55 protein-coding genes and 2 tRNA genes (1 of these 57 cut by a window edge) are annotated in these 54913 nt (G+C 71.2%); 25 read left to right on the top strand and 32 right to left on the bottom strand.

Annotated elements, in window-relative coordinates; genetic code table 11:
- Positions 1 to 109, top strand: the 3' portion of a protein-coding gene (locus ACLQ29_RS06900; protein WP_425770827.1) for an NAD-dependent epimerase/dehydratase family protein. The gene continues 1007 nt to the left of window position 1, outside the view; the window shows 109 of its 1116 coding nt (coding positions 1008-1116); its start codon lies beyond the left edge, outside the window; its stop codon occupies positions 107 to 109.
- Complete coding sequence (locus tag ACLQ29_RS06895; protein ID WP_425770826.1) at positions 106 to 912, top strand: WecB/TagA/CpsF family glycosyltransferase; 807 nt, start codon at positions 106 to 108, stop codon at positions 910 to 912. Before ACLQ29_RS06900 ends, ACLQ29_RS06895 begins: the two co-directional genes overlap by 4 nt.
- A 65-nt stretch (positions 913 to 977) precedes the next feature.
- On the opposite strand, the gene ACLQ29_RS06890 is transcribed toward ACLQ29_RS06895, so the two are convergent.
- Entirely contained in the window at positions 978 to 2534 is a 1557-nt protein-coding gene (locus ACLQ29_RS06890) for a S8 family peptidase (RefSeq protein WP_425770825.1), read from the bottom strand.
- Positions 2535 to 2749: 215 nt separating this feature from the next.
- Between ACLQ29_RS06890 and ACLQ29_RS06885 the strand changes: the two genes are divergently transcribed.
- The gene (locus tag ACLQ29_RS06885; protein WP_425770824.1) at positions 2750 to 3349 is read left to right on the top strand and encodes a hypothetical protein; all 600 of its coding nucleotides are present in this window, start codon (positions 2750 to 2752) and stop codon (positions 3347 to 3349) included.
- Here the strand turns inward: ACLQ29_RS06885 and ACLQ29_RS06880 are convergent.
- The 3 genes from ACLQ29_RS06880 to ACLQ29_RS06870 all read right to left on the bottom strand — a co-directional run bounded on the left by ACLQ29_RS06880 (position 3317) and on the right by ACLQ29_RS06870 (position 4988).
- Entirely contained in the window at positions 3317 to 3706 is a 390-nt protein-coding gene (locus ACLQ29_RS06880) for a hypothetical protein (RefSeq protein WP_425770823.1), read from the bottom strand. The genes ACLQ29_RS06885 and ACLQ29_RS06880 overlap by 33 nt on opposite strands.
- Positions 3707 to 3915: 209 nt before the next feature.
- Positions 3916 to 4137: a DUF397 domain-containing protein gene (locus ACLQ29_RS06875; protein ID WP_425770822.1), complete on the bottom strand. Its 222-nt coding sequence runs from the start codon at positions 4135 to 4137 to the stop codon at positions 3916 to 3918.
- The gene (locus tag ACLQ29_RS06870; RefSeq protein WP_425770821.1) at positions 4107 to 4988 is read right to left on the bottom strand and encodes a helix-turn-helix domain-containing protein; all 882 of its coding nucleotides are present in this window, start codon (positions 4986 to 4988) and stop codon (positions 4107 to 4109) included. Before ACLQ29_RS06870 ends, ACLQ29_RS06875 begins: the two co-directional genes overlap by 31 nt.
- Positions 4989 to 5614: 626 nt before the next feature.
- Between ACLQ29_RS06870 and ACLQ29_RS06865 the strand changes: the two genes are divergently transcribed.
- Positions 5615 to 5899, top strand: a complete 285-nt coding sequence (locus ACLQ29_RS06865) for a hypothetical protein (protein WP_393365161.1) — start codon at positions 5615 to 5617, stop codon at positions 5897 to 5899.
- A gap of 104 nt (positions 5900 to 6003) precedes the next feature.
- On the top strand, positions 6004 to 6447 hold the full coding sequence (locus ACLQ29_RS06860) for a hypothetical protein (RefSeq protein WP_425770820.1): 444 nt from the start codon (positions 6004 to 6006) through the stop codon (positions 6445 to 6447).
- 7 nt (positions 6448 to 6454) lie between these two features.
- On the opposite strand, the gene ACLQ29_RS06855 is transcribed toward ACLQ29_RS06860, so the two are convergent.
- Together ACLQ29_RS06855 and ACLQ29_RS06850 are read right to left on the bottom strand one after the other, a co-directional pair.
- Entirely contained in the window at positions 6455 to 7411 is a 957-nt protein-coding gene (locus ACLQ29_RS06855; protein WP_425770819.1) for a PASTA domain-containing protein, read from the bottom strand.
- 157 nt (positions 7412 to 7568) lie between these two features.
- Positions 7569 to 8255, bottom strand: a complete 687-nt coding sequence (locus ACLQ29_RS06850; protein WP_425770818.1) for a PASTA domain-containing protein — start codon at positions 8253 to 8255, stop codon at positions 7569 to 7571.
- Positions 8256 to 8381: 126 nt separating this feature from the next.
- On the opposite strand from ACLQ29_RS06850, the gene ACLQ29_RS06845 reads away from it, so the two are divergent.
- Entirely contained in the window at positions 8382 to 9800 is a 1419-nt protein-coding gene (locus ACLQ29_RS06845; protein ID WP_425770817.1) for a hypothetical protein, read from the top strand.
- A 109-nt stretch (positions 9801 to 9909) separates the two neighbouring features.
- On the opposite strand, the gene ACLQ29_RS06840 is transcribed toward ACLQ29_RS06845, so the two are convergent.
- Complete coding sequence (locus ACLQ29_RS06840; RefSeq protein ID WP_425770816.1) at positions 9910 to 11388, bottom strand: glutamate--cysteine ligase; 1479 nt, start codon at positions 11386 to 11388, stop codon at positions 9910 to 9912.
- A 294-nt stretch (positions 11389 to 11682) separates the two neighbouring features.
- The gene (locus ACLQ29_RS06835; RefSeq protein WP_393365150.1) at positions 11683 to 12264 is read right to left on the bottom strand and encodes a YceI family protein; all 582 of its coding nucleotides are present in this window, start codon (positions 12262 to 12264) and stop codon (positions 11683 to 11685) included.
- Positions 12265 to 12363: 99 nt separating this feature from the next.
- Here ACLQ29_RS06835 and ACLQ29_RS06830 point away from each other — a divergent pair, with 99 nt between their 5' ends.
- The gene (locus tag ACLQ29_RS06830) at positions 12364 to 12870 is read left to right on the top strand and encodes a MarR family winged helix-turn-helix transcriptional regulator (protein ID WP_425770815.1); all 507 of its coding nucleotides are present in this window, start codon (positions 12364 to 12366) and stop codon (positions 12868 to 12870) included.
- Between the two features lie 264 nt (positions 12871 to 13134).
- On the opposite strand, the gene ACLQ29_RS06825 is transcribed toward ACLQ29_RS06830, so the two are convergent.
- The 3 genes from ACLQ29_RS06825 to ACLQ29_RS06815 all read right to left on the bottom strand — a co-directional run bounded on the left by ACLQ29_RS06825 (position 13135) and on the right by ACLQ29_RS06815 (position 18703).
- On the bottom strand, positions 13135 to 15813 hold the full coding sequence (locus tag ACLQ29_RS06825; RefSeq protein WP_425770814.1) for an ATP-binding protein: 2679 nt from the start codon (positions 15811 to 15813) through the stop codon (positions 13135 to 13137).
- Between the two features lie 133 nt (positions 15814 to 15946).
- The gene (locus ACLQ29_RS06820; protein ID WP_425770813.1) at positions 15947 to 17095 is read right to left on the bottom strand and encodes an acyl-CoA dehydrogenase family protein; all 1149 of its coding nucleotides are present in this window, start codon (positions 17093 to 17095) and stop codon (positions 15947 to 15949) included.
- 75 nt (positions 17096 to 17170) lie between these two features.
- A complete protein-coding gene (locus ACLQ29_RS06815; protein ID WP_425770812.1) occupies positions 17171 to 18703 on the bottom strand; it encodes an acyl-CoA carboxylase subunit beta in 1533 nt (510 codons plus the stop codon).
- A 169-nt stretch (positions 18704 to 18872) separates the two neighbouring features.
- On the opposite strand from ACLQ29_RS06815, the gene ACLQ29_RS06810 reads away from it, so the two are divergent.
- Positions 18873 to 19433: a snapalysin family zinc-dependent metalloprotease gene (locus ACLQ29_RS06810; protein WP_393365141.1), complete on the top strand. Its 561-nt coding sequence runs from the start codon at positions 18873 to 18875 to the stop codon at positions 19431 to 19433.
- Positions 19434 to 19487: 54 nt separating this feature from the next.
- Here ACLQ29_RS06810 and ACLQ29_RS06805 read toward each other — a convergent pair whose 3' ends face one another.
- The 3 genes from ACLQ29_RS06805 to ACLQ29_RS06795 all read right to left on the bottom strand — a co-directional run bounded on the left by ACLQ29_RS06805 (position 19488) and on the right by ACLQ29_RS06795 (position 22452).
- Positions 19488 to 20399 carry a hydroxymethylglutaryl-CoA lyase gene (locus ACLQ29_RS06805; protein WP_425771233.1) on the bottom strand — a complete coding sequence of 304 codons (912 nt, stop codon included), beginning with the start codon at positions 20397 to 20399 and terminating at the stop codon, positions 19488 to 19490.
- A 44-nt stretch (positions 20400 to 20443) separates the two neighbouring features.
- A complete protein-coding gene (locus ACLQ29_RS06800; protein WP_425770811.1) occupies positions 20444 to 21781 on the bottom strand; it encodes an acetyl-CoA carboxylase biotin carboxylase subunit in 1338 nt (445 codons plus the stop codon).
- A gap of 71 nt (positions 21782 to 21852) precedes the next feature.
- Positions 21853 to 22452 carry a TetR/AcrR family transcriptional regulator gene (locus ACLQ29_RS06795; RefSeq protein WP_393365138.1) on the bottom strand — a complete coding sequence of 200 codons (600 nt, stop codon included), beginning with the start codon at positions 22450 to 22452 and terminating at the stop codon, positions 21853 to 21855.
- Between the two features lie 82 nt (positions 22453 to 22534).
- Here ACLQ29_RS06795 and ACLQ29_RS06790 point away from each other — a divergent pair, with 82 nt between their 5' ends.
- Complete coding sequence (locus tag ACLQ29_RS06790; protein WP_425770810.1) at positions 22535 to 23764, top strand: MFS transporter; 1230 nt, start codon at positions 22535 to 22537, stop codon at positions 23762 to 23764.
- Here the strand turns inward: ACLQ29_RS06790 and ACLQ29_RS06785 are convergent.
- Complete coding sequence (locus ACLQ29_RS06785) at positions 23761 to 24918, bottom strand: FAD-dependent oxidoreductase (protein WP_425770809.1); 1158 nt, start codon at positions 24916 to 24918, stop codon at positions 23761 to 23763. The two genes, ACLQ29_RS06790 and ACLQ29_RS06785, sit on opposite strands and share 4 nt — an antisense overlap.
- A 107-nt stretch (positions 24919 to 25025) precedes the next feature.
- Between ACLQ29_RS06785 and ACLQ29_RS06780 the strand changes: the two genes are divergently transcribed.
- The 3 genes from ACLQ29_RS06780 to ACLQ29_RS06770 all read left to right on the top strand — a co-directional run bounded on the left by ACLQ29_RS06780 (position 25026) and on the right by ACLQ29_RS06770 (position 27404).
- Positions 25026 to 25607: a TetR family transcriptional regulator gene (locus tag ACLQ29_RS06780; protein ID WP_425770808.1), complete on the top strand. Its 582-nt coding sequence runs from the start codon at positions 25026 to 25028 to the stop codon at positions 25605 to 25607.
- 67 nt (positions 25608 to 25674) lie between these two features.
- Entirely contained in the window at positions 25675 to 26223 is a 549-nt protein-coding gene (locus tag ACLQ29_RS06775; protein ID WP_425770807.1) for a SigE family RNA polymerase sigma factor, read from the top strand.
- Positions 26220 to 27404: a hypothetical protein gene (locus ACLQ29_RS06770; RefSeq protein WP_425770806.1), complete on the top strand. Its 1185-nt coding sequence runs from the start codon at positions 26220 to 26222 to the stop codon at positions 27402 to 27404. The genes ACLQ29_RS06775 and ACLQ29_RS06770 overlap by 4 nt, the downstream gene beginning before the upstream one ends.
- 83 nt (positions 27405 to 27487) lie before the next feature.
- Here ACLQ29_RS06770 and ACLQ29_RS06765 read toward each other — a convergent pair whose 3' ends face one another.
- Positions 27488 to 28390, bottom strand: a complete 903-nt coding sequence (locus ACLQ29_RS06765; protein WP_425770805.1) for a sulfurtransferase — start codon at positions 28388 to 28390, stop codon at positions 27488 to 27490.
- A 115-nt stretch (positions 28391 to 28505) separates the two neighbouring features.
- On the opposite strand from ACLQ29_RS06765, the gene ACLQ29_RS06760 reads away from it, so the two are divergent.
- Both ACLQ29_RS06760 and ACLQ29_RS06755 read left to right on the top strand, forming a co-directional pair.
- A complete protein-coding gene (locus tag ACLQ29_RS06760; protein WP_425770804.1) occupies positions 28506 to 29033 on the top strand; it encodes an RNA polymerase sigma factor in 528 nt (175 codons plus the stop codon).
- Between the two features lie 271 nt (positions 29034 to 29304).
- Positions 29305 to 30270, top strand: a complete 966-nt coding sequence (locus tag ACLQ29_RS06755) for a hypothetical protein (protein ID WP_425770803.1) — start codon at positions 29305 to 29307, stop codon at positions 30268 to 30270.
- Between the two features lie 86 nt (positions 30271 to 30356).
- On the opposite strand, the gene ACLQ29_RS06750 is transcribed toward ACLQ29_RS06755, so the two are convergent.
- Both ACLQ29_RS06750 and ACLQ29_RS06745 read right to left on the bottom strand, forming a co-directional pair.
- A complete protein-coding gene (locus tag ACLQ29_RS06750) occupies positions 30357 to 30803 on the bottom strand; it encodes a hypothetical protein (protein WP_425770802.1) in 447 nt (148 codons plus the stop codon).
- Positions 30804 to 30805: 2 nt separating this feature from the next.
- Positions 30806 to 31573, bottom strand: a complete 768-nt coding sequence (locus ACLQ29_RS06745; protein ID WP_425770801.1) for an SGNH/GDSL hydrolase family protein — start codon at positions 31571 to 31573, stop codon at positions 30806 to 30808.
- Positions 31574 to 31918: 345 nt separating this feature from the next.
- On the opposite strand from ACLQ29_RS06745, the gene ACLQ29_RS06740 reads away from it, so the two are divergent.
- The gene (locus tag ACLQ29_RS06740; RefSeq protein WP_425770800.1) at positions 31919 to 33055 is read left to right on the top strand and encodes a transporter substrate-binding domain-containing protein; all 1137 of its coding nucleotides are present in this window, start codon (positions 31919 to 31921) and stop codon (positions 33053 to 33055) included.
- Positions 32941 to 34101, top strand: coding sequence for a hypothetical protein (locus ACLQ29_RS06735; RefSeq protein ID WP_425771232.1), 1161 nt, complete (start codon positions 32941 to 32943; stop codon positions 34099 to 34101). The genes ACLQ29_RS06740 and ACLQ29_RS06735 overlap by 115 nt, the downstream gene beginning before the upstream one ends.
- Before the next feature lie 58 nt (positions 34102 to 34159).
- On the opposite strand, the gene ACLQ29_RS06730 is transcribed toward ACLQ29_RS06735, so the two are convergent.
- Together ACLQ29_RS06730 and ACLQ29_RS06725 are read right to left on the bottom strand one after the other, a co-directional pair.
- On the bottom strand, positions 34160 to 35338 hold the full coding sequence (locus ACLQ29_RS06730; protein WP_425770799.1) for a TolB family protein: 1179 nt from the start codon (positions 35336 to 35338) through the stop codon (positions 34160 to 34162).
- Complete coding sequence (locus ACLQ29_RS06725; protein ID WP_425770798.1) at positions 35335 to 35865, bottom strand: SigE family RNA polymerase sigma factor; 531 nt, start codon at positions 35863 to 35865, stop codon at positions 35335 to 35337. Before ACLQ29_RS06725 ends, ACLQ29_RS06730 begins: the two co-directional genes overlap by 4 nt.
- Positions 35866 to 36021: 156 nt before the next feature.
- On the opposite strand from ACLQ29_RS06725, the gene ACLQ29_RS06720 reads away from it, so the two are divergent.
- The 4 genes from ACLQ29_RS06720 (at position 36022) to ACLQ29_RS06705 (ending at position 39430) form a co-directional block, all read left to right on the top strand.
- Positions 36022 to 37791 carry a proline--tRNA ligase gene (locus ACLQ29_RS06720; protein ID WP_425770797.1) on the top strand — a complete coding sequence of 590 codons (1770 nt, stop codon included), beginning with the start codon at positions 36022 to 36024 and terminating at the stop codon, positions 37789 to 37791.
- Positions 37792 to 37848: 57 nt separating this feature from the next.
- Positions 37849 to 38274, top strand: a complete 426-nt coding sequence (locus tag ACLQ29_RS06715; RefSeq protein WP_252416973.1) for a CBS domain-containing protein — start codon at positions 37849 to 37851, stop codon at positions 38272 to 38274.
- A 71-nt stretch (positions 38275 to 38345) separates the two neighbouring features.
- Positions 38346 to 38774: a SufE family protein gene (locus ACLQ29_RS06710; RefSeq protein ID WP_425770796.1), complete on the top strand. Its 429-nt coding sequence runs from the start codon at positions 38346 to 38348 to the stop codon at positions 38772 to 38774.
- A gap of 20 nt (positions 38775 to 38794) precedes the next feature.
- Entirely contained in the window at positions 38795 to 39430 is a 636-nt protein-coding gene (locus ACLQ29_RS06705; protein WP_425770795.1) for a DsbA family oxidoreductase, read from the top strand.
- A 68-nt stretch (positions 39431 to 39498) separates the two neighbouring features.
- Here ACLQ29_RS06705 and ACLQ29_RS06700 read toward each other — a convergent pair whose 3' ends face one another.
- The 5 genes from ACLQ29_RS06700 to ACLQ29_RS06680 all read right to left on the bottom strand — a co-directional run bounded on the left by ACLQ29_RS06700 (position 39499) and on the right by ACLQ29_RS06680 (position 42826).
- Entirely contained in the window at positions 39499 to 40047 is a 549-nt protein-coding gene (locus ACLQ29_RS06700; RefSeq protein WP_425756992.1) for a YbaK/EbsC family protein, read from the bottom strand.
- Between the two features lie 95 nt (positions 40048 to 40142).
- Positions 40143 to 40337, bottom strand: coding sequence for a hypothetical protein (locus ACLQ29_RS06695; protein ID WP_425770794.1), 195 nt, complete (start codon positions 40335 to 40337; stop codon positions 40143 to 40145).
- A gap of 76 nt (positions 40338 to 40413) precedes the next feature.
- Positions 40414 to 41067: a GAP family protein gene (locus tag ACLQ29_RS06690; protein WP_425770793.1), complete on the bottom strand. Its 654-nt coding sequence runs from the start codon at positions 41065 to 41067 to the stop codon at positions 40414 to 40416.
- 51 nt (positions 41068 to 41118) lie between these two features.
- The gene (locus tag ACLQ29_RS06685; RefSeq protein WP_425770792.1) at positions 41119 to 42507 is read right to left on the bottom strand and encodes an MFS transporter; all 1389 of its coding nucleotides are present in this window, start codon (positions 42505 to 42507) and stop codon (positions 41119 to 41121) included.
- A gap of 58 nt (positions 42508 to 42565) precedes the next feature.
- Positions 42566 to 42826, bottom strand: coding sequence for a hypothetical protein (locus ACLQ29_RS06680; protein ID WP_425770791.1), 261 nt, complete (start codon positions 42824 to 42826; stop codon positions 42566 to 42568).
- A 266-nt stretch (positions 42827 to 43092) separates the two neighbouring features.
- Between ACLQ29_RS06680 and ACLQ29_RS06675 the strand changes: the two genes are divergently transcribed.
- On the top strand, positions 43093 to 47517 hold the full coding sequence (locus ACLQ29_RS06675; protein ID WP_425770790.1) for an HAD-IC family P-type ATPase: 4425 nt from the start codon (positions 43093 to 43095) through the stop codon (positions 47515 to 47517).
- 144 nt (positions 47518 to 47661) lie between these two features.
- On the opposite strand, the gene ACLQ29_RS06670 is transcribed toward ACLQ29_RS06675, so the two are convergent.
- Positions 47662 to 48162, bottom strand: a complete 501-nt coding sequence (locus ACLQ29_RS06670) for a YciI family protein (RefSeq protein ID WP_425770789.1) — start codon at positions 48160 to 48162, stop codon at positions 47662 to 47664.
- 71 nt (positions 48163 to 48233) lie between these two features.
- On the opposite strand from ACLQ29_RS06670, the gene ACLQ29_RS06665 reads away from it, so the two are divergent.
- The 3 genes from ACLQ29_RS06665 (at position 48234) to ACLQ29_RS06655 (ending at position 49439) form a co-directional block, all read left to right on the top strand.
- The gene (locus ACLQ29_RS06665; RefSeq protein ID WP_425770788.1) at positions 48234 to 48392 is read left to right on the top strand and encodes a hypothetical protein; all 159 of its coding nucleotides are present in this window, start codon (positions 48234 to 48236) and stop codon (positions 48390 to 48392) included.
- Positions 48393 to 48456: 64 nt separating this feature from the next.
- The gene (locus ACLQ29_RS06660) at positions 48457 to 48897 is read left to right on the top strand and encodes a DUF4259 domain-containing protein (protein WP_425770787.1); all 441 of its coding nucleotides are present in this window, start codon (positions 48457 to 48459) and stop codon (positions 48895 to 48897) included.
- A 38-nt stretch (positions 48898 to 48935) separates the two neighbouring features.
- Positions 48936 to 49439 carry an O-acetyl-ADP-ribose deacetylase gene (locus ACLQ29_RS06655; protein WP_425770786.1) on the top strand — a complete coding sequence of 168 codons (504 nt, stop codon included), beginning with the start codon at positions 48936 to 48938 and terminating at the stop codon, positions 49437 to 49439.
- 75 nt (positions 49440 to 49514) lie between these two features.
- Here ACLQ29_RS06655 and ACLQ29_RS06650 read toward each other — a convergent pair whose 3' ends face one another.
- Positions 49515 to 50147: a LysE family translocator gene (locus tag ACLQ29_RS06650; protein WP_425770785.1), complete on the bottom strand. Its 633-nt coding sequence runs from the start codon at positions 50145 to 50147 to the stop codon at positions 49515 to 49517.
- A gap of 185 nt (positions 50148 to 50332) precedes the next feature.
- Here ACLQ29_RS06650 and ACLQ29_RS06645 point away from each other — a divergent pair, with 185 nt between their 5' ends.
- A complete protein-coding gene (locus ACLQ29_RS06645) occupies positions 50333 to 50710 on the top strand; it encodes a carboxymuconolactone decarboxylase family protein (RefSeq protein ID WP_088986731.1) in 378 nt (125 codons plus the stop codon).
- A gap of 85 nt (positions 50711 to 50795) precedes the next feature.
- Here the strand turns inward: ACLQ29_RS06645 and ACLQ29_RS06640 are convergent.
- The 5 genes from ACLQ29_RS06640 to gyrA form a co-directional block, all read right to left on the bottom strand.
- Positions 50796 to 50871: transfer RNA gene (locus tag ACLQ29_RS06640), tRNA-Ala, on the bottom strand.
- Between the two features lie 42 nt (positions 50872 to 50913).
- Positions 50914 to 51042, bottom strand: coding sequence for a DLW-39 family protein (locus ACLQ29_RS06635; protein ID WP_209444550.1), 129 nt, complete (start codon positions 51040 to 51042; stop codon positions 50914 to 50916).
- A gap of 43 nt (positions 51043 to 51085) precedes the next feature.
- Positions 51086 to 51159 (bottom strand) — tRNA-Ile (locus ACLQ29_RS06630).
- A gap of 151 nt (positions 51160 to 51310) precedes the next feature.
- Entirely contained in the window at positions 51311 to 52219 is a 909-nt protein-coding gene (locus tag ACLQ29_RS06625) for a DUF3566 domain-containing protein (protein WP_393365088.1), read from the bottom strand.
- Positions 52220 to 52223: 4 nt separating this feature from the next.
- Positions 52224 to 54746 carry a DNA gyrase subunit A gene (gene gyrA / locus ACLQ29_RS06620; protein ID WP_393365086.1) on the bottom strand — a complete coding sequence of 841 codons (2523 nt, stop codon included), beginning with the start codon at positions 54744 to 54746 and terminating at the stop codon, positions 52224 to 52226.
- Positions 54747 to 54913 lie beyond the last annotated feature (167 nt).

Raw genomic sequence — 54913 nt, 5'->3', positions numbered from 1 at the left:
GGCCCGGTTCGAGGAGCAGTACCCGGACTGGAAGATCACTTACGACGTGCCGATGATCCTGCGGGAGATCTACGAGGCCAACGTGGGTAAGTGGGTATTCAAGGCATGACCGCGCGGACCAAGCGCAACGTACTCGGCGTCCTGGTCGACGCCACCGACTACGCGACGGCGACCGATGCGGTGGTGACCGCAGCGCACGAGCGGCGTCCGCTCGCGCTCACCGCGTTGGCCGTGCACGGCGTGATGACCGGGGTGCTCGATCCGGCGCACAACGCGCGGCTCAACTCCTTCGACGTGGTCACGCCGGACGGGCAGCCGGTGCGGTGGGCGCTCAACCTGCTGCACCACGCCGGGCTCTCCGACCGGGTCTACGGGCCGACGTTGACCCTGCACGTGCTGTCGCGGTTCGCCGACGAGGGGCTGCCGGTCTACCTCTACGGCTCGACCGAGGAAACCCTCGGCCGGTTGATCCCGGCGCTGGAGCGGATGTTCCCGGCCCTGAAGATCGCCGGGGTGGAGCCGTCCAAGTTTCGGGCCGCCCAGCCGGGTGAGGACGTCGAGATCGCCGACCGCATCCGATCCAGCGGCGCCCGGCTGGTCCTGGTCGGGCTGGGCTGCCCGCGCCAGGAGGTCTTCGCGTACGCCATGCGACCGCTGCTGGACATGCCGTTGATGGCTGTCGGCGCGGCCTTCGACTACCACGCCGGGCTGCTCCGCCAGCCCCCGCCCTGGATGCAGCGCGCCGGTCTGGAGTGGTTCTGGCGTCTCGGTCTGGAGCCGAAGCGGCTCTGGCGCCGCTACGTCATCCTCAACCCGGCCTACCTGAGCCGGCTCGCCGCCCAGAAGATCGGTCTGTGGAAGGCCCGGCCGCCGGCGCCGGCCAGCGAGCGGCTGACGACCTTCTCGGTCTGATCCGATCCGTACGGCACGAGGCCCCATCCGGTCCACCGGATGGGGCCTCGGTCGGGTGGGAACGATCAGACGGTCAGGGTCCAGGTGTTGATGTAGCCGGTGTCGGCCGCGTAGGTGTCCCGCACCTGGAGCCGCCAGATGCCGTCGGCGGCCTCACCGGAGACGTTCACCGTGTAGGTGGCGTTCACGTTGTCGGCGCTGTCCGAGGTGCTGCTGTTCTTCAGCCGGTACGCGCTGCCGTCCGGGGCGAGCAGGTCGATGACCAGGTCACCCCGGTAGGTGTGGACGATGTTCACCGCGACGGTGGAGGCCGACGAGGCGTTGCGTCCACAGCCGGAGATGGTGATGGAGCTGGTCACCGCCGAGCCGGCGTCCGGGATCGACACGTCGGAGCCGTTGGTGCCGGTGCAGCCGGTGGGCGGCGGCGGGGTGCTGCCGGTGCCCACGTAGAGCAGCAGGTTCGGTGAGCCCGAGCCGGGGTTGCCGACCACGTTGGCCGTCGCGTTGGCCACCAGTTGGTTGCGGACCTGCGCTGGCGTCCAGCTCGGGTTGGCGCTGGCCACCAGGGCCGCCGCTCCGACCACGTGCGGAGTGGCCATCGAGGTGCCGCTGATCGTGTTGGTCGCGGTGTTGCTGTTGTACCAGGCCGAGGTGATCGACGAGCCCGGCGCGAAGAGGTCCAGGCAGGTGCCGACGTTGGAGAACGACGACCGGGCGTCCGAGCTGGTCGTCGAGCCCACCGTGATGGCCTCCGTGGTACGTGCCGGCGAGGTGTTGCACGCGTTCGCGCCGTTGTCGTTGCCGGCCGCCAGGCCGTACGTCACCCCCGAGGCGATCGAGTTACGCACCGCGTTGTCGAGTGAGCTGTTCGCGCCGCCACCGAGGCTCATGTTCGCCACCGCCGGCTTGATCGCGTTCGCGGTGACCCAGTCGACGCCGGCGATCACGCCGGCGTTGGTGCCGCTGCCGGAGCAGTTCAGCACCCGTACGCCGACGATCTGGACGGCCTTGGCCACCCCGTAGCTGGACCCGCCGACGGTGCCGGCGACGTGCGTGCCGTGCCCGTTGCAGTCGTCGGCCGACCCGCCGTCGACCGCGTCGTAGCCGGAGGTGGCCCGGCCGCCGAAGTCGTTGTGGGAGAACCGGATGCCGGTGTCGATGATGTAGGCGTGCACGTTGCTTGCCGTGTTGGGGTAGGTGTAGGAGCTGTCCAGCGGCAGGTTGCGCTGGTCGATCCGGTCCAGGCCCCAGGAGGGCGGGTTGGCCTGCGTGCCGGAGATGGACACGGTGTGGTTCTGCTCGACGTACGCCACCGCCGGGTCGGCCGCGATCCGCGCCGCCGCGCTCGCGCTCACCGTGACCTCGAAACCGCGCAGCGCCGCGCCGTAGGTGCGGGCCACCGTGCCGCCGTGGCGGCCGGAGAGCCGCTTCGCGGTGTCGCCGACCCGGTCGCGGGCCACGGCGCTGTCCTTGAGAACGACGATGTAGCTGTCCGGTACGGCGGTGGCTCCGCCGGCGGCCCTGACCACACCGACAGGTTCGGCGGCCAGGGCTGGCGTGCCGACGGCAAGCACCGTCGCCGCAGCCACCCCGACCAGTACGGACCTTCGTGGAAGACCCATCTCCAACCTCCCTCTGACCGGTGGCGGAACATGACCACCGGTCCCAACATCAATCGACTATCGCCGATCTAGCTGAGGGTAGGTCAGCGACCGTGCGGTTGGACATGCCGGATCATCCATATCTCCGTGCGATGACCCCTACGGGCCGGGCGTCCGGGGTGAACGGGGGACCGGCCCGGATTCGCCCCGCCGTGATTCGGGAAAGACTCTCGAACATGGAGAGTCACCTCACCATCCTGCTTCCGATCGCCGCCGTCTGGCTGGCCGCCGGTGTCGTCGCCGACGGGCTTCCCCGGCTGCGCAACACCCGCATGCTGCGCCGGCGTACCGGATGGTTGCTGGTGCTGGCCCTCACCGGCGTGGCGCTCACCGCGGCCGTGCTCGGCGGCGGTCTGCTCAGTGCCGGCACCGCGCCTGTCGACCGGGCCGCCGCCGGGCTCACCCTGGCCGCCGGTCCGGCGCTGGTGACGACGGTCTGCTCCCTACGGCGGATCCGCCGGCTGCGGGCCGGGGCGGGCGCGTTCGCCAGCGCTCCCGGCACGCCCGCTCCACACGGGCTGCGCGCCGCCGCGGCCCACCCACTCGTCGGCCTGCCGCTTCAGGTGACCGCCCTGGCCACGGTGCCGGCGGTGATCGCGGCGGTCGGCACCGACCTCGGAGCCGACCCGGGAGTCACCGGGCCGGCGATCACTGTGGGCGCGCTCGCGGTGATCGCCATCGGGGTCCGGCACGCGCTACGGCACAGCCGGTTCGCCGAGCGGGCGCAGCCCGCCGCTCCGCGATCAGCGCGGACGGCCGGCCCCCTGCACGTATAGCAACTCCAGGATCGCCCTGGTCGCCTCGAACCAGCGGTCCAGCCACTCCGACGACGGCAGGCTGCCCTTCGGCGGCAACTCCATCAGCAGACCGCGGAGCAGCGGATGGTCGGCCAGCGACCCGCTGGGCTCCATCGGCCAGCCGGTGGGCGGAAACGACGGCTCCACGAGTGGGTTCGGATCCAGCGAGGGCAGCGAGAGCGCCTCGGGGGCCGACGTGTCCCGCCCGCCGATCTCCTGGTCGGTCGACACCACCTCGGTCAACACGCTGTCCCGACGCGCTCCGCGGTACTTACCACCGAACCGCTCCGGTTTGGCCGCACCGCTGGTGAGATTGTCTGACCCCATCGTCGTCATCCGTCTCGCCTACCTCGCTCGGTTGCCGGTCGGTGCGACGGGTCGTCGACCTGCGCCGTACCGACCAGTTCAACGAGACGGGCGGCCTGTGGCGACGGGAATCCCGGCGGAACCTCGCCGGCCGTTCCCGGCGCGCCCGGACCTGCCCGGACACGGCAAGGCCTCCGTCCGGATCCGGATCCGGACGGAGGCCTCAGTTGACCACTCGGTCAGATCGCGCCGAACGCACCGCCTCGGGTGCCGCCGACGAAGGCGTGCCAGTCACTCGGTGCGAAAACCAGGGCCGGACCTGTCTTGTCCTTCGAGTCCCGCACTCCGACCGCCCCCGTCACGTACGCCACCTCCACGCAGTTGTCACAGTTCGGCCCGCTCTTCGAGCTCTTGAACCATGCTGCCTGCGTCAGGTCCACGGGGAACCTTTTGGTCGCCATTTCCACAACGGCTCCTCTGCCAGTTTTGCGATGTGTGCGATGGACTCCTCTGGACGTATGGCCGCGGCGCGGATGTGATCGAAGATGAAGCTGTACTTCTGCAGTTCGTCGCTCTTCTCGAGGAAAAGCCCACCCGTGGCGTTCTCCGCGTACACAACATCCGGATCACCGGCCTCAGGGAAGCTGAGGATCGTGAAGGTGCCGTCCATGCCGGCGTGCGCGCCCACCTCGAAGGGCAGGATCTGCAGCGTCACGTTCGGCAACTCGGCAACCTCGACCAACCGCTTGAGTTGGCCACGCATCACCTCGTCCCCGCCTACCGGCCGACGTACCACCGCCTCATCGAGTACCACCCACAGATCGACCGGATCGTCCTGGGTCAATAACGACTGACGGCCCAGACGGACACGCACCCTCTGGTGGACCTGATCGGCGGTGAAGTCCGGCCGAGCCGCGCGGATCATCGCTCCGGCGTACTCCTCGGTCTCCAGAAGGCCCGGCACGACCTGCTGTTCGTACGCCCGGATCGAACTCGCCGCCGCCTCCAGCCCGACGTACGCGCCGACGAGCACCGTGCTGTACGGATGCCACCAACCCTTCTGGCGGGCCTCCCGCGCGATCTGCACGAGCTCGTCGCTCTCGGCACCGACCACCCCGTAGATCCGCAGCATGTCGCGGACGTCGCGCGGGGTGGCGGTGGTGTGCCCGGTCTCGATCCGGGAGACCTTCGACGCCGAGCACTCCAACTGCTCGGCGACCATCTCGATGGTGATCCCGGCGGACTCACGCTGGCGGCGCAGCTCGGCACCGAGCCGCCGCCTTCTGATTGTGGGGCTGCGCCGCTCACTCATCGCGCAACCCGTGAGTCACTGGTCCCCGCCGCTGGTTGCTCGACCCCACCCGGGCTACCTCCGGTCGACGCGCCACTGGCTGACACCCGCCGGGGGCGCGACCGTCGTCCGGCGAACGTTCGCGACGAAGGGGGTGGTGCCGGTCCTCGGCCGGCCGCGACGGGCGAAACCGGCTCCCAGTGTGCCGTCCGTACGCGGAAGGCTTCAATAGGCCTTTCGCGGGATTCGCTCACGTATTGGCAAAAGTCGACGTGCAACTTGCATGAAGCACGTGCCTCATGCACTCTGTCCGTATGGCATGGGTTACTCAGCGTCTCGACCCGCTTCCTCGCAGTGGTGACCCCACCGAGGCGAGGAAGCCCGGCACGACGGGGGCCCAGCCGGCACAACCGAGACCTGCTCCGGGGTAATGACCCCGCCGCTGCAAGCCGGCAAGCTGCGGCGGCGGGCGCGGTTCCCGACAGCATCCGGGTGGTGGTCGGGTGGCGGCACGCCACCAGCGAGGTACGGCCCGACCATCACCATCCGCACCACCGGTCCACGAGGCACGACCCCGTCACCGGCCGAGACGTCCCCCGTTCAGGCACCGCCGGCACAGACGCCGGCCATCCTCCCCAGGAGCCCATGTGCTTCCCCGCACCGGTGACGTACTGCTCGTGACTCGCGCGGCGAGTGTCCAATTCCTCAGGCCCATCAAGTTCCGGGTGATCCGGGTGCTGGACTGGCCCACCTACGACGGTTGGCTCTGGCTCGACGGCTACGAGTTGAACGCCGCGGGAGACGCGGTCAACCGACGATCGATCTTCGTCCAGCGCGACGGGCTGGAGCGGCTACAGGCGGCCCCCGAGCCCCGCCCGCACACCGTACGGGCCCGGCGACCGGTCACCCGTACCCCGCTCCGGGTCGGCTGACCGACGCGATCCGCCGCCGGTGGGCGTGCCGTCGCCATAGAATTGGTACGCCCACCCCGGCACCGTTCCACCCGCGCGTCCAGGACCCTGACCCTGGGATGGTCATGGTCAATCAGCCCGCCTTGCGGCGGCACCACCGCTCCCGTATCGCCTATGTCTGTGGACTGCTCGCTCTCCTCGGGGCGATGGTCACCGTCCTGGTCCTCGTCCGCGACCCGGCGATGTCGTCCACCCGCCTGACCACACCGGTGCCCGCACCGGAGATCACCGTGGTCGACGACTACCCGCCGACGGACGACGGTCCACCGGCAGCCGAGGAATCCGACTGGCTCAGCGGCGACGCCCGGGGCGACCGTGCCGGCGTCACCGAGCCGACCGGGTCGGTGGCCGGCGGTGGCGCCGGCGGCCAGCAGCAGCTCAGCGAAGCGGCTCCGGCCGGGAACACCGCGACGGACACCCGCCGCTCCCTGTTCTGGTCCGGGATCTTCGGCCTCGCCATCTCACTGGCCGGCCTCGGCCTGGTCGGCACCCGCCGACGAATGTGGTGACCACAGGTCAGGGCGTGCCGGTCACCGTCGGGCTCGGCGCGGTCGGGCTCACCCCGGTCGAGGGCCGGGCCTGGGAGATGATCAACAGCACCTCGTCCTCGCTCGACACCGGTGTGCCAGATCCCGGCTCGGTGCCCACCACGGTCCCGGGCGGCAGCTCCGACGGCCGGTACACCACCTCGTAGGCAAGGCCGAGCCGGCTCAGCAAGCCCTCGGCGGTGGCCTGCGGCAGGCCGGCGAGCGGCGGCACCGGCACCTCGACCGGCGCGCTGCTCGGCGGCGGGCTGCTCGGTGCCTCGCTTGTCGGCGCGGCCGAGGTGGGGGACGCGCTTGTCGGCGCGGCACTTGTGGCACTGGCCGGCGGGACGGACGGGGTGGAGTCTGGATCGTCCCGATCGTCATCCTGCTTGGCGAGCACCAGCCAGAGCGCCCCGCCGAGCAGGCCGGCGAGCAGCAGCGCGAGCACACCCCACAGGATCGGCAACCACCATCGCCGAGCGCCCTGCTCCTCGACGTACCACTCCCCGGCTTCATCCGGCCGGGGCGGCCGGACCTCGGCCCGCCCGGACCACGACGGCGCGACCGACCGCTCGGCGGGCAGCCGCGTCGTCTGATCGGCGGGTGCGGTCGGAGCGGGCGGCGTGGCCGCTCGCGTCGGAGCGGGCGGGGTCGGGGCGGGCGGTGTGGCCGCTGGCGTCGGAGCGGGCGGCGTGGCCGGTGCGGTCGGAGCGGGCGGCGTGGCCGGACTACCCGGCGGGGTCGCGGCGGAACTGTCGATCGGCATGGTCTGGTCCGGCGACCCGGCGGGACGACCCGGGCCAGCCCGGTCGATCGGCGCCGTCTCGTCCGGCTCGCTCGTGGGTCGGGTCGGTCGCGGCGGCTCCGCCCGGTCGGCGGCCGGTGGCAGTGGGCGGGTCCGGTCGTCCTGCTCGCCGGCGGGAGGCTCCTGGCGGTCGTCGCTCATCGCACGTCCTTTCCCGAACCGGACGGGCGTCATGGCCCTCGACCGTCAACCTAGTCGCCCAACCAGCCAGCGGTGGGGACCAGCGGGCCGAGCCGCGCCGGTCACGGGCACGACGCGACTCCTCGGCGGCGACGACGATCGACTCACCGACCCCGGCTCAGGGGCTGGGCTTCACCGTCGGTTGTTCGGGTGCGCCCGCACCACACCAGATGCTGACCTCGTCGTTCCAGCGGGCCGAGCCGTCCTCGACCGGCTCCTGCCGAGCGACCTTTCCATTGCGGCCGCTTATGTAACGCGGGTAGAGGCCCTCGTCGACCAACTCGTCGACGGCTTTGGCGCAGTCCTTTCCGACCACGTCCGGCACCTCGGCCGCTGGAGCTGGCCCAGCCACCTGAAGCTCCACAGTCGTACCCCGGGTCACCGCGGTGCCCACGGCCGGTGCGGCGCTCTCGACATTGCGACCGGCTCCGCCGCCAAACACCAGCCGCCAGCCCAGCCGCTGCTCGCGCAGCATGTCCCGGGCCTGCACGAAGTCGGCGCCGACCACCGGTGGCACGGTCAGGCCGGTTCCTCTGGTCGCCGGGGCGGAGGTCCGGACGGCCGACGGCGTGGCCCGACCGGTGCTCGGCCGAGCCGCGGTGGCCCGGCTGGTCGGCGGGCCGGTCGTGGTCGCCGCGGCCAGCGGATCCCCCTGGGACTTGTCCCCGTCGCCGGCCAGCAGCCAGCCGCCGGTCGCGCCGATCGCGGCGAGCAGCACAACGGCCAACCCACCACCCAGCCACATGCTGGCTCGGCTCGCGCCGCCACCCGCGGCATCCTGCGGGCCCGTGCTCGTGTCCGTCATACCGCCCACCGCCTCATCACCGGCGACCGTACCGCCCGCCGCCCAATCCGCCGCACCGGCTGTCAGTCCATACCGGCGGGTCGTTGCGACTCGCCGCGCCGACGACGGGACGTTACGCTGCCCGGCATGGCCAGACAGGGCTGGGGAGTGTCGATCGCGACCGCGATCGGAATCGCTGCCGGCGCGGGCGCCGCGCAACTGGGCTTCGGCTACGGGCTCGGCGTCATCACCTGGACGCCCAGCGATGCGGGCGCCAGCGACACGGCCTGGGCCGACGGCCTCGCCTGGGCCACCTGGCTCGCCGCCAGCTCGACTGTCCTCGGCGCGGTCTGCGCGCAGCGGCTCCAGCAACGCGGCGCGCCGACGACGGCCGAGCCGCCGCTGACCGGCCCGACAGCGGCCGAGGTTTCCGACTCGGCGACCGCCACGGATCCACCTGCCGCCGACCGGCCCGGCCCGGACCCGACGGCCGGCCGATCGCCGCAGGTGACCGAGGCGGCGTCCGCCGACCGAGACGGCCTGCTGCGGCGGGTGGTCCTGGCGCTCGGCGCCGGGATCGGTGGGCTGGTCACCGTGCTGCTGATCGCCGTGCCAGCGCGGGTCGCGACCGGTGCCGACACCGGGGCGCCGCAACGGACCGCCGCCATGCAGGCGACGCTGGGCATCCTGATCGGCGTGCTCGTCGCCAGCTGGGCGCTTCGGTCCCGGGCAGCCGCGATGAACGTGACCGCGACCGCCGCCTGGCTCTGGCTGCTCGCGGTGGTCTCGGTGATCGACGGGGTACGCGTCGGACGCGGGCTGACGGGTGCCCAGCTCGGCACCTGGCACTTTGATCCGGACCACCCGCGGTACTGGATCTCCGACCAGCTCTACTGGCCCGGCGCGCTGTTGACGCTCGTGCCCGCGCTGCTGATCGGCGTGCTGGCTGCCCGGCGGACGGCCCGGTCGGCCGGGCACCGCGTAGGGGCCGCCGCCTCCGGTGCTGCGGGTCCGGTGCTGGTCGCGCTCGCCTACCTGACCACCCTGCCGCACTGGTCGACGCTGGGCCCCGCGCAGCTCTCCACCCAACTGATCGCCCCGTACGCGGTGATCGCGGGGATCGGCGGCTCGATGCTGGCCGCTGTCCTCGCCGATCGTGCCGAGCGGAGTCGGGCGGCCCACCGGAGCGCCTCCGCCGCAGCACCGAACCCCGAGCCGCACCCGGCAGTTCCGGCCGACTCGACGCAGGTCACCGTCGACGGGCCGACCCCTCGGACCGATCCGGCTCCAAACGCCGAACCCGACTCCGAGCCGTCGACCTCCCGCTCGTCCACGGCCACCGCGCATCGACGCGGCAGGACCGACTCCGCACCCCGGACAACCACGACAGGCGCCGCACCGGGTGCGGATGCCATGCCAGGTGCGGATGCCACGCCGTGGGTGCCCACACCGAGGGTGCCCGCACCGCGCACCGAACTATCCACCTCCGCCCCCGCAGAGGATCCGACACCAAGCGCCCGCCGCACCCGCGCATCCCGCCGATCCACCCGCCCCAGCTCCGACTAACCCCACCCCCGGCCCCGCCCCGCCTCGTTGATCATGAGGTTGTAGCCATCCGGCACGGCGTGTCGCGCCAATAACCTCATGATCGACGCGCTCTGGGGTGGGGTTGGAGTTAGGGGACAGGCCAGGTGTGGACTGGTTCGTTGGCGCGCTGGAGTTCCGCGTAGCGCTGGACCATGTGGTGCAGCGCGGCCGAGCGGTCCATGCCGTGCCGCCGCTCCGCCGACCACACCGCCTCGGTCTGCCAGACGGCTCCGTTGCGGCCGGTACGGCAGCGTTGCTCGATGATGCCGAGCAGCCGGTCCCGTTGCGCCGGGGCGACGCCGAAGCCGTCCAGGCCGGCGGCGGCGGTGGGCAGCAGCCGCTCCAGCACCAGCTTGGTCACCGGCACGTCACCGAGCCCGGGCCAGTGCAGCACGGCGTCGAGGCCGCGTCGGGCGGCGGCTTGGAAGTTCTCCTCGGCGGAGGAGAAGGTGAGTTGGCTCCAGATCGGGCGGTCCTCCTCGGCCAGACCCCGCGCCAGCCCGAAGTAGAAGGCCGCGTTGGCGAGCATGTCCACCACCGTCGGGCCGGCCGGCAGCACCCGGTTCTCCACTCGCAGGTGCGGACGGCCGTCCATGATGTCGTAGACCGGGCGGTTCCACCGGTAGACCGTGCCGTTGTGCAGTCTCAACTCCCCGAGCTGCGGCACACCGCCGGCATGCAGCACCTCCACCGGGTCCTCGTCCTCGCAGATCGGCAGCAGCGGCGGAAAATACCTGACGTTCTCCTCGAAGAGATCGAAGATCGACGTGATCCACCGTTCGCCGAACCACACCCGGGGCCGTACGCCCTGGGCCTTGAGCTCGTCGGGGCGAGTGTCGGTGGCCTGCTGGAACAGGGCGATCCGGGTCTCGGCCCACAGTTGACGCCCGTACAGGAAGGGGCTGTTCGCCCCGACCGCCACCTGCACCCCGGCGATGGCCTGGGAGGCGTTCCAGTAGTCGGCGAAGCTGTCCGGCGCGACCTGGAGGTGGAACTGGAGGCTTGTGCAGGCAGCCTCGGGGGCGATCGAGTCGGTGTGTGTCCGTAACTGCTCGACGCCACGGATGTCCAGCTCGATGTCCTCGCCGCGGGCGCCGACGATCTGGTCGTTGAGCACCCGGTAGCGCTCGTTCGTGGAGAGGTTGTCCTCGACCAGGTGCCCCTCGGTGAGGGTGGGCAGGATCCCGACCAGGACGATCTTCGCGTCGGACTTGGCCGCGCGTTCGTCGGCCCGGGAGAGGCTGCCGCGCAGGTCGTGTTCGTAGTCGGCGAAGCCGGTGCCCTCGATCAGTCGGGGTTCGGCGTTGAGTTCCAGGTTGAACTGTCCCAGCTCGGTCTGGAACAGCGGGTCGGCGATGTCGGCGAGGATCTCCTCGTTGCGCATCGCCGGTTCGGCCGCCGAGTCGACCAGGTTGAGCTCGATCTCCAGGCCGGTCATCGGCCGGTCGGCGTCGAACCCGAAGTCGTCCAACATGAGGGCGAAGACGTCCAGGCACCGTCGCACCTTCTGCCGGTAGCGGACGCGCTCATCCCGGGTGAAGGCGCCCTGCGCGACGTCCTTGCCCATGTGTCCTCCCGACAGCCGGCGCGGTCGGGATTCTTCCTCCCGGAAAGCGCATTGTGAACCCTTCACGGTAAGAGCGCCCACCTGACCGGGCCAGAGGCCGACGTCGGTGATCCGACATCGATCGGGGCGGGCGCACTCGTGGCGCCATCTGTACCCCGTTCGACCGAGCGACCGACGCGATGGCGGGCGAGCCGCCCGTGACAAATACCACGAGGTCGGCGTCGGAGGCGGAGACGACACCGGGCCCGCGCCGACGTGCGGCGTGGGCCCGGGGTACGGGTGATGCGGGGCAGATCAGGCCTGGCGGACGGCCTCGCCCTCGATCTCGATCTTGATCTTGCGGCTGACCAGCACGCCCCCGGTCTCCAGGGCGACGTTCCAGGTCAGGCCGAACTCCTCGCGGTCGATCTCGGTGCTCGCGGAGAAACCGAAGATGTCCTGACCGAACGGGCTGCGGCCGACACCCTCGAACTCCACCTCCAGCTCGACCGGCCGGGTGACGTCCTTGATGCTCAGCTCACCGGTGAGCACGAACTCGCTGCCACGACGGGACTTGACCCCGGTGCTGCGGAACTCGAGCGTCGGGAACTTCTCGGAGTCCAGGAACTCGGGGCTGCGCAGGTGCGCGTCCCGGTCGGTCTGGGTGGTGTCGATGCTGGCCGCCTGGATGGTCGCGACGACCGACGACTGCAGCGGGTCCTCGCCGATGGTGATGGTGGCGGTCGCCTCCTTGAACTCACCGCGCACCTTGCTCACCATCATGTGCCGCGCGACGAAGCCCACCCGCTTGTGCGCCACGTCGAGGGCGTAGGTGCCAGCCGCCGGGATGGTGAGGCCGTCCCAATCGCGGGTAACCGCATCGATGCTGCTGGTCATGCTGCTGTCCTCCAGAAGATTGTTTAGTAGCCCAACGACTGCTGCAGCAAATATAGTCGCAACAACATTCCCTCTGTCAAGTACTGGTAGGATTAACGAGTGACCAACGTCTTCGACGATCCCCGGATCACCGCCGTCGGCCTGCTCTTCGAGGCACACGCCGGGCTGTCAGCCCGGTTCAACGCCCAATTCGAGGAGCACGGCCTCTCCGCGGTCGAGTTCGAGGTCATCACCCGACTGGCCCGCTCGCCGGGCAACCAACTACGAATGACCGACCTGGCCGCGCAGACCTCGTTGTCGACAAGCGGCGTGACCCGCGTGGTGGACCGGATGGAACGTGACAGGTTGCTCATCCGCCGGGCCTGCCCGAACGACAGGCGCAGCTCGTACGCCGTGGTCACCGCCGCCGGGATGCAGCGTCTGAACGAGACGCTACCCGGGCATCTTCAGATGATCGAGCAGTGGTTCACCGGCCAACTCGACCCGGAGGCGCTGGCGGCCCTCCTCGACGGACTGCGTCGGGTGCGCGACGCCGCGCATCCGTGCGCCACCGCCGGCAGCGACGACGTCAGCCCGGAGCAGGAGGCTGCCGCCACCCGGCCCTGAGCCTCCGGGATCGACGGTTGCCAGCACCGGCAGAAAGACCGGCAGAACTGAGCCAGCCAAGCCGGAGAATTCCACCAAAACCGACATTCCGCTCTCGTAGGGGTGGCAGGCTTCCTGCACCGGGGATCACCGGGGGGTGACGGCGCGGGCGAACAGCGAGGGGTAGCACCAAGGGGGCTCTTCGTCCGCGCCACTCTCACCACGCCCACGCCCACGCCCACGCACGCCCACGCCCACGGGCACGGGCACGGGCACGGGGTCCTCCTAGGGCGCTTCGGGTCCGCTCCGGGCGGCCGTCAGCGCGTAGAGCAGTCCCGATTCCTGCGGCAACAGCCGAATGCCGCTCTCCTCGCAGACCCGTTCCAGCCGCTTGAGGACCGCCGGGTCCGCGGTGCTCGCGGCCAGTCCGACAAGCGCCTCCACCACGTCACGGCGCTCCTGACCTTTGGCATCGGCGGCAGCGGCGAACCACTCGGCGGCCAACTCCCGGTCGCCCCGGTGCAGCGCCAGATTCCCTTCGATCAACGCACCGAGCCCCGCCTCCGGCCCGCCGGCCGACAGCGCCGCGTCCTCCGAGCGTTGCCTCGGTATCACGGCCCGCCGAGCCGGCGCTCGCGGTGATTCGGCCGCTGGCTCAGCGGCCCCCGCACGCAGCTCGGTGAGCACCTCGGTCGCCTCCGCGGCACGACCATCCTGGGCGAGCGCCAACCCGATCTTTCCAAGCACCCGGCGGCGTCGCCTCGGATCACCCAGCTCGGACAACGCCGCGAGCGTCCGCCGGCCCTGGTCGACGGCATCCGCGTACCAGCCCTCCAGGCGGGCGACCTCGGCCCGATTGGCCCAGGCCAGCAGCCGTAGGCGCTGCTCCCCACTCTCGGCCGCGAGCCGGTCCACCGCGGCGAGCCGGCGGCGGGCGGCGGCCAGGTCGCCGGTCCGGATCTCGTGCCAGGCAAGACTGTTCTGGGCCACCGCCAGATCCCGGGTACGTCCATTACGGGCGGCCAACCGCAGCGCCGTCTCGGCCTGCTCGCGCGCCTCGTCCTGCCCACCGACGTCGATCAGCAGGGCGCCGAGGATGTTTCGCGCCTCCAGCTCCCCGGTGACATCGCCTACCTGATGGAAGATCTCCAACGCCGTACGCGCCGTCGACAGTTCCTCGGCGCCCGCACCGTGCTCGGCCGCGAGCTGGGCAATCCCGAGCGCGGCCCAGGCACGCAGGATCGGATCGGCGTCGGCGGTCCGCGGGTCGGCCAGCAGCCGCCGCAGCCACTGGCGCCCGGCGACGTCGCGCCCATGGAACCGCCACCAGCGGGTCAGGCACGCCGCCAGCAGCAGCGCGGTGAGCGGGTCGTCGGTGTTCGCGTGGGCCAGCGCCGAGCTGATGTCACTGCTCATCTCGTCCAGTCGGTGCACCGCGTCGGGCAGTCGGGGGCCGACCAGATCGCCCGCCGTCCGTGCCACCAGGCGCGCGATCACCTCGGCGTGCCGACGCCGGATGCAGGTCAACTCACCCGCGCCGGCCGCCTGCTCGACTGCGTAGTCGCGGACCGCGTCGAGCAGCCGGAACCGGAACTGCCCGGTGCCGCGTACGCTCAGCAGCCCCAGCTCGACGAGCCGGTCCAGCAGCGGAACGGGGTCGATCGCCACCGTGCCGTCCCGGTCGGCCTTGTCGCCGAGCATCTCCTCGGCCAACTCCACCGACCAGCGGTCGTCGAACACGGCGAGCTGCCGCAGCGCTGCCCGCTCGTCGGGTGCCAGCAACCGGTAGCTGGTCGCCACCGCGTCCCGCAGGGTGACCGACACCGCCGCCGAGGCGGGGTCCGACTCACGGGAATGACGGGTACGCGCGTCCGGGGCGTCCCAGCCGGGCCGGGTCGCCGGATCGGCGGGGGTGGCGAGGTCGAGCACGCGGTCGCCGTACCTGTCGAGCAACTCGGTGAGGTCGAGCAGTCGGCCCCGGGCGGCCATCAGCTCGATGGCCAGCGGCAGCCCTCCCAGCCTGCGGACCAGCGCGACGAGCGCGGGCAGCTCGTCGGGGGTGGGCGGCTCCCGGCGGACCTGAGCCAGTCGGGAGGTGAACAACGCGACCGCCGGCCACGATTCGAGCGTGGCAGCTCCCGCGCGTTCGGCGCCCGGTGGCGGCACGTCGAGCGGCGCGACCGGCCAGACCCTCTCGCCGAGCAGCCCGACCGGGTGCCGACCGGTGACCAGCACCCGCAACGAGGGCACGGCACCGAGCAGCCGGTGCAGCGTCGTGGCGGCCGGGCCCGGCGCGTGCTCCACCGCGTCCAGCACCAGCAGCGCCGGCCGTCCGGCGAGCCGGGCCACGAGTTCCGGCAGCCGTGCCGCGCTCAGTCCGGCCATCGAGGCGGCGAACACGTCCGGCCCGTCCGCGACAAGCACTCCGGCCACACCGCCCGGGTGGGCGACGGCCACCAGATGTGCGACGGCCGTCGCCAGCGCGGTCTTGCCGACGCCGGCCAACCCGACAAGGCTCACCAGCCGGGGCCCACGCTCCGCGGTCAGCATCGCGGCCAGCTCGGTGAGGTCGCGATCCCGGCCGACGAGCGCGACCGGCGGCGGAAGTGTGACCGGCAGGTTGGTGGCTGCCGCAAGCGCCGTCGTCTGATCACCGATCCCGGGTGCCGTCGGGGTGGGGTCCGGCCGGGTTGACTCGCCGCCGGAGGGGCCGCGGGCGGCGGCCAGGAACGCCGCCCGGCTGGCGCCGGTCAGCGCCAACGCCGTGGCGAGCAACTCGACGGTGGTGCGTTGCGGCCTGATCGAACGGCCCCGCTCCAGGTCACGTACCGTCCGCACACCCACCCCGGCACGGGACGCCAGCTCGGCCTGGGTCAGGCCGGCGGCACGTCGATGCCCGCGGAGCAGCTCCGGCAGGGAGGTACGACCAGCCGGGCTCCGTGACCGATCATGATCCGGAGTCATGGCCACGAAGAGTACGGATGGACTACGACCCTCGGCAGCCGAACGTCGGGCTAACGACGCCCGTTCGCCGATAATCCGACAGCCCTACGGACAGCCCCGCCGGACCGATCGGAAGGCTCTGCGCGGCGGACCTTCAGAGACCCAGATCGCGGGCGATGATCATGCGTTGCACCTCGCTTGTGCCCTCGCCGATCTCCAGGATCTTGGAGTCCCGCCAGAAGCGGGCCACCGGGTACTCGTTCATGAAGCCGTACCCTCCGTGGATCTGGGTGGCCTCCCGGGCGTTGTCCACCGCGATCGTGCTGGCGTGCAGCTTGGCGATGGCGGCCTGGCGCTTGAACGGCTCGCCGGCCAGCATCCGGGCGGCGGCGTCGTAGTAGGCCAGTCGCGCGGTGTGCGCCTTCAGCTCCATGTCGGCGATCTTGAACTGGATGGCCTGGTTGGTGCCGATCGACCGACCGAACGCGTGCCGCTCCTTCGCGTACTTGATCGACTCGTCGACGCAGCCCTGGGCAAGGCCGACCGCCAGGGCGGCGATGGCGATCCGACCCTCGTCGAGGATCCGCAGGAACTGCGCGAATCCCCGGCCCCGCTCGCCGAGCAGGTTGGCCGCCGGCACCCGGCAGTCGTCGAACGTCAGCTCGTGGGTGTCCGAGGCGGTCCACCCCACCTTCGAGTAGCCGGGTGCCACGGTGAACCCGGGCGTGCCGGTCGGCACGATGATCGTCGACAGCTCCTTGGAGCCGTCCGGGTTCGTGCCGGTCACCGCCGTGACGGTCACCATGGCCGTGATGTCGGTCCCCGAGTTGGTGATGAACGCCTTCGACCCGTTGATCACCCACTCGTCACCGTCGAGCACCGCCCGCGTCTGGGTGCCGGCGGCGTCCGAGCCGGTGCCGGGTTCGGTGAGACCGAACCCGGCCAGCGCCTCGCCGCTGAGCAGCCGGGGCAGCCAGGTCGCCTTCTGCTCCGCCGTGCCGAACCGGTGGATCGGCATCGCGCCCAGTGAGACCGCCGCCTCCAGCGTGATGGCCACGCTGGAGTCGACCCGGGCCAACTCCTCCAGGGTCAGGCAGAGCGCGAAGTAGTCGCCGCCCATGCCGCCGTGTTCCTCGTCGAAGGGCAGGCCGAACAGGCCCATCTTGCCCATCTGACGGATCACCTCGTACGGAAAGGTGTGCTGCTCGTAGTGCTCGGCGATGACCGGGGCGACCACCTGGCGCGCGAAGTCCCGCACGCTCTCCCGCAGCGCCGCTTGATCGTCGGTGAGCCGGAAGTCCATCTCATCCTCCTGTAAGGACGGTCCGTCGGGCGCTCGTGACGCCGGGACGGGTCGCGGTGGGGCCTGGGTCGAGGATCAGACCGGGGTGACGCCGTGCCGACGGCGGGAGAAGTGCCGATCCTTCGTCCGCGCGGCCGCGAAGCGACGGACCAACTCGGTACGCAGGTCGTGCGGTTCGACGATGGCGTCCACGACCAGCTCGCTGGCCAGCCGGACGACGTCGATGTCCTGCTCGTACTCGGCCCGTTTGGCGGCCACGAAGGCGGCCCGTTCGGCCTCGTCCTCGATCGCCGCGATCTTGTTGGCGTAGACCGCGTTCACGGCGGCCTCCGCGCCCATGACCGCGATCTTCGCGCTGGGCAGCGCGATCGTGGCATCCGGCTCGAACCCGGGGCCGGCCATCGCGTAGAGGCCGGCGCCGTACGCCTTGCGGACCACCACGCAGATCTTCGGCACCGTCGCCTCGGAGATCGCGGTGATCATCTTGGCGCCGTGCCGGATGATGCCCTGCTTCTCCACCGCACTGCCGACCATGAAGCCGGGTACGTCGCTGAGGAACAGCAGCGGCACGTTGAACGCGTCGCAGAGCTGCACGAACCGGGTCGCCTTGTCGGCCGAGTCGACGAAGAGCACGCCGCCCTTGAACATCGAGTTGTTGCCCAGCACCCCGACGACCTGACCGTCGAGACGGCCGAAGCCGATGGTCAGCTCCTTCGCCCAGAGCGCCTGGATCTCGAAGAACGAACCCTCGTCGAGCAGGCCCTTGACGTACCGCCGCATGTCGAACGCCTGCCGTTCGCTTGCCGGCACCAGCGCGGCCAGGTCGGCCTTCGCGGGCGCGGCGACCGCCGGCGCGGTCGGCGGCGCCTGCGTCCAGTTCGCCGGCAGGTACGACAGGTAGGTCTTGACCACGTCCAGCGCGTCGGCCTCGGTCTTGCAGAGGAAGTGCCCCACGCCGGACTCGGCGGTGTGCACCTTGGCCCCGCCCATCGCCTCGAGGGTGGTCTTCTCGCCGGTGACCATCTCGACCATCCGGTCGGAGCCGAGATACATGCTCGCGTTGCCGTCGACCAGGGCGACCACGTCGCAGAACGCCGGGATGTACGCCCCTCCGGCGGCGCTCGGGCCGAACAGCGCGCACACCTGCGGGATCGAGCCCGAGGCGCGGACCTGGTTCCAGAAGATCTTGCCGGCGCCACGCCGGCCGGGGAAGAGGTCGACCTGGTCGGTGATCCGGGCGCCGGCCGAGTCGACCAGGTAGACCATCGGCACGCCGGCGCCGTACGCCCGCTCGATGATCCTGATGATCTTCTCGACGGTGCGGGCGCCCCAACTGCCGGCCTTGACCGTGGAGTCGTTGGCCATCAGGCAGACCTGCCGACCGTCGATGGTGGCGGTGCCGGTGACCACGCCGTCGGCGGGCAGCCCGTCGGCGAGCGCGTTGGCGTAGAGGCCGTCCTCGACGAACGAGCCCTCGTCGACCAGGAGCGCGACCCGCTCGCGGGCGAAGAGCTTGCCCTTGGCGGCGTTGGCCGCGTGGTACTTGTCCGCGCCGCCGGACCGGGCCCGCTTGCGCAGCTGCTCCAGTGCCTCACCGTCGAGCGTCACGCCGACTCCCTCGCCATACTGACCTGAACGATCGTTAGGCTAGCGCATCGGCGCGACCACCCGCGACCCATGAGCGAATCAGACCGGCGAGGCCCAACACAAGACATTGAATAACATGAATCCTTGTCGCTAGGCTCCTGGCACCCCTCCTCCCGGATTGGAGTCAGCGATGACCTCACGACTCAATCGGCTCGCGGTCGCGTTCCTCGCGACGGCACTCGCAACCGTCGGCGTCACGGTCGCCAACCCCGCGCCAGCGTCCGCCGCCATGACCATCTGCTACAACACCAGCCAGGCGGGAAGCTACGCCAGCGTCGCCAACCAGTCCGCCTCGATCTGGAACAACGCCACGTCGAACCTGACGCTCTCCGCGAACTGCGGCTCCAACCTGCGGATCTACCGGATCACCGGCGGCGGTTCCTACGCCGTCCGGACCAGCCTCGGCAACGGCCGGGTCTACATCGACACCCAGCAGGCGGCGCAGTACAGCGTGCTGCGGATCATGACCCACGAGATCGGGCACATCCTCGGCCTGCCGGACAACTACAACGGCAACTGCGCGATCCTGATGTCCGGTGGCAGCGCCGGCACCGGCTGCACCAACCCGTACCCGAGCACCGCCGAGGCGAACCGGGTGAGCAGCCTCTTCGCCGGCACGTTCAGCGCCACCGACCGTAACGCGAACGTCTTCCGGGACAGCTGGCCGAGCGTGGTCGCTCCGGTGAGCTGACCGACTCGGCAGGTGGAAGGGGCCGGCGCCCGTGCCGGCCCCTTCGTCGCGTCCTCAGCTCGGCAGCGGCGTCAGCCGGGTACGCGGGCCGGCCCGCAGCACACCGGACGGCAGCTTCTTGCCGAGCAACTCCTCGGCCAACTCCGCCGCCTCGATGAGCGCCGGCAGATCGATGCCGGTGTCGATGCCCATGTCGTGCAGCATGTGCACGGCCTCCTCGGTGGCCAGGTTGCCGCTCGCCCCCGGCGCGTACGGGCAACCGCCCAGACCACCGACGCTGGCATCGAACTCGGTGACCCCCAACTCCAGCGCGGTCAACAGGTTGGCCAGCGCCGTACCCCTGGTGTTGTGGAAGTGCAGCAGCACCGGCACGTGCGCGTTGCGGTCGCGTACCGCGGTCAGCAGCTCGCGGACCCGGCGTGGGGTGCCCATTCCGGTGGTGTCGCCGAACGCGACCCGGTCCGCGCCGTCGCGGACCACCCGGTCCACGATGCCGGCCACCCGCTGCGGGTCGATGTCCCCCTCGTACGGGCACCCGAAGCTCGTCGCGACGATCACCTCGACCCGCGCGGAGGCGGCGTGCAGCAGGTCGATCAGCTCGGCGATGTCGTCGAGCGACTCGTCGGTGGACCGGTTGACGTTGCGTCGGTTGTGCGTGTCGCTGGCCGAGACCACCACCTCGATCTCGGTGAAGCCGGCCGCGAGGGCGCGCTGGGCGCCCCGGGTGTTCGGCACCAGCGCCGAGTAGCGCACGCTGTCGGCCTTCGTGGCCCGCTGCCACACCTCGTCGGCGTCGGCCATCTGCGGGATCGCCTTCGGGTGCACGAACGACACCGCCTCGATCCGGCGCACGCCGGTGCCGGAGAGCGCGTCGAGCAGCCGCACCTTGGCGTCGGTCGGGATCGGGTCCTCGTTCTGCAACCCGTCCCGTGGCCCAACCTCACGAATGGAAACGAAACCCGGCAGGTCCGTCACGGGGTCACCTCACTCTTGATCAACGGGGTCGGGGGTCAGCGCATGCGGGAGACGATGGCCGTGTCGTAGGCGCCGGAGCGGAACTCCTCGTTGTCGAGCAGCTCGGTGAAGAAGGGGAGATTGTTCTTCGGGCCGGCGATCTGGAAGGCGGCCACCGCGACCTTCGCGCGTTCCAGCACCTCCGCCCGGGTGGCGCCGGTGATGATCAGCTTGGCCAGCAGGCTGTCGTAGAACGGGGTGACCGTGTTGCCCTCGGTGTAGCCGGAGTCCACCCGGACACCGTCACCCGTCGGCTCCACCCACGTCCTGATCACACCGGGACCGGGCAGGAAGCGCTTCGGGTCCTCGGCGTTGACCCGCATCTCGATGGCGTGGCCCCGCGAGGTCAGCGCGTCCGGGTCGAACGTCGGGGCCAACCCGGACGCCACCCGCAACTGCTCCTCGACCAGGTCGATGCCGTACACGTACTCGGTCACCGGGTGCTCCACCTGAAGGCGCGTGTTCATCTCCAGGAAGAAGAACTCACCGGTGGCCGGGTCGAGCAGGCACTCCACCGTGCCGGCGTTGCGGTAGCCGACCGCCTCACCCGCGCGCACCGCCGCCGCCAGCAGGCGGGACCGCAGCTCCGGCGAGACCGCCGGGGACGGGGACTCCTCGACCAGCTTCTGGTTGCGCCGCTGCACCGAGCACTCCCGCTCGCCGAGCGCCACCACCCGACCGTCGGCCAGGCCGAGGATCTGCACCTCGACGTGCCGCACCCGGGGGAAGAACCGCTCGATCAGCACCGAGCCGTCACCGAACATCCGCTCGGCGAACGCGCGCACCTTGTCGTACTCGGTGCGCAGCGCCGCCTCGTCGACGGCAACGCCCATGCCCATGCCGCCGCCACCGGCCGCGGCCTTGACCATCACCGGGTAACCGATCTCGGCGGCGGCCGTCACCGCCGCGTCCAGGTCGGCGGCCGGGTCGGTGGTGCCGGGCGCGACCGGAACGCCTGCCGCCGCCATCAGGTTCCGAGCGTTGATCTTGTCGCCCATCGCGGTGATCGCGTCCGCGCCGGGCCCGACCCAGATCAGGCCGCGGGCCTCGACGGTACGGGCGAACTCGGCGTTCTCCGATAGGAAGCCGTACCCGGGGTGGATGGCCTGCGCGCCTGTCGACGTGGCGGCGGCGAGGATCGCCTCGGTGTTGCGGTAGCTCTGCGCCGGGGCCGGCGGGCCGATCAGGACCGCCTCGTCGGCCTCGGCGACGAACGGCAGGTCGGCGTCGGCCTCCGAGTACACAGCGATCGCGCGGATGCCGAGCCGCTTGGCGGTACGGATGATCCGGCGGGCGATCTCGCCCCGATTGGCGACCAACAGTGACTCGATCATGTTTCCTCCCGGCGTCCGGATGGTGGGACGATGTCAGGGAATCATGACCGGCCTGCTTCTGACGAGTCGGCTCAGGCGAGCAGTGCGGCCAGGGCCGCCCCACGCAGCAGCTCGGCGCGACGCCGCCGATCCACCTCGCCACCGAGGAACGGGGTCGAGTTCATCAGACCGAACGCGGCGTGCGCGATCACCCGCGCCTCACCGTCGGGCATGCCCGGGTGCAGTGCGGTGAGCACCGTCACCCACTCCTCGACGTAGAGCCGTTGCAGACGGCGGATGCGCCGTCTCGGCTCCTCCGGCAGGCGGTCCAGCTCGTGCAGGTGCAGCGCGATCACCGCCGGGTTGGCCAGCGCGAACTCGACATGGAAGTCGATAAGCGACTCCAGCACCTCGCGGGGATCGTCCGGGTGCCCGACCGCGCGTTCCCGCCCGCCGGCCAGCAGACCCTCACTCACCGGGATGAGCGCGGCAGCCAGCATCGCCTCCTTGCCGGCGAAGTGGTGGTAGAGCGCCGGACCGGTGACCCCAGCGGCCGCGCCGATGTCGTCCATCGACACACCGTGGTAGCCGCGGGCGGCGAACAGACCAACCGCGATCTCCAGAATCTCGTCCTTGCGGGACCTGCGCCGGCCCGTACCCGCCGCACCCCGTGCCTGCTGCTCCACCGTCACCGGGCAAGCCTAGACCGCGAACTGCCTGCGATGGAGGACAGCGGCTTGACCCTCGACCCGGTCGAACCCGCACGGTCACCGGATGACCTCCCCTCCGCTCGGCCGAGATTTCCGGCTGCTCTGGTCCGCCGCCGTCTCGTCGAGGTTCGGGGACGCGCTGCGTACGCCGGCGTTGGCCCTGCTGGCCGCGACGGTGACCCGCGACCCCCGGATCATCGCGGCGGTCGTCGTGGCCGGTCAGCTACCGCCACTGCTCTTCGGCCTGCTCGGCGGCGTGTACGCGGACCGCTGGGACCGACGTCGAACGATGGCCCTGGTCGACGGCGTGCGCGCCACCGTGGTGGCGGCGCTGGCCGTCGCGGTCGCCCTCGACCGGATCGGTGTCGCGGTGCTGCTGCTGGCCGCGTTCCTCCTCGCCGCGTTGGGCACGCTCTTCGACTCGGCGTCGTTCGCCCTGCTTCCGGCGCTGGTGCCCCCGGACGCGCTGCCCCGGGCGAACGGTCGACTGCAGGCGGGGGCCGCGGTGGCCGGCGGCTTCCTCGGCGCGCCCGCCGCCGGTCTCCTCTACACCGTCGCCCCGGCCCTGCCGTTCGCTCTCGACGCGGTCACCTTCGCCGCCGCCGCCCTGCTCGTGCTGGCCCTGGCACCGGTTGCGACTCCGGCCCCGGTCGCGCACGGACGACGCGGGTCGGTGTGGAGCGAGATCGCCGAGGGGGTGCGGTGGCTACGCGACCACCGGACACTGTGGCGGGTCACCCTGCTCGCCGCCGCCAGCAACCTGGCGATCAGCGGAATCATGGCGGTGCAGGTGCTCTACGCGCTCGACGTGCTGCGGGTGCCGCCCGCCGGGTACGGGCTGTTCGCCGCGGCCGCCATCGTCGGCGGCGTGACGGGGGCGCTCGGTGCCGGCCGGCTCGCCGCCCGGGTCGGCACGCTGCCGGCGCTGCGCGCCGTGCTCGCCGTGGAGACCGTGGCGCTTACCGGGTTCGCGCTGGCCCGCGATCCGGTGCCGGGTGGCCTCGCGTTGGCCGTCTTCGCCGCCGGGACTGTGGTGTGGAACAGCCTGTGCGCGTCGTACGGGCAGCGGCACGTGCCGGCCGGGCTGCTCGGCCGGGTCGGTGCGGCCCAGCGGATGGTGGGTCTGCTCACCGCACCGGTCGGGGCGGTGCTCGCCGGCCTGGCCGCCGCTGCGTACGGCACGGCGCCGGTGGCGGGCGCGGCGGCAGGCACGTTCGCGCTTGTCACAGTGGCCGCGTGGCGGACACTACGGCCGGCCGCGACCGGCGTGCCGGACCACAACGGGGTCGCCTAGCCTGACGCCGGCTGCCGGTGGGACAACCCGGACAGGCGTAGCGCGACCTTCCGGCGGGCCGGCGGCAGTGCGCCGAGCAGCCGGATCAGCACGTCCCGGGCGGGTCGGTGGGCCGGGGAGACGGTTGCCAGCCGGGTCAGCCCGGCGGCGAAACTCAGCACGTCCTCGGCCATCGGCCGCTGCCCGGCGCTGTAGTCGTCGAGCAGCGACTCCGGGCCTCCGTCGAGCACGTCCGCCACGGCGGTGCCGAGGGCGACCGCGTCGCAGATGCCGAGGTTCATGCCCTGACCGCCGGCCGGGCTGTGCACGTGCCCGGCGTCCCCGGCCAGCAGCACCGGCCCGGCTCGGAAGGTGTCGGCGATCAGGTGGTGCACCCGGAACCGGGAGCCCCAGAGGACCTCGGTCACCCGGTCGGGTCGTCGCGCCGGACCGCGCTCGTCGAGCAGCGCCTGGAGGTAAGCCGCAGCCGGATCCGGCGGAGCGCTCGCCACCGCGGCCACCAGCCGGACCACCCCGCCCGGCAGCGGGGCCCAGATCAGCGGGCCGGACCGCGCGAGGAAGAGCGCCACCTCGTCGCCGGGCAGGACGCTGTCCACCCGCACGTCGGCGAGCACGAAGGACTCCTCGTCGCGGGGGCCGCTGAATCCGATGCCGGCTGCCTGCCGGACGGTGCTGTGCAGGCCGTCGGCACCGACCACGTACCGGGCGCGCAGTTCCGTCCCGTCGATCCGCGCGAGCACCCCGCCGCCGGTCGGTGTCAGGCCGGTCAGCCGGGACGGCCGTCGGACCCGGACGCCGTGGGCTGCCAACTGTGCGGCGAGGACCGCTTCGGTGACCGACTGCGAGATCAGCAGCGCGTAGGGAAAGCGGGACGGCAACTCGTGGAACGGCACCGTCAGCAACACCCGGTCCCGGTCGCGCACGGTGAAGCGCGGCGACCGCATCCCCTGGGCGACGAGCGGCGCCGCCGCGCCGATCCGGTCCAGCACCTCCAGGGTGTACGCGTGCACGACCGCCGCGCGGGAGGTCGTCGGCGGCGCGGCCAGTTGGTCCAGCACGGTCACCTCGATCCCGCGTCGGGCGAGCGTCAGCGCGGTGGCGAGACCGGTGGGGCCAGCGCCCACCACCAGCACGTCGGTGCTCACGGGCAGCATGGCCACCTCCGTAGAAGCCGTTGCCAACACTTGTTGGCAAACACATGTTGGCAACGCTAGGGCGCTGCTGATTGTGTGTCAACAGTTGTTGGCATACGGTCGTCGCCATGACCGCGTCCGCTCAACCGACCCACAGCCGTCGCTCCGATGCCACCCGGGCGGCGATCCTGCGAGCGGCCCGGGAACGCTTCGCGGCGGACGGGTACGAGCGCGCCACGATCCGGGCCATCGCCGCCGACGCCCAGATCGACCCGTCGATGGTGATGCGCTACTACGGCAGCAAGGAGGGGCTCTTCGCGGCGGCCGCCGAGTTCGACCTCCGCCTGCCCGATCTGGCCCCGGTGCCGTCCGCCCACCTCGGCGAGGTGCTGATCCGGCACTTCCTCACCCGATGGGAGGGCGACGAGACGCTCGTGGCGCTGCTCCGGGCCGCCAGCACCAATCCGGGCGCCGCCGAGCGCATGCGCGGCATCTTCGCCGACCAGCTCACCGCGGCCGTGGCCACGTTCGGCACCGACCCGGCGACGACAGCCCGACGTGCCGGTCTGGTGGCCAGTCAGATCCTCGGCCTGGCCTTCACCCGATACATCGTCCGCCTGCCACCGGTGGTGGATATGCCAGCCGAGGAACTGGTCGCCTGGATCGCGCCGACCCTGCAGCGCTACCTGACCGGGATTCCGGAAAACTGACCCAACCTTTTACCCCTCCCCGTGCGTCTGGCAGGTGACGCGTAACGCGACGGCCGGGAGGGGGCGGATGGCACCGACGGGACACGACGGCCGGGACGGCTACCTCGCCTTCGTGGAGAACCACCAACACCGGCTGCTCCGTTCGGCCTATCTGATCTGCGGCAACCGGCACCAGGCCGAGGATCTGCTCCAGGACGCCCTGCTCAAGCTGGCGCTGCGCTGGGCGTCGGTCCGCGACGGCGACCCCTCGGCGTACGTGCGGGCCATCCTCTACCGGGATGCGGTGTCGTGGTGGCGACGGCGACGGCGGGAGTGGCTGAGCGCCACACCACCGGACCGGGCGACCCACGACCGGGACGGCGCGCTGCGGCTGACACTCCACGACGCACTGAGCCTGCTGCCGCCCCGGCAGCGGGCCGTCCTGGTGTTGCGCTACTACGAAGACCTGACCGAGGTCGCCACCGCCGAGGCGCTCGGGGTGACCGTCGGCACCGTGAAGAGCCAGTGTCACGCGGCGCTACGCCGCCTCCGCGAGGTCGCCCCCGACCTCGCCCGGGACGCCCGGCCACGGCAGGGCTCGGCCGATCTGGCCGCCGGCATCGAGGTGAACCCGTGAACGAGCAGGACCTGCGCCGGTTGCTGACCATCACCGTCGAGGACGTGCTGCCCAGCCAGCCGGCAGCGGCCAGTTGGGACCGGGCCCGGCGCAAGCGGCGTACCCGACGGGTCATCGGCGTGGTCGCCCTGGCCGTGACACTCGTCGGCGGTGGCACGGTGGCGGTCCTGCGGCCAACCGATCCACCACCGAATCACTCGGTGGCGCCGACTCCGACAGCCGTCCCCACGCACGCCGATCCCGTGCAGCACCCGCCCGCCGAGCTGACCTTCCCGCCCGATCCGCTGACCCGGCTCGGCGGCCCGGCTACCGTGCCGCTCTCCGAGCGACCGGTCCAGCGGGCGCTGGCGCTGTTCCAGCCGACGGACGAGGAAAATCGCGCGGACGGCCCGGTTCGGGTGCTCGGAAACGACGGCGTGGTACGCAGCCTCGACGTGGTGACGCTGCAACCCACCCGGGATGCGGGCTACAACGAGGCACCCGCCGTGAAGCCTGGCGTGCTGTCGCCGGACGGCAAGTCGGCGGCGTTCGCGCAGACCAAGGAACTGGTCGTCGTCGACCTCACCACCGCGCAGGTGCGCCGGATTCCCCTGGACGGCTACCTGGAGCTGGTCGTCTGGGCGAACGACCGGGTGCTGGTCGGCGGCGACGACCGGACGTACGCGGTGGACCGGGTCACCTGGGCGGCGAGCAGGATCGACGTGTCGGCCTGGGTCCTGGCCGCACCCGACCCGGAGGCCGGCCGCGAGGCGCCGCTCGTCGAGTTGATCGGCGAACGGGATGGCCTGGCACTGCGCAGCCGCACCGCCCGCGAGGCAACGATCCGTTCCGAACAGGAGATCACCGGCGACGGACTGCCCTCGCCGTATGAGATCAACGAGTTCTACGGCCGGGGCTGGCTGCACGGCGGGCGGCTGGCCAGCGCGGCGTGGATCACCAGCGATGAGATCGACGGTGCGGAGGGGGCGGCGGTGCTGGACGCGCGGACCGGTGCCGTGTCCCACCTGCTCGACCTGGGCCGGGAGCGCAGTAAGGGCTGCTGCGAGGTGCTGGGCTGGGACAACAAGGGTGCGGTGCTGCTCCGGTTGGAACCGGCCGCGCTGGCCCGCTGGGACCCGGAGACCGGCGAGGTCACCGGCATCATCCGCGACCTGCGTGGCGTGATCGCAGTCGCCGGTTGAACGACCGTCCCCGCGCGAAAGGGCATCGCGCGGGGACGGTCCACACCACCGGCCCGCTCAGGCGGCCAACAAGCCGGCGTCGCTCAGGCGGCGAGGCCACCTGGCTGGTCGCCCTTGACGACGGGCGCCCGGACCAGGTTGCCCCACTCGGTCCACGAGCCGTCGTAGTTGCGCACCTGCGGGTAGCCCAGCAGGTGCCGCAGCACGAACCAGGTGTGGCTGGACCGCTCGCCGATCCGGCAGTACGCGATCACGTCGTCGTCCGGGCTGAGCCCGAGCTGGTCGGCGTAGATCGCCTTCAGCTCGTCGGCGGACTTGAACGTGCCGTCGGAGTTGGCGGCGGACTTCCACGGCTTGCTGACCGCGCCCGGGATGTGGCCGCCGCGCAGCGCGCCCTCCTGCGGGTAGTCCGGCATGTGCAGCGTCTCGCCCGTGTACTCACCCGGTGACCGGACGTCGACGAGCGGCCGACCGGCGGCGATGTGCGCCATGACCTGCTCACGGTAGGCCCGCAGCGGCGCGTCGTCGCGAAGCGGCACCGGGTAGTCGGCGCGGGGACGAGCCGGCTTGTCGCGGGTCACCTCGCGCCCCTCGGCGATCCACTTCTGCCGGCCGCCGTCGAGCAGCCGCACGTCGGCGTGGCCGAAGAGCGAGAACACCCAGAGGGCGTACGCGGCCCACCAGTTGAAGTTGTCGCCGTAGAAGACGACCGTGTCACCCCGGCCGATGCCCTTCGCGGCGCACAACTCGGCGAAACGCTCGGCGTCCAGGTAGTCGCGGGTCACCTGGTCGTTCAGCTCCAGGTGCCAGTCGACCTTGACAGCACCGGGAATGTGACCCGATTCGTAGAGCAGCACGTCCTCGTCGGACTCGACAACCACGAGGCCCTCGTCGCCCATGTGCTCGGCCAGCCACTCGGTGGTGACCAACCGTTGCGGATCCGCGTACGACTGAAGGCGGGGATCAGGATCGTTCGGCACAGACATGATCCCCAAACTACGCCGCAACCCTGCCCGCCGACCGACCATCGGCGATCGGGCGCAGCGGATGCGACGCTTCACACGTGACAGCGGCGAGACCCGCCGACCTCTGAGGATCGACATGACCCAACGGCACCGGACCGCACCGCCTCGGGTCGTCCCGCCACCGCTGGACTTCACCGACTTCTATCAGGCGCATTTCCACCGGATCGCGGTGCAGCTCTATGCCTACCTCGGCGACCACGCCGAGGCGCAGGATCTCACTCAGGAGGCGTTCTGCCGGGTGCTGGAGCGGTGGGATCGGATCAGCGGCTACGGCGACCCCTCCGGCTGGGTGCGCCGGGTGGCCTGGAATCTCGCCACGAGCCGGCTGCGCCGGGTGCGGACCGCCGTCAACCATCTGGCCAGGCAGCGGGCAGAGCATGTACCCGGACCGGAACCCGACCGGGTGGCGCTGACCCGAGCATTGGCCACCCTGCCGACCGTCCAGCGGCGCGCAGTTGTGCTGTACCACCTCGCGCACCTGAGCGTCGCGGAGATCGCCGACCAGTTGGGCGTTCCGGAAGGCACCATTCGCTCCTGGCTGTACCGGGGACGGGCGGCACTGGCCACGTACTTCACCGAGCGGCAGGAGGCCAACCGTGCGTAACGTCGCTCTGGAGGAGATGTTCGCCGATTTCGAGGCGGAGACCAGAACCACTTTCCGACCCCCCGGCGCTCCCGACGCCCAGCGGCGGGTACGCGACCGCCGACGCCGCCGCCGAGGTCTGCTGGCTGGCGTCGCCGCGATCTTGCTGGTGGGCCCGGCCGGCGCGTTCGCTGTCGCTGGACGGGATGTCGACCGCCAGAAACCCGCTCCCACCGAGTCGGCCGACCCGAGGCTCGTCGAGCGGAAGATCGGCCTCCCGCAGGGGGTCGGCGTGTTGGTCGACCTCAGCTTCGTCAACGCCCAACACGGATGGGCGCTCTTTGACACCTGCGGTACCACCGCGCCGCCGGAGGGCCTCGACTGCCGACTCACCTTCGCCCGGACCACCGACGGCGGCATCGTCTGGACCATGTCCGGACGCCCCCCAACCCGGCGCCCCGGCTCATACCTGCTTCCGCTGGACGACCGCACGCTCACGGTGGTCATGGATGACGGCTACTACGTGACCACCGACGGAGGGACGACGTTCACGACCTACCCGTTCAGCTCACCACCACCTGTGACCCAGCAGGCACAGGCCACGGCCAGCGGATTTGCCATTCGATGCCCATCGACAGGCGGGGTGCCGGGCGTGAATTGCAAACGATGGCAGCTAGAGCGAATCGGTTCCGGTGCGGTCCAGCCGCAGCCCCCGGTGGCCCCCACCCAGGAGAGCACCGGTGGGTTGATCGAGGGGGGTGACGGGCGACTCTGGCTGTCGGTACGCGAGAGGGACAAGCTCTCTGTCCTGGTCAGTGCCGACAAGGCGGCGACGTGGCGACTGCTGCCGGCCATCGAGGGGGCGCACCAGCTGATGGTCTCACCGGACGGCCGCGACGCCTGGCTGACCACCGTCGCCGAGTCCGGGTTCGGCGAGGCCAGTCTCAAGAACGTGTGGCGCCTTGCCGGAGACCGGTGGGAGCCGGGGCCCGGGTTACCCGACGACACTCGCACCGCTGCCGCGATGAACGGCGGAATCCTTGCCGTCACTGGGACGTATGGCGGCTTCGGGTTCTGGGTCGAAGGCCGCTACGTTGACGCGCCCGAGCTGCGTGCTGCGACCCTATCGGGCACCGACCGCGCGGATGAGCCCTCGATCGAGGTACTGCCGGACGACACCGTGGTCGTCAGCAGGGCGGCCGCGGCGATCATCGGTACCGGTTCTGGCACCACGCGCACGTGGACTCGGATTTCCTGATCCGAAACGCCGCCGACGGGCGTGAGCGAGCCGCTCGGGCACGCCGGTGGGCCGCGGTTCACACCGCTGCGGCCCGTGCCGAGCGGTCAGGCGCGGCGGTGGGCGATCCGGCCGGCGACCACGGTGACCAGGCAGACACCGTCGGCGGCAATTACCGCGAGATCGGCGCGCTCACCCGCACCCAGCGTGGGCGACATCGCGGCGGGCAGCACGAGCAGGTCGCTCCGGTCGACGGCGACCCGCAGCGCCGGGTCGGCCAGGTGCTCCGCCAGCACCGCCGTCACCCCGGTCCGCAGCAACGCGTGCACCCGCTCGCGCGGGGTGGGCGCCGTCGGCAACGGACCGTCGTGCAGCAGGCCCGGCCCCAGCGTGCCGGGCCAACGGCGGACCCGCACACCGGCGTACGCCTCACTCAGCTCGGCCAGCGGGCCGAGGGCCTCGACCCGGTCGCCGCTGACCAGCACGGCGTGCTCCGATACCGGCTCACCGCCAGGGGTGCGCCGCAGTTGCGGCGCGGTGTGCAGGGTGAGCATGGTCAGTCGACGATCGGCCCGAGCACCGGGCGCTTCGCCGTCACGGTGTCACCTGACGACCGGCCGGTCAGCCGTCGCTTCAGCCAGGGCGCGAGGTGCCGACCGGCCCACCGCACGTCGGCGGCACGGGCAGCCAACCACGGCGATGGCGCCGGGTGCGGCGGGACCAGCAGCCACTCCTCGTCGCAACCAACCCCGAGCGCGTTCAACACCTGCCCCGCGACCCGCCGGTGGCCGGCCGGGGAGAGATGCAACCGGTCGGTGCTCCACAGCATCGGGTTGAGGAAGGTGTCGTCGGCGTACAGGTCGACCATGATGGCGCCGTGCCGCTCGGCGGTCTCGCCGACGGCCTGGTTGAGCAACTGCACCCGGGGGGCGACGAGTCGCTGGCCGGGCAGCCGGGCCATCACGTCGGCGAACCGGAAGAGCAGCACGTCCGCGCCGCCCGACCGCAACTGCCGGACCACCTCGTCGAAGCGGGACACCAGCGTGTCCGGGTCGAAGGTGCGGCGCAACACGTCGTTGCCACCGGCCGCGAAGCTGATCAGATCCGGCTTCATCGCGACCGCCGACGGCACCTGCTCGGCCACCACGCTGGGGAAGAGCCGACCCCGGATGGCCAGGTTCGCGTACCGGAAGTCGGGTCCCGCCTCGGCGGCGAGCCGGGCCGCCACCAGGTCCGCCCAGCCCCGGAAGGTGCCGTCCGGGTACGCGTCATCCATGCCTTCGGTGAAACTGTCCCCGACCGCGACAAAACTGCGCCAGCGCACCCGCGCCCCCTCACACCACTCGTTGCCTGCGGCGACCAGTCTGTCACCGAAGGCACGGCCGGCAGTGCCCCGATCGGGCGACGTGGCGGAGGTCATGCGACGCCGAACCGACCCAACTCCCATGATCGACACGAGTTCACGGAAATCGCGGTATCCGAGGCGAGTTGACACCGCGACATCGGTGAACTCGTGTCGATCACCCGCAATGTTGGGCCTCCGACCTCACTGACCCGGCGCGCTCTCGTGAAGCAGTCGGCTATCCGGCTGGCGGCGGACTGTCGTGGCTCGCGCCCAGGCCCCACAATGGGGGGCCGATCACCGGTCCGAGCAGCGGGGAGGGCCTAGTTGAGCCAGGCAAACGAACCGAGCCCGCCGGGGCCGACCCCGGCGACCACCTCGCCGCGCAACGCACGGACCCGTCAGATCCGACTCGTGGGGCTCATCGTCGTGCTGGCCGTCCTGGTCGCCGCCCTGGTCCCGATCGTCCTCGCGATGGGACCGCCGACCCGCGACGAGTTGTTGGAAAAGGCCGGCCTCAAGGGAAAACAGCAACTCGTCATCGGGGTGAAGGACGACCAACCAGGCATCTCGCAGCACCTCGCGAACAACGTCTGGAAGGGCTTCGACGTCGACATCGCCTACATGATCGCGGGCTATCTCGGCTTCGACCACTCCCAGGTGCGCTTCCTGCCGATCGAGAGCGAGGACCGGGCCCGTCGACAGGCCCGGGACAACGACGGGTTCGTCATCGTCGACCTGGTCATCGCCTCGTACAGCATCAACGAGAAGCGCAAGGAGGAGGGCGCGGTCTTCTCCGCCGCGTACCTGCACACCGAGCAGTCGGCGATCACCCTGAAAAGCTTCGAGGGGCAGGTGAGCAGCCTGGAGGATCTCCGTGGGCTGACGGTCTGCTCGCTGACCACCTCGACGTCCATCCAGCGCCTCGGCGAGGCCGGCGCCACGCCGGTGGGCCGGAACCGGATCAGCGAGTGCGTCCAGGAGCTGTACGACGGCAAGGTGCAGGTCGTCACCACCGACGCGGCGATCCTCGCCGGCTTCGTCACGGCCGACCAGCCGGGCGACGACGGGCAACGCTTCCCGGTGACCCTCAAGAACCCGAAACCGCTCCGGCACTGGGACATCGGCTCGTCGCCGCAGGAGAAGTGGGGCATCAACGTCGGCCCCAACCAGGCCCTGCTCGATTTGGTCGACCTCGCGCTCTCCGAATCGGCCCTGGACGAGGAGAACTCGACCTGGGAGAACGCGTACAACGCCAACCTCCGTTGGCAGCAGGGATACAACCTCCCGCAGCCGGTCGCGGAACAGCAGCAACCCGAGGCGAGGAAGGTGAAGGTGCGACAGTGGCCGTGGGAGAGGATCGCGCTACCGCCCCCGGCGTACCCCGGGTCGTCACCAGTTTCGGCGAGGCCCGCCGCCCGCGCCGGATGGCGGGGGCGCGGCAGGCGCAGCAGTGGCTGCTGACCCTCCTACCCGCCTTCCCCGTCCTGCTCCTGGTGCTGCGACTGTGGCAGCTCAGCCAACAGGACATGTCCACGATGCTGCTGCTGGTGCAGTACGTCAGCCCGCTCGGTCTGCTCAGCGCCCTGCTGATCGCCCTGGTGTGGGCGTTCCCCGTCGTCGTTCTCGCCTTCGGGGTGCTCGGTCGGCTGCTGCGGCTCAGTGCTCCGGACCGGTTCGACCCGGAACGGTCACTGCTGGCCTCCGGTACGGCACGTACCCCGGGCTGGGTGATCAGCGCCGCGGTCGCGCTGGGGGCGCTCACCTGGCAGCTCCGCTTCGTGCCGTCACTGCTGATGCTCGCCCTCTGGCTGCTCGCGCTGCGCACCCGCTATCTGCACCCGGACCAGCCGACCCGGGTGCTGCTGGTGAGTGTGGCGCTGCCCCTGGCGGCGGCGATCCTGGCGTACACCGTGCTGGGGCCGGCGATCTGGACCGCGTACCAGGATCGTGAGCTGGCCACCGCCGCGCTGCTGGCGGTGCCACCCGCCGCCACCGTGCTGCTCACCGGCCCGATCCCCGGCTGGATCGCCCCGACGCTCACCCACGGCCTGGCGTTCACGGTCGCCGCCGTGCTCCCGGTGGTGATGGGCGCGGTCTTCCTCCGGGTGCCGCTGTTGCCCACCGCCGCGATCGAGGTGGTGCCGAAGGAATCGGCCAGGACGACCCCGGCCGCGACACCCGCGACGGGCGACGGTGCGCTGACCGAGGGCAGCGGGACCGGGCCGCCACCGGTTGCCGACGCTGACCCGGAGGTGGTGCTCGGCGCGCTCATCGCGGTCACCGACACGTCGACGATCGTGCTGGACCGGGCCGCCACCGTGCGGTTCCTGCCGAACGGTTGGGTCGAGTCGCAGGTCCTCTGCCCACAGGTGACAGAGGTGCCATACAGCCTCGTCTCGGTGCGTGGGTGGCCGGTGGAGGAGACGGCACTGAACTGGATGATGCCCCGGCGGCCGGTGGTCGATCCGGACGTCCGCTGTGAGGGCCGGCTCCCCGGCGCGCGGTGAACCGGACCCGGTGGCGGGCCACCCCGGGAGGTGGCCCGCCACCGTAGGTGCCGCTGCGTCAGCCCGCGACGGCCAGGATCTGCATGTCCTTCAGGCTCGCCGGCTCGGCGGTCTCGGAGATCTTGCTGCCATTCGCGTGGACCAGCAGCACGGCGTGGCCGCTGCCGTCCCGAACCCGCACGACCATCGAGCCGTCGGTCTGGAAGTAGACCTGCCGCAGCTCGCGTCCGCCGAGTGGCAGCCGGATCTCCCTTCCGGTCCGGGTGTCCAGCACCACGTTGACCCGCAGGTCGCGAGCGACGTCGCCGGCGTCCCCATCCGCCTTCTTCCGCAGCAGGGCGATGCGGGAGCCGTCCGGGGAGAGGCTGGCCATGTCGTTGCTGCGCCAACCGTCCACCGAGAAGCCGGGGACGACGCGCTTCGTCGTGCCGTCCGTGCCGTAGAGCGCGACGCCGGCGTCGGTGTTCAGGGCGATGGTCTGACCGTCCGCCGACCAGAGGGCATGACAGGCCTCAGGTTCGGTGGTCCACCAGCGCACGCCCTTCCCCGTTGAGCGCACCTCCAGCACGCCGTAGCGGCCGGGTCCACCCGCCGCGTTCGGCTTCGTCTCGCGGAACAGCAGTTGCCGCCCGTCCGGCGACCAGACCGTGGTGACGCAGTACGGGTCGACATCCGGGCGCACCTTCCGCCGGTCGGAGCCGTCAGCGTTCGCGACGAACAGGTTGTTGCTGCTGCCGTCGCTGTCCACCCAGGCCACTCGGCGGCCGTCCGGCGAGACGCTCACGTTGCCCTTCCACGCGATATCGGGCAACGCCAGCAGTTGGACCGCATTGTCGCCGGGGCGCCAGGACCGCAGGTTCGCGGTCTTCGCGCCGGTCACCTCGGCGGGCCCGTAGAAGAGCCTGCCGATGGCCACCGTCGGCGCGATCGCGCTGGACCCGCCGCTGGGCGGGGTGCTGGGGCTGTTGGACGGCGTCGGGGTGGGCGTTGGCGTTGGGGTCGGTGTCGCGGTCACCGACGGGGTGTCGGCGGGGAGCGGCGCGGGAGACCCGTTGGGCCGGATGGCGAGGGCGGTGCCGGCCGCCGCCGCGATCAGCACCAACACCGCGGCCGACGTGGCCACGGCGCGCTGGATCCCGAGCCGACGGGACGTACGCAGGCTCCGGTCCCGCAGGTCGACAACCGTGACCTCATCGGCCAGGTCGGTCAGGTCGAGCCGGAGACGCTCGTCGTTCATCGGGTGCTCCCTTCCAGGACGTACAGCTCGGCGAGGTCGGGGGCGACGACGCGCAACTTGGCGAGTGACTTCGCCGTCTGGCTCTTGACAGTGCCGACGGTGACGCCGAGCAGCTCGGCGGTCTCCGCCTCGGTGCGGTCCTCGAAGAACCGCAGCACCAGCACGGCCCGTTGCTTCGGGGAGAGCTTCGCCAGCGCCGACCGGAGGGTCAGCCGCAGACTTGTCTGCTGCGCGTGGTCCGGGGCCGAGTCGCCTCCGCGGGGCTCGGGCAGGTCGCCCGGCATCGACTCGGGTACCCGGCGGCGCCGCCACCAGGACACCTGCAGGTGGTACATGATCTTCCGGGTGTACGCCTCGGCGTTGCCGCTGTGGTGCAGCCGGTTCCAGGACCGGTGTGTCCGGGCCAGCGCCGACTGGACGAGATCCTCGGCCAGGTGCTGGTCACCGGTGAGCAGGTAGGCCGAGCGCAGCAACGCCGGCGTGCGGGTACGGACGAACGAGTCGAACTCACTCAGCAGAGGGTCCACACGGGCCGATCCTTCGGGTCGTGGTGCAGGAGGGATGTGCTGCCTCTCCAGACGTCGCCCTGGGCCACAGTGGTTGCCGGCAGGCACCCGCCGTGTTCACGGCGCGCCTGACGAATTGGGTCGCTCGGGCGCTCGGCACGCCTCTACGCTGCGCGCATGCTGCTACGCATGTCGACCCTGCTGCTCCGGACCCTGCGCGAGGACCCGGCCGACGCGGAGGTGCCGAGCCACCGGCTTCTCCTGCGCGCCGGTTACATCCGCCGCGCCGCGCCGGGTGGCTACACCTGGCTGCCGCTGGGCAAGCTGGTGCTGGACTGGGTCACCGACGTGGTGCGTGGCGAGTTGTTCGCGATCGGCGACCAGGAGGTGCACTTCCCGGCGCTGCTGCCGGCCGACCCCTACCGGACGAGCGGCCGGTGGGCCGAGTACGGCGACGACATCTTCACCCTCGCCGACCGGCGCGGCGCCGAGCACCTGTTGGCGCCCACCCACGAGGAGATGGCGGCGCTGCTGGTCAAGGACGTGTTCACCTCGTACCGCGACTTCCCGGTGACGCTCTTCCAGGTGCAGACGAAGTTCCGCGACGAGGCGCGGCCCCGGGCCGGGCTGCTGCGCGGTCGGGAGTTCCTGATGAAGGACGCGTACTCCTTCGACCTGGACGACGCGGGGCTGCGGGACGCGTACGCCCGGCATCGCGCGGCGTATCGGCGGATCTTCGACCGGTTGGGCCTGGACTACACGGTGGTGCACGCGATGTCCGGGGCGATGGGTGGCTCCGCGTCGGAGGAGTTCCTGGCGACGGCGCCGGTGGGCGAGGACACGTTCGTGGGCTGCACCGCCTGCGACTACGCGGCTAACACCGAGGCGGTGGTCACCCGGGCGCCGGCCGCCGCCGACCCGACCACGCAGCGGGCGGTCGAGGTGCACGACACCCCGGAAACCCCGACGATCGCGAGCCTGGTGGAGCTGGCGAACGCCCGTCGGTTGGGGGATCGGGACGGCTGGACCGCCGCCGACACCCTGAAGAACGTGGTGTTGTCGGTCCGGCAGCCGGGTGCCGAGCGGGCCGAGCCGGTGGTGATCGGGCTGCCCGGGGACCGGGAGGTCGACCTGAAGCGGGTCACCGCCGCGCTGGCGCCGGCCCAGGTGGCCGTCTTCGACGAGTGGGTCGAGCATCCGGAGCTGGTCCGCGGCTACCTCGGGCCGCAGGTGCTCGACAAGCTGGGCATCCGCTACCTGGTCGATCCGCGGGTGGTGCCCGGTTCCGCATGGCTGACCGGGGCGAACGAGCCGGGCCGGCACGCGACCGACGTCGTCTCCGGGCGGGACTTCACGCCCGACGGGACGATCGAGGCGGCCGAGGTGCGCGCCGGGGACAGCTGCCCCGACTGCGTCGACGGCGAGTTGACGATCCGGCGGGGCATCGAGATCGGCCACATCTTCCAGCTCGGTCGCCGGTACACCGACGCGTTCGCGGTCGACGTGCTCGGGCCGGCCGGCAAGCCGGTCCGGCCGACGATGGGCTGCTACGGCATCGGGGTGTCCCGGGCGGTCGCGGCGGTCGCCGAACAGCACCACGACGACCGGGGACTGGTCTGGCCGGCGGCGATCGCGCCGTGCGACGTACACCTGGTGGTGGCGGGCAAGGGCCCGCAGCTCGACGCGGCGCTGGAGCTGGGCGGGCGCCTCGCCGCCGCCGGCCTGCGGGTGCTCGTCGACGACCGCACGCACGTCTCGGCCGGGGTCAAGTTCACCGACGCGGAGCTGATCGGCATCCCCCGGGCCGTCGTGGTCGGCCGCCGACTCGCCGAGGGGTACGTCGAGCTGCGCGAGCGGGCCGGCGACGAGCGCGTCGAGCTGCCGCTTGAGGGTCTGGTGGACCGACTTGTCCACGAGGTACGCCAGGAACGTGGGAACCTGGTGTAGCTGCCGCGTCACGGGGTAGTGCAGTCGGATCGACCGAAGACGTTTGCGGAGGCTCTCATGACCGGTTACCGGGTCAGCGACGTGATGACCAAACAGGTCGTGTACCTGCCCGCCGAAACCACACTGGACGAGGCCGCCAGGGTGATGAAGGAGGCGGACATCGGTGACGTGGTGGTCACCGACGGCGCGAGCCTCGCCGGCATGCTCACCGACCGGGACATCGTGGTGCGGGCCGTGGCGGAGAACAGTTCCCCCGCGGCCACCACCATCGGCTCGATCGTCACCCGCGAGGTGGTCATGATCGAGCAGCACTGCACGGCGGGTGAGGCGGCGGCGCTCATGCGGGACCGGGGCATCCGCCGGGTGCTGGTCTGTGACACCGACCGCAAGCTTGTCGGCATCGTCTCGCTCGGCGACCTGGCCATGCAGCTCGACCCCACGAGCGCGCTCAGCGAGATCAGCGAGCAGTCGCCGACGGTGTGACGAACGGGCCGGGTCGGCGCACGGTATGTGCCGCCGGCCTGTTCGCGGGTGGCCGGCGGTAGCCTCGACGCATGGCTGACATGCCGGCCCGACTGGCCGAGATCGTCGACGAGTTCGCCGCCGCGCCGCGCGACCTGGTGCTGGAGATGCTCCTGGAGTACGCGGACGTCATTCCGGTGCTGCCGGAGGGCGCCGTCGAACGCGAGGGCATGGAACAGGTGCCCGAGTGCCAGACGTCGTTCTTCCTTCGCGCCAAGGTGACCCCGGGGGGCACCGTGGCGACGATCTTCGACTGCCCGCCGGAGGCGCCGACCACCCGGGCGTTCGCCGGGATCCTCGCCGAGGGGCTGGCCCTGGCGAGCCCGGAGGAGGTCCTGGCCGTGCCGGACGACCTCTACCAGCGGATGGGCCTGGCGCAGGCGATCAGCCCGCTGCGGATACGCGGCGGCACGGCGATCCTGGGCCGGCTCAAGCGTCAGGTGCGGGAACAACTCGGCTGACCGCGAGGTTGCCAACGATCATGGAGATCGAGATCTACGCGGACGTCATCTGCCCGTGGTGCTACATCGGCAAGCGCCGCCTGGACGAGGCTCTCGCCAGCTATCCGGGCGAGGTGACGGTCCGCTACCGGCCGTTCCAACTCGACCCGTCGCCGGTCGCCGAGCCGCTGCCCCTGGTGGAGGCGCTGGCCGGAAAGTTCGGCGGCCCGGAGCGCGCCCGGCAGATGGTCGACCACGTGACCCAGGTCGCGGCCGGTGACGGGCTGCGGCTGGACTACGACCGCGCGGTGATCGCCAACACCTTCGACGCGCACCGGCTGGTCTCCTGGGCCACCGACCAGGGCAGGGCGGCCGAGATGGTGGAGGCGCTCTACCAGGCGCACTTCAACCACGGCGTCGACGTCGGGTCGCGGGAGGCGCTGGCCACCCTGGCCGGCGAGATCGGCCTGGACGCCGCCGACGCGCTTCGGTTCCTCGACTCCGACGAGCGCGTCGCCGACGTCTCCGCCCAACTGGCCGAGGCGCAGGGCCTGGGCATCAGCAGCGTGCCGACCTTCGTCCTGGCCGGAAAGTACGCGGTCTCCGGTGCGCAGGAGGTGCAGACGCTGCTCGCCGCGCTCGCCGAGGTCGAGCAGCGCGAGGCCGCGAACCACTGAGTCAGCGGGGTGCCCGGCATCGATGATCACGATGTTTCACGTGCAACAACATCGATGCCGGTGGCTGTTCAGGCCGGCCTGGCCAGCCCTTCCACCACCTGGGCGCCGGGCAACGCGCCCAGAGCCGGCCCGGGCAGCGCGATCTTGCTGTGCCGTACGCCGGACCCGATGATCACGTGCGGGGCGGCGATGACGCGTGCGTCCACCAGGATCGGCCACTGCGCCGGCAGCCCGATCGGGGTGATGCCGCCGTACTCCATGCCGGTCAACTCGACCGCGTCGGTCATCGGGGCGAAGCTCGCCTTGCGGACGTCCAACGCCCGGCGGGCCACCCCGTTCACGTCGGCCCTGGTGGTGGCCAGGACGATGCAGGCGGCGTAGCGGACCACACCCTCACGCTTGCCGGCCACCACGACACAGTTGGCCGACACGTCCAACCCCACCTCGTACGCCGCACAGAACGCCGCGGTGTCGGCGAGTTCGGCGTCGATCGGGGCGACCAGCACGTCGTTGACGTCGACCGGCGCGTCGGCGGGCCACTGCGCGATGGCCTCCGCCACCGGCGGGGCGAGCAGGTCGAGGCGGGCGCGGGCGGGTTCGGTCTTCAGCGTTCCCATCACGGGTGCGATCCTCGCATCCGCGACGCTGAAACGCCCGACGGCTCCCGTGCCGTTTCGGGACGCCACCGGCCCGGGCCGGACGGATCCGGTGCTCAACTGCCGGCGAGGAAAGCGTTGTCGCGCATGAAGGAGCGGTCTCTGGCGGCAGCCAGCTCCTGCTCGCGTTGGGCCCTGGCCCGTTGCAGTTCCAGATCCTCCATGGCGTGCCGGACACCCAGCCGGATCACGCCGTAGAGGAAGACGAAACCGAAGACGTAGAGGATCACCGTGGTGACGACAGCGAACATGACGTCACCGTAAGACGAACGTGAACCGTTGTTGCTCTCATTTCCGCCCCGTTCCCCCGTACGTGTCCGCCCCGACTCAGCCCGAGCGGATCAGGTCCAGCACGGTCAGCAGCGCGAAGAACGCGATCACGATCTCGTTGACGATCCAGGCGTGCCCCTCGGCCCACTCCCGCATCCGGGTCAGGACCCGCGCCGCCCGGTCCCCGAGCAGCAGTAACGCCAGCAGCGGCAGGGCGAGCAGGAGCACGGTGAGCAGCACGAACGGCACCAGGTGCCACCACGGCAGGTCATGTCGGGCCACACTCGCCCCGACGGCCGCCATGGTCAGGTCGTCGGTCGGCGTGAGCACGAAGAGCAACGCGCCCAGCCGCAGTGCCGTACGCGGGTCGGCGTGCTCGATGCTCCCCAGCCACCTCGGCGGTCCGGACCGGTCCCGCCGTACCCACACCAGCACGGCCAGGCCGACCAGCAGGGCGAGAACCACCAGGTCGATGGCGGGACCGCGATCGACCTTGCCGGCGGCGGCACTGGCGTCGGCGGCCAGCCCGCCCACCCAACGGGTCAGCAGCCAGCTCAGCGTCACTCCGGCCGTGACCACCAGCCCGGCCCCGGCGAGGAAGCCCAGTGACGCCGCCCGGGGCCGGTCCGACGAGGCGAGGAAGACCGACACGACAAGTTGGGTCCCGGCGACCATCACCACGGCGAGCGGCAGGATGGTCAGGAAGTTCATCGCCCGCAATCCTCCCGGCCCGACCGGGCCGGGAGCGACCGAATCCGCGGATCACCCCTCCGGTCGCACCGTTGCGCCCACCACGACGCGACCGGCCAACAGCGCGCCGAGCAGCGCCAGGCCAGCGGTCACCGCCAGAGTCGCCGCGTAACTGGCCGGGCCGGGCGCGCTCCCCGCGGCCAGCACGGCACCTGTCAGCGCGAGCACTGTCGCCGCGAAGAGGGAGTCGCCCAGTTGCAGGGATGAGCTGTTGCGGCCCTGCTCACCAGGGGCGGACAGCTCCAGGGTGAGCACCGACAACGACGGGTAGAGCAACCCCATGCCGAGGCCGGCCGCCGCCCACCCGAGCACGGCGACGGCCACCGGGACCTCGGGCCGCACGGCGAGCGCCACCGTGGCCGTGCCGACCGTGATGCAGCTCAACCCGAGCCGCGGCAGGCTGGCCCGGGACGCGGGCACCGGGATCCGGCCCTGCAACCAGGAGCCCACCGACCAAGCCAGCGCGCCGACCGTGAGGACCAGCCCGGCGGCGGTCGGCGAGAGACCCCGCTCCCGGGAGAGCATCAACGGGATGACCACCTCGGCGCCCACGAAGGCCGCCGACGCCAGCCCCCGCAGCCCCACCACCGTGGGCAGCCCTCGGGCCGCCCGCAGGAACCCGGCCGGCAGCAGGCGCGGCGCACAGACCAGCAGGCCGACCACGGCAAGCGCGACAAGGGTGAGGGCGGTGACGCCGCGCTGCTGTCCCCCGATGTGCAGCAGAGCGGCGCTCACCGCGGCCCCGCACGCCCAGCCGATCCGTCCCACCGCGCCGGCTGGTGGCCGGCTCGCCACGCTCCGCCCCAGCGACCGCAGGCCGGGGTGGATCAGCAGCACCGCCGGCACCGCCACCGCCGGCACCGCGAGGAAGACCCACCGCCAGCCCAGGTGCTCCACGATCAGGCCGGCCACCGCCGGCCCGACCAGCGACGGTACGACCCACGCCGCCGCGAACGCCGCGAAGATCCGCCGGTGCAGTTCCGGTGGGTACGCCTGCCCGACGATCACGTAGAGCGCCACCGAGAGCAGCCCGGTGCCGAACCCCTGCACCACCCGCCCGACGACCAGCACACTCATCGCGTGCGCCGTCCCGGCGATCAGCAACCCGACCACGAACCAGGCAACCCCGTGCCACATCGGACCCCGTGGGCCTCTGGCGTCACACCAGATGCCGGAGACCACCATGGCCAGCACGCCCGTGGCGAACGGGCCACCGAACGCGATCCCGTACAGCGCCACCCCGTCGAGGCTGCGGGCGACGGTCGGCATCGCCGTACCGACCGCCAGCGCCTCGAACGCGAGCAACGAGATCAGGGCGACGCTGCCCACAGTCATCGCGCGCAACCGGGGTGCGAACAGCCCCGGTACGGCCGGTGCGCTGGTGGCGACTGTGCTCGGCATGACCCGAGCATGCGACTTCAACCTGGATTCAAGTCAATCACCGGTGACCCGGCTCTCGTCAGGCGTCCTGCAGCGCCTGCCCGACCCCGCGCACCACTCCCGACAGGTGCTGGTCGGCCAGCAGGTGACCGGCGGTGATCACCAGGGCGATCGGCCACTCGATCACCTGTAGTGCGGCGAGCACGCCGAGCCCCGCGTAGTAGGCGACCTTGTCCGGTGGCGGCACCGCCACCTCGCCCAGCATCGGTAATGCCACCCGCCGGTTGTACATCCGGACGTTCTCGTGCGAGCCGTTCAGATGTCGCGTCAGTGTGCTCATGCCGGCCTCCCCGTGTCCGGTGATGGTCGTCGGATTCCACGGCCCACCCCGTCCATGCGCCGGCGACGACGCAAAGTTCCACCACCCCGGGGGCATAACGGACGACAGGTCGGGAAGCCAGGCCGCCGGACGTGAGTGCGGTGGGAGGACGAGATGGCCAAGGTCAGGACCAGCAGCAACAGGGAGTCGGACCGGCGTCCGTCCAGCCGTACGCCTCAATGACGGCGGCGGGTCGCGCAGCCAGCCGCATCCTGCCGTCCTTCGGCATGCCGCACCTGGTCGGCGAGGCGTCCCGGACCGTCGGTTCGGCCGCGACCCGGCTGGCCCGGACGGCCGGGCTGACGCGGCGACGGGTCTGGTCCCGGCCGGGTCGACACCACATCGAGGTGCACGGCGTCTGCCAGGACGGCGGAAACCGGCTGGCTCGTCAGGTGGAGGGCGCGCTGGAGCGTCTGCCCGGCGTCGCCTGGGCTCGGGTCAACGCCCCGTCCGGGCGGGTGGTGATTGCCGTCGAGACCCCCGAGCCGGCGTTGCGCGACCTGATCGCCACGATCGGCCGGGTCGAGCGGACCTGTGACCACGAACCCGACCCGGAGATCCCGCCACCGCATCCACCTGAGGAAGGGCCGCGAACCCCCCGTACCCTCGGGGCGCTCGCCTCGGACGCGCTGGGCCTGACCATCTCGGCGGCCACCCGGATCCTGCCGTTCGCGCCGCTGCCCGGTGAGGTGGCGGGCCTGCTCGCCGCGATTGATCTACAACCGAAGCTGCACGGGTTCATCGGCAAACGACTGCGCTCCGACCCCCGCGCCGACCTCCTCTTCCCGCTGGCCGAAGCGGTGGTGCAGGGCCTGACCGGCCGTTGGACCGGGATCGTCCTGGACGGCGCCCAGCGGGTGGTGCAGTGGGGCGAGGCGCGAGCCCAGCTCTCCGCCTGGGAGCGGGCCGAGCCACGACTGACCGGCGACGCGGAACGCGCCACCGCCCGCTGGCCGGTCATCGAGCGTCCCCGGCCGAAGCCGGACGGCCCGGTCGAGCGGTACGTCAACCGCATGCTCGGCGCGGGCGCGGCGGCGGGTGCCGCGGCGATGCCGTTCGCCGGACCGAAACGGGCCATCGCGGTGGGCTTGTCGACGCTGCCGAAGGCCCCCGGCAGCGGACGCGAAGGGTACGCGGCCCAACTCGGCCGAATGCTGGCCCGACGCGGCGTGATCGCGATGGACCGCAGCGTGCTGCGGGAGCTGGACCGGATCGACACGCTCGTGCTGGACGCCGCCGTGCTCGGCTCGGACCGGGGCGTACTCGCCGATCTGGCGCCGGCGCCCGGCGCCGACGTCGACCAGGTGGCGGAGCGGGCCTTCGCGCTGTTCGACCCGGATGATCCGGCTGCCTCCCGCGCGGCGGACGGCTGGCGGCTCGGACCGCTGGACCAGCTGCCCCGCACCGACCTCGGGACCATCCCGGACGCCGACCGGCTGCGCTCCGCCGGCGGCCACCTGCTCGGCCTCGCCCACGGCGACCGACTCGCCGCACTGTTGCGGGTCGAGCCGGAACCCGCCCCCGGCGTCGACGGCCTCCCGGCCGCCGCCCGGCAGGCTGGACTGCGCCTGGTGGTGGCCGGCGGCGACGAGCAGCGGTACGGCTTCGCCGATGCGATGCTGCCCGGCGGCGACCGACTGGCCGAGTCGGTACGCGCGTTGCAGCGCGACGGCGCGGTGGTGATGCTGGTCTCGGCGGACCGGAAGGCGCTCGGCGCGTCCGACTGCGGTCTGGGGCTCGCCCCGCCGGAGGCGCTGCCGCCGTGGGGCGCACACCTGCTGGTGGGCGCCGACCTGCGGGTGGTGGCCCTGGTGGTCGAGGCGACCGGGGTGGCCCGACGAACGGCTCAGCAGAACATCAGGCTGGCCATGGCGGGCACCGGTCTCGGGGCGCTGGGAGCGTTCACCGCTCCACCTACCCAACTGCCGCACAAGGCGCTCGTCGCGGTCAACGGCGCCGCCGGGTTGGCCTTCGCGAACGGGGTCTGGCAGGCCCGCCGCCTGCACGACCAGTCGGACACCCCGGCACCCGTGACGACCGCCTGGCACCTGATGCCGGTCCGCACCGTGCTCGACCACCTGCACACCACCCCGGACGGTCTGGCCAGCGCGGAAGCGCAGCGCCGGAACCACGGCACCGGAGAGAACGGCGATGCCGGAGCCGGACGTGGCGGCCTGCTGCGCGCCTTCGTTGACGAGTTGTCCAACCCGTTGACGCCGGTGCTGGCCGCCGGCGCGGTGCTGTCCGCGTCGTTCGGCTCCCTCGTCGACGCCGCGCTCGTAGGCAGCGTCGTCGGTGGGTCCGCCCTGATCGGCGCCGTGCACGAACGCAACACCGAACGGTCACTTGCGGAGTTGCTGTCCCGTTCGGCGGTGACCGCGCGGGTCCGCCGGGACGGTGGCGAGCAGGTTCTCGCCGCCGAGGATCTGGTCCTCGGCGACGTCATCGCCCTGGAGCCGGGCGACTCGGTGCCCGCCGACTGCCGCGTCCTCGAATCGGTGGGCCTGGAGGCCGACGAATCGTCGCTGACCGGCGAGTCGCTGCCGGTCGCCAAGTCCAACCGACCGGTGGTGGCCGCCGCCATCGCCGACCGACACTCGATGCTCTACGAGGGCACCACCGTCGCCGCCGGGCACGGCACCGCCGTGGTGGTCGCGACCGGGTCGGACACCGAAGCCGGCCGCAGCCTGGCGCTCGTTCGGCAGGCTCCACCGACAAGTGGGGTGGAAGCCCGGCTTGGTTCGTTGACAAGCGCCGCCATCCCGTTGGCGGCCGGCTCGGCGATAGCGGTGGCCGGCGCGGGCCTGCTTCGGGGCGTACCCCTGGCCGAAACGGCGGCGACCGCGGCGAACCTCGCCGTGGCGTCGGTGCCGGAGGGGCTGCCGTTCCTGGTCAGCGCGGCACAGTTGGCCGCCGCCCGGCGGTTGGCCGAGCACGGCGCGTTGGTACGCAATCCGCGCACCATCGAGGCCCTGGGTCGGGTGGACGTGCTCTGCTTCGACAAGACCGGCACCCTCACCGAAGGCCAGTTGCTGCTCGCCGGGGTCGGCGACGGCGTCGGCGATCGGTACGCCCCGGCGGACCGGCTGGACGACAGGCTCCGGTTGACGCTGGCCGCGGCGCTGCGCGCCACCCCCGCCGCGGCCAACCCGGAGGAGTTGGCGTTGCAGACCGACCGGGCGGTGCGGCGGGGCGCCGGCGTCGCCGGGGTGGTGGAGCAGACCGGTGCCGCCGGGTGGCAGGCTGCCGGCGGGCTGCCGTTCGAACCGTCCCGTGGCTATCACGCGAGCATCGGTGAGACCGACGGTCGCCTGTTGTTGAGTGTCAAGGGCGCTCCGGAGACGGTACTGCCGCGGTGTTCGGCCCGACGTACCGACGGCAGTCAGCAGCCGCTGGACGACGCCGGGCGCGCGGAGCTGGAGCGGATGCTCGCCGATCGGGCCGGGGCGGGAAACCGGATCCTGGCCGTCGCCGAGTGCCAGGTGGACGACCCGAAGGTGACCGACGCCGACGTCCGAGGGCTGACCTTCGTGGGTTTCCTGGCCCTCGCGGACGGGGTCCGGGAGAGCGCAGCCCCCGCGGTACGCCGCATCCGCCAGGCCGGTGTGCACACCATCATGATCACCGGTGATCATCCGGCCACCGCCGAGGCGATCGCGGCCACCATCAGCGAGCACGACGAGCAGCGGGTGGTCACCGCCGGTGAGCTGGACCAACTGGACGACGAGGCGCTCGCCGAGCGGTTGGCCCACACCGACGTGGTGGCCCGCTGCACCCCGGCGCACAAGGTGCGGATCATCCAGGCGTTGCAGAAGTGCGGGCGAACCGTCGCGATGACAGGTGACGGCGCCAACGACGCCCCGGCGATCCGGCTGGCCGATGTCGGCATCGCCCTCGGCCAGCGAGGCACCCCGGCGGCGCGGGCCGCGGCCGACCTGGTGGTGACCGACGACCGGTTGGAGACCATCATCGCCACCCTGGTCGAGGGTCGGGCGATGTGGTCGTCGGTGCGGCACGCGCTCAGCATCCTGGTCGGCGGCAACCTCGGTGAGATCGCGTTCAGCGTGCTGACCGCAGCGGCGACCGGCCGCTCCGCGCTCACCGGCCGACAACTGCTGCTGGTCAACCTGCTCACCGACCTGGCACCGGCACTTGCCATCGCGGTCCGGCCACCCGCGTCGGACCGCACCGACAACCTGCTCCGGGAGGGCCCGGACGCGGCGCTCGGCGAAACCCTCACCCGGGAGATCGGCCTCCGGGCGGCAGCGACCACGCTGGGCGCGACCGCGGGCTGGACGTTGGCCCGGTACACCGGACGTCGTCAGCGGGCCGGAACCGTCGCACTCGTCTCCCTGGTCGGCACCCAACTCGGACAGACCATCCTGGCCGGCGGCACCAGCCCGGCCGTGCTGGCGTCCACGGCGGCGTCGCTTGGCGTGCTCGTCGTGGTCGTGCAGACGCCGGGGGTGAGCCAGTTCTTCGGTTGCACCCCGCTCGGACCGGTCGGCTGGACCATCGGGGCCGGCTCGGCGCTCGGCGCGACCTTCGCCAACGGCGCGCTCACCAAGCTGATGGAACACGTGCCCCAGGCCCGCCCCGACCGGAGCGGATCCGGTGCCGAGCCTGCGGCGGACGGTGGTTCCGAGGGCTGACTGACGGCCCGTCGTGACCGGGACCTCGCCCGAAGCTGACCGGTGCACCCCTGACCCCACCGGCCTGAGGTAGACGGCGGCGGGCCGGCGCGGTGATCGCCGCCTACCGAAGAACCGGTGGGCGGCGACCGACGCGTCGGGATGTCACCGCCGACGATCAGCCTCACGGAGCAGCGCCTCCGACTCGGGGTCGGGCATGATCTCCCGAACCTCCTGCGCGCAGCGGCAGGCGGCGGCAAGCTTGGCAGCCCACGCCAGCGCGTCGTCGCGAGAGGCCACATCGACGATCGCGAACCCGCCAATGACCTCCCTGGTCTCCGGGTACGGGCCGTCGGTGACCGTCCCGTCGGTGGCCACGATCGTCGCCTGCTGCCTCTCCAGGCCGGTGCCGAACACCCACGCGCCCGCGTCCATGGCCTCCCGGACCACCGCGTGCGAAGCCTTGGCCACATCGGCAATCTCCTCGGCGGCGATGTGGTCCATCGAGCCGTCATTGAACGAGATCAAGTACCGCGTCATCCTCGTCACTCCCATGTCCCGGCGGCCACGTCGACCACCCCTCGTCTCCTCTACGAACGACTCGTCCCGGATTCGACGCCGCACCGGAAAACTTCGCGGGATCATCGCCGGCTCGGCGCTCGGCACGTTCGTCGGATGAGCAGATCGCGCGTGAGTCCGCACGTCAAGGGACTCAGCGCCGTGGCTAATCTGGACGGGTGAACACGCCAAGGCTCGATCGGCAGACGCTGGAGTTTGCGGTCGGGCTCTCCGAACGCGCGGGCACGCTCGCCGCCGAGAAATTCTTCGCGGGTTACGAGGACCTGGCGCCGCTGCCGCTGATTCGTCAGACGGGGCAGCGCATTACCGGTGGATGACCGCGCCCTTGCGCCACTCCCCGCCCGACTCCATGATCGGCTCACCGGAAACGTGGAGGAAAGCATGGGCACCTGGGATGACGGTCCGTTCGACAACGACAGCGCCGCCGACTGGTGCGGTGATCTCCATGACGCCGATCCGTCCGCACGGTCGGAAATGGTTCGTGCTGCCCTGACAACGGCAGCGCTCAACGCCGACTACCTCGACTATGACGATGCCGCCTCGGCCATCGCCGCGGCAGCGATCGTCGCGTCCCAGCTGCCCGGCGGGGACCCCATAACCTCGGCGTACGCGCCGGACTTCCTGCTTGCCGGCGAGTCCCTCGACCTGGACGACGACCTGCCGCTGCTGGCGGTCGAGGCACTTGACCGGATCCTCGGCGACAACTCGGAGTGGCGCGGCCTGTGGGGTGACGGAGGAGCGAGCGAGTTCCCGCAGATCACCAAGCTCCGTGCGGTGCTGTCCGGGCCGCCCGAACTGTCCGGTCAGATCGCGCTGCTCTAAGGGCCGCGCGTCCCTGGTGCCGTGGTGCATCCTCAGGTATGCCCGTGATTGAAGTTGTGCTTGGGGATATCACAAGCGAGGACGTCGACGCCATCGTTACCGTCGCCAACGAGTCACTGCTAGGTGGCGGCGGTGTGGATGGGGCGATTCACCGTACGGCCGGACCGCGACTGGCCGAGGCCGGCTCCGCGCTCGCACCCTGCGCCACCGGCGACGCGGTCGCCACTCCCGCATTCGACCTCAACCCGCCAGTACGCCATGTCATCCACACCGTCGGCCCCGTCTGGGAAGGCGGTGGCTACGGTGAGGCCGACCTTCTGACCTCGTGCTATCGGCGCAGCCTTGAGGTTGCCGACGAGGTCGAAGCGCGCAGCGTCGCCTTCCCGGCCATCGCCACCGGCGTGTACGGCTTCCCGCCCGCGCAAGCAGCGAAGATCGCGATCTCGACCATCAGAGCAACGCCCACCGAGGTCGAGCGTGTCCGCCTGGTCGCCTTCGACGAAGAGACGCACGATCTCCTGGCCGCAGCCGCGCAGGCGTGACCGAACCCGGTCGGCGAACCCCTGACGCCCCACCGTTGGAAGCTTGAGCCGCCATTGAGTGCTGAGGACAGGGCGTCATCGCTCGACGGCCAGTCGCACGCCCAGCCCGATGAATACGCCTCCCGTCGCTGTGTCGATTCGGCGGCGAACGGCCTGCCGGCGACGGAGCCATCCCCCGATCCGCCCTGCGAGCACACCCACAGTGCCGTCGACGATGAACTCCAGGACGATCAGAATGGCGCCGAGGATCGCGAACTGCACCCAGACCTGACCCAGTTGCGGGTTGATGAACTGTGGGAGGAACGCGATCGTGAAGGTGACCATCTTCGGGTTGAGCAGGTTCGTCAACAGTCCACTGAGATAAGCCCGGCGGCCCGAGATGCCTGCCCCGACGACCGGCAACTCGCTCTGCTCGCTCTTGCGGTGCCGAATCATCTGCACGCCAAGGAAGATCAGGTACGCGCCTCCGACGATCCGCACCACGGTGAAGGCGGTCGGCACCGCCGCGAAGAGAGCGGCCAGCCCAGCGGCCGCCAAGACGACGTGAACGGCCTCGCTCGTCGCCACCCCCGCCGTGGCGAGCAGACCGGCGCGCGGACCGCCACGCATCCCACACCCCAAGACGAACAACATGTCCGGCCCGGGACTGACCATCGCGATGATCGTGGTCAGGGTGAAGGCCACGAGCAGGTGCTGATCTATCGGCATGCATAGACCGTTCCACATGTCGCTACAGACGGGCAGGTCACGCCCGTCACCGTGACATGGGACACAATCAGCCCGATGCCATCGCGACCACCGGTTTCCCGGAACGGCCGACCGAACGCCGGGGTGGGCGCGATGCTGGAACCAAACGGCAGTCGATCGGCTGACACGTGCGGAGGTGGCATCACATGCCCGACGATCCCCGATACCAGCAGGCCCTCGACACCGCGGAGCGCCTCCTCGGCCAACCGTTGACCCTGCCGCTGGCCGACGGGGAACCCGCGGTCGGTCAGGACTTCCGGCGGCTGGCGACCGAGCACACCTTCGGCGACTCGTGGCCGCGACCGGGCCTGGACCTGCGGAGCCGCTGCCTGATCTCGGTGGCCGTCGCGGCGGCGCTGGGCACCCACGAGCCGCTGCGGGGGCAGTTGCGCATCGCGCTGACGTCCGGCGTGACCAAGGAGGAGATCGTCGAGCTCTTCATCCACCTGGAGGCGTACGCCGGGGCGGCCCGGGCGTTCGACAGCTACCAGGTGGCCGCGGCGGTCTTCGGCGAGCACCGCTGACGATCCGCTGACGAACAAAGATGACCGTCAATCCGAGGTCGGGTCAGCGGGGGAGAAGAATAGGCCATGACCTGCCCGGATGATGTGGTGGAGCCCAGGGGACTCGAACCCCTAACCCCTGCCTTGCAAAGGCAGTGCTCTGCCAGTTGAGCTAGGGCCCCGTGGACGGCCGCAGCGATGATCGCTCGTCGCCGCGCCAGACGTCAGCGCAGATCGGGTGCGGTGGTCGCCTCGTGCCAGAGGGCACGCTCGTCGTTCGAGGCCTTGATCTTGTTGAACACGACGGCGGCCACGCCGACAACGCCAGCCAGAATCAGCAGCTTCTTGAACATGGGGCGACCCCTCGTGCTCGACTAACGTCGGACGACCGTGCGGTGGGGCTAGATGGAATCGAACCATCGACCTCAGAGTTATCAGCTCTGCGCTCTAACCGACTGAGCTATAGCCCCGCGTTGCGACGAGCAAGATTAACCCATCCGCTCTGCCGACCCCAAATCGGGGTCCGCGCCTGCGAACTGAGCCGTCGCCGCCTGCCAAAACCTACCCGAGTACGGGACGCCGGAGCGACCGCATTCCGCGGTGCCCCGGCGTCCCGTTCGCTCAGTCCCGCTCGGCGAGCGTCAGCTCGATCCCGCCGACGAGGTCGGCGCAGACGTTGTAGACGAACGCTCCCAGCGTGGCCAGCGCGGTGAACAGCACCACGTTTACCAGGCCGATCAGCGCCGAGCTGAGGATCACGCCCTTGGCGGTGATCTGGAAGCCGCTGGTGCTCTGCCCACCGCCGGCGTTGACCAGGTCACCCAGGCTCTCGTTGACGCTCTTGAACACACCCATCGCGTCCAGCGCCAGGTAGAGCACCGAGGTGGCGACCACCACGACGATGAAGAGCACCACCGAGACGGCGAACGCGAACTTCATCACCGACCACGGGTCGATGCGCTTCAGGTTCAGCCGTGCCCGGCGCGGTCCGCGGGACGCGGCCGAGCTGACCGACGTACGCGCGGCACGTACCGCATCACCGACGCGGGCAGCCCCGACCGCCGACGGGTTGCCGATGCCCGGCGGCAGGCCACCGCCGCTGACCGGGCGGCCGGCAGCGGAGGTACGCGCCCCGTCCGACGGCGGCTGGGTCATGCCGGGTGTGATCCGTGGCTGGGTGCCGGTGGACCCGGTCGACGCCGCCTGGCCGGGCCGGACGTTGATCGGCTGGGTGGTCGCCGGCCGGGCCGAGGGTGCCGCCGCAGCACCCGAAGGTGTGGCGGCGGACGTCGGCGCCTCGGCACCGGACGCCTCGGTCCTGTCACCCTTGCCAGCGTCGTCGCTGGTCGGCTCCGGCGGGGGTGTCATGCCCGGGGCCCTGGTGAATTTCGGGGCAGGCGCGTCGGCGGGGACCGTCGCCCGGCCTACGGCCGCGCGGCCGGTCGCTGGTGTGCCGCCCTTGGCGGCCTCCTCGTCGACCGGGTTGGCCGAGGTCCCCGTGTTCCCCGACTTCGCCTGTGTCTCCGTCATTCAACTAGTCCTGTTCGTCAGGCTCGTCGGCATTGCGAGCAATCGCCACGATAGTCACGCCGTCCGGGAGGTCCATCAGCTTGACCCCCATTGTGTTCCGGTCACGCGTACGGCGTACAGGCTTCACCGGAGTCCGAATGACACCACCATTGCTGGTGATCGCGAACAACTCGTCGTCCGGATCGATCACCACCGCGCCAACCAGACCACCGCGCCGTTCGGTGATCTTTGCAGTCAACACGCCCTTACCTCCCCGGCCCTGCACCGGGTATTCCTCGATCGGGGTCCGCTTCGCGTATCCCCCGTTCGTGGCCACCAGAACGTCCAGACCCTCCCGCACGACCTCCATGGCGAGCAGGACGTCGTCGTCCGTGAAGCGCATGCCGATCACACCCGAGGTGGCCCGGCCCATCGGCCGCAACGCCTCGTCCGAGGCGTTGAACCGGATCGCCTGTGCCTTCTTCGAGACCAGCAGCAGGTCGTTCTCCGGCGCAACCAGCGCAGCACCGACCAGCTCGTCCTCATCGCGCAGGTTGATCGCGATGATGCCGCCGGAACGGTTGGAGTCGAACTCCTCGAGCCGCGTCTTCTTCACCAGGCCGTTCTTCGTGGCCAGTACCAGATAGGGGGCTACCTGGTAGTTCGGGATCTCAATGATCTGCGCTATCTGCTCGTCGGGTAGGAAGGCGAGCAGGTTGGCCACGTGTTGGCCCTTGGCTACCCTACTGGCCTCCGGCAACTCGTACGCCTTGGCCCGGTACACACGGCCCTTGTTCGTCAGGAACAGGATCCAGTCGTGGGTCGAGCAGACGAAGAAGTGGCTGACGATGTCGTCCTGCCGCAGCGTAGCGCCACTGACGCCCTTCCCCCCGCGTCGCTGCGAGCGGTAGAGATCGACCTTGGTCCGCTTGGCGTACCCGGTCCGGGTGATCGTGACGACCACATCCTCGCGGGCGATGAGGTCCTCCATCGAGACCTCGCCGTCGAACGGGATGATCTGCGTACGCCTGTCGTCGCCCCACTTGGCGACGATCTCGCCGAGCTCCTCGGAGACGATCTTCCGCTGGCGCTCCGGCTTGGCCAGGATGTCCTTGAGGTCGGCGATCTCGATCTCGAGCTTGGCCAGGTCGTCCACGATCCGCTGCCGCTCCAGCGCGGCGAGGCGGCGCAGCTGCATGTCCAGGATCGCGGTCGCCTGGATCTCGTCGATCTCCAGCAGCCGGATCAGGCCCTGCCGCGCGTCGTCGACGGTCGGCGAGCGCCGGATCAGCGCGATCACCTCGTCCAGCGCGTCCAGCGCCTTGCCCAGACCGCGCAGGATGTGCGCCCGCTCCTCGGCCTTGCGCAGCCGGAAGGCGGTCCGCCGACGGATCACGTCGATCTGGTGCTCGACGTAGTAGCGGATGAACTGCGCCAGGTTGAGCGTGCGCGGCACCCCGTCGACCAGGGCCAGCATGTTGGCGCCGAAGGTCTCCTGGAGCTGGGTGTGCTTGTAGAGGTTGTTCAGCACGACCTTCGCGACCGCGTCGCGCTTGAGCACCAACACGATCCGCATGCCGGTACGGCCGGAGGACTCGTCGCGGATGTCGGCGATCCCGGCGAGCTTGCCCTCCTTGATCAGCTCGGCGATCCGCTCGGCGAGGTTGTCCGGGTTGACCTGGTAGGGCAACTCGCTGACGACCAGGCAGGGCCGACCCCGCTTGTCCTCCTCGACCTCCACCACGGCGCGCATCCGGATCGAGCCCCGACCCGTGCGGTACGCGTCCTGGATCGCGGTCTGGCCGACGATGAGGCCGTAGGTCGGGAAGTCCGGACCCTTGACGATGCCGAGCAGGGCTTCGAGGGTGGTCTCCTCGTCCTCCTCGGGATTGTCGAGGCACCACTGGACCGCCGCGCCGATCTCCCGCAGATTGTGCGGCGGGATCTTGGTGGCCATGCCGACCGCGATGCCCTCGGAGCCGTTCACCAGCAGGTTGGGGATCCGCGACGGCAGGATCGTGGGCTCCTTGGCCCGGCCGTCGTAGTTGTCCTGGAGGTCGACGGTGTCCTCGTCGATGTCCCGCAGCATCTCCATGGCCAGCGGGTCGAGCTTGCACTCGGTGTAACGCATGGCGGCGGCCGGGTCGTTACCGGGCGAGCCGAAGTTGCCGTTGCCGTCGACAAGCGGGTAGCGCAGTGACCAGGGCTGCGCCATCCGGACCAGCGCGTCGTAGATCGCCGAGTCGCCGTGCGGGTGGAACTGGCCCATCACGTCGCCGACGACGCGGGAGCACTTCACGTAGCCGCGGTCCGGACGGTAGCCGGAGTCGAACATCGCGTAGAGGATCTTGCGGTGGACCGGCTTGAGGCCGTCCCGGACGTCCGGCAGCGCACGCCCGACGATGACGCTCATCGCGTAGTCGAGGTAGGAGCGCTGCATCTCCACCTCGAGCCCGACCGGTTCGATCCGGTCGTGCGCGACCACCGCGGCGATGGCCTCGGCGGGGACCTCGGGCTCGTTCGGTGTGGACTCGGGAGAATCGGTCACTGTATACCCTTATCAGACTCAGAGTCGTTTTCGTGCTGTGGATAACCGCTGTGGATACCGGCCAAGCTGTGGATAACTCTGTGGACCGGTGGGGGGGGGGGGGGGCGGCCCCCCCGCCCCCCCCCCCCCCCCCCACCACCCCCCCCCCACACACCCCCCCCCCCACA

It is taken from the genome of Micromonospora sp. DT228, from assembly GCF_049841595.1.
Classification (GTDB): Bacteria; Actinomycetota; Actinomycetes; order Mycobacteriales; family Micromonosporaceae; genus Micromonospora.
The sequence above is the reverse complement of the archived record's forward strand: the minus strand, read 5'-3'. Positions and strand labels throughout refer to the sequence as shown.

Excerpts from the sequence above, each read along its gene's own strand:
- ACLQ29_RS06895 (WP_425770826.1), top strand. The coding sequence starts at position 106 with ATGACCGCGCGGACCAAGCGCAACGTACTCGGCGTCCTGGTCGACGCC.
- ACLQ29_RS06890 (WP_425770825.1), bottom strand. The coding sequence starts at position 2,534 with ATGGGTCTTCCACGAAGGTCCGTACTGGTCGGGGTGGCTGCGGCGACG.
- ACLQ29_RS06885 (WP_425770824.1), top strand. The coding sequence starts at position 2,750 with ATGGAGAGTCACCTCACCATCCTGCTTCCGATCGCCGCCGTCTGGCTG.
- ACLQ29_RS06880 (WP_425770823.1), bottom strand. The coding sequence starts at position 3,706 with ATGACGACGATGGGGTCAGACAATCTCACCAGCGGTGCGGCCAAACCG.
- ACLQ29_RS06875 (WP_425770822.1), bottom strand. The coding sequence starts at position 4,137 with ATGGCGACCAAAAGGTTCCCCGTGGACCTGACGCAGGCAGCATGGTTC.
- ACLQ29_RS06870 (WP_425770821.1), bottom strand. The coding sequence starts at position 4,988 with ATGAGTGAGCGGCGCAGCCCCACAATCAGAAGGCGGCGGCTCGGTGCC.
- ACLQ29_RS06860 (WP_425770820.1), top strand. The coding sequence starts at position 6,004 with ATGGTCAATCAGCCCGCCTTGCGGCGGCACCACCGCTCCCGTATCGCC.
- ACLQ29_RS06855 (WP_425770819.1), bottom strand. The coding sequence starts at position 7,411 with ATGAGCGACGACCGCCAGGAGCCTCCCGCCGGCGAGCAGGACGACCGG.
- ACLQ29_RS06850 (WP_425770818.1), bottom strand. The coding sequence starts at position 8,255 with ATGACGGACACGAGCACGGGCCCGCAGGATGCCGCGGGTGGCGGCGCG.
- ACLQ29_RS06845 (WP_425770817.1), top strand. The coding sequence starts at position 8,382 with ATGGCCAGACAGGGCTGGGGAGTGTCGATCGCGACCGCGATCGGAATC.
- ACLQ29_RS06840 (WP_425770816.1), bottom strand. The coding sequence starts at position 11,388 with ATGGGCAAGGACGTCGCGCAGGGCGCCTTCACCCGGGATGAGCGCGTC.
- ACLQ29_RS06835 (WP_393365150.1), bottom strand. The coding sequence starts at position 12,264 with ATGACCAGCAGCATCGATGCGGTTACCCGCGATTGGGACGGCCTCACC.
- ACLQ29_RS06825 (WP_425770814.1), bottom strand. The coding sequence starts at position 15,813 with ATGACTCCGGATCATGATCGGTCACGGAGCCCGGCTGGTCGTACCTCC.
- ACLQ29_RS06820 (WP_425770813.1), bottom strand. The coding sequence starts at position 17,095 with ATGGACTTCCGGCTCACCGACGATCAAGCGGCGCTGCGGGAGAGCGTG.
- ACLQ29_RS06810 (WP_393365141.1), top strand. The coding sequence starts at position 18,873 with ATGACCTCACGACTCAATCGGCTCGCGGTCGCGTTCCTCGCGACGGCA.
- ACLQ29_RS06800 (WP_425770811.1), bottom strand. The coding sequence starts at position 21,781 with ATGATCGAGTCACTGTTGGTCGCCAATCGGGGCGAGATCGCCCGCCGG.
- ACLQ29_RS06790 (WP_425770810.1), top strand. The coding sequence starts at position 22,535 with ATGACCTCCCCTCCGCTCGGCCGAGATTTCCGGCTGCTCTGGTCCGCC.
- ACLQ29_RS06785 (WP_425770809.1), bottom strand. The coding sequence starts at position 24,918 with ATGCTGCCCGTGAGCACCGACGTGCTGGTGGTGGGCGCTGGCCCCACC.
- ACLQ29_RS06780 (WP_425770808.1), top strand. The coding sequence starts at position 25,026 with ATGACCGCGTCCGCTCAACCGACCCACAGCCGTCGCTCCGATGCCACC.
- ACLQ29_RS06775 (WP_425770807.1), top strand. The coding sequence starts at position 25,675 with ATGGCACCGACGGGACACGACGGCCGGGACGGCTACCTCGCCTTCGTG.
- ACLQ29_RS06765 (WP_425770805.1), bottom strand. The coding sequence starts at position 28,390 with ATGTCTGTGCCGAACGATCCTGATCCCCGCCTTCAGTCGTACGCGGAT.
- ACLQ29_RS06760 (WP_425770804.1), top strand. The coding sequence starts at position 28,506 with ATGACCCAACGGCACCGGACCGCACCGCCTCGGGTCGTCCCGCCACCG.
- ACLQ29_RS06750 (WP_425770802.1), bottom strand. The coding sequence starts at position 30,803 with ATGCTCACCCTGCACACCGCGCCGCAACTGCGGCGCACCCCTGGCGGT.
- ACLQ29_RS06730 (WP_425770799.1), bottom strand. The coding sequence starts at position 35,338 with ATGAACGACGAGCGTCTCCGGCTCGACCTGACCGACCTGGCCGATGAG.
- ACLQ29_RS06720 (WP_425770797.1), top strand. The coding sequence starts at position 36,022 with ATGCTGCTACGCATGTCGACCCTGCTGCTCCGGACCCTGCGCGAGGAC.
- ACLQ29_RS06715 (WP_252416973.1), top strand. The coding sequence starts at position 37,849 with ATGACCGGTTACCGGGTCAGCGACGTGATGACCAAACAGGTCGTGTAC.
- ACLQ29_RS06710 (WP_425770796.1), top strand. The coding sequence starts at position 38,346 with ATGGCTGACATGCCGGCCCGACTGGCCGAGATCGTCGACGAGTTCGCC.
- ACLQ29_RS06705 (WP_425770795.1), top strand. The coding sequence starts at position 38,795 with ATGGAGATCGAGATCTACGCGGACGTCATCTGCCCGTGGTGCTACATC.
- ACLQ29_RS06700 (WP_425756992.1), bottom strand. The coding sequence starts at position 40,047 with ATGGGAACGCTGAAGACCGAACCCGCCCGCGCCCGCCTCGACCTGCTC.
- ACLQ29_RS06695 (WP_425770794.1), bottom strand. The coding sequence starts at position 40,337 with ATGTTCGCTGTCGTCACCACGGTGATCCTCTACGTCTTCGGTTTCGTC.
- ACLQ29_RS06690 (WP_425770793.1), bottom strand. The coding sequence starts at position 41,067 with ATGAACTTCCTGACCATCCTGCCGCTCGCCGTGGTGATGGTCGCCGGG.
- ACLQ29_RS06685 (WP_425770792.1), bottom strand. The coding sequence starts at position 42,507 with ATGCCGAGCACAGTCGCCACCAGCGCACCGGCCGTACCGGGGCTGTTC.
- ACLQ29_RS06680 (WP_425770791.1), bottom strand. The coding sequence starts at position 42,826 with ATGAGCACACTGACGCGACATCTGAACGGCTCGCACGAGAACGTCCGG.
- ACLQ29_RS06675 (WP_425770790.1), top strand. The coding sequence starts at position 43,093 with ATGCCGCACCTGGTCGGCGAGGCGTCCCGGACCGTCGGTTCGGCCGCG.
- ACLQ29_RS06660 (WP_425770787.1), top strand. The coding sequence starts at position 48,457 with ATGGGCACCTGGGATGACGGTCCGTTCGACAACGACAGCGCCGCCGAC.
- ACLQ29_RS06655 (WP_425770786.1), top strand. The coding sequence starts at position 48,936 with ATGCCCGTGATTGAAGTTGTGCTTGGGGATATCACAAGCGAGGACGTC.
- ACLQ29_RS06650 (WP_425770785.1), bottom strand. The coding sequence starts at position 50,147 with ATGCCGATAGATCAGCACCTGCTCGTGGCCTTCACCCTGACCACGATC.
- ACLQ29_RS06645 (WP_088986731.1), top strand. The coding sequence starts at position 50,333 with ATGCCCGACGATCCCCGATACCAGCAGGCCCTCGACACCGCGGAGCGC.
- ACLQ29_RS06635 (WP_209444550.1), bottom strand. The coding sequence starts at position 51,042 with ATGTTCAAGAAGCTGCTGATTCTGGCTGGCGTTGTCGGCGTGGCCGCC.
- ACLQ29_RS06625 (WP_393365088.1), bottom strand. The coding sequence starts at position 52,219 with ATGACGGAGACACAGGCGAAGTCGGGGAACACGGGGACCTCGGCCAAC.